Below are 57,671 nucleotides of genomic sequence, written 5' to 3'. Positions count from 1 at the left end.
CGTATTTAGGATGCCAAGTTACGCAAGACATAATGCAGGATGCCGCCATGACGACAGTATTCAACTTCTTTCGGAGTGTCAATCCTGACATCCACCTCAAAGCTTACTGAGCTGCCATCTTCTCTGTGCGCTGTGACCTCGGCGGTTTTGGAGGCACCGTTTTTTAAACCAGTCACGTCATAAGTTTCTTTTCCGTTCAGTAAATAAGTCTCAGCATTTTCACCTGCTTTAAACTGTAATGGGATAACTCCCATACCAACTAAATTAGAACGATGGATGCGTTCATAGGATTGCACCAAAACAGCTTTGACACCCAATAAATTGGTGCCTTTGGCAGCCCAGTCACGAGATGAACCGGTACCATATTCTGTGCCAGCAATAACCACCAAAGGCGTACCTTCTTGTTGGTATTTCATTGCCGCATCAAAAATAGTCATTTCTTCACCTGATGGCTGATGTCTGGTCCATCCACCCTCAGTCCCTGGCGCCAATTGGTTGCGCAGTCTGATGTTAGCGAAAGTGCCTCTCATCATGACCTCATGATTACCACGACGCGAGCCATAGGAATTAAAGTTAACTTTTTCCACCCCTTTTTCTTTGAGGTAGACCCCAGCGGGAGAGTCCTCAGCAATCGCACCTGCAGGAGAAATGTGGTCAGTAGTGACTGAATCGCCTAATTTGGCCAGCACTCGAGCCCCCTCAATGTTATCAATGGTGCCAACATCCAAGGTCATGCCTTCAAAGTATGGTGGATTTTTAATGTAAGTGGAGTCGTCTTGCCAATCGAACAGTTCTGATTCGCTGGTTTTAACTGCTTCCCAGTTTTCATCACCCTCAAAAATGCCTTCATAACCCACTGCAAAACTGTTTTGATTGACGTTTGCTGAGATGGTATCAGCAATTTCATGGTCACTGGGCCAAATGTCTTTAAGGAAGACTTCGTTACCGTCTTGGTCTGTACCCAGCGGATCGTTGTATAAATCAAAATCCATGGTACCAGCAATGGCGTAGGCCACAACCAGTGGTGGCGAGGCGAGGAAATTCATTTGAATGTCAGCATGAATTCGGCCTTCAAAATTTCTGTTACCAGATAATACAGATGTGGCAATCAAATCATTGTCGTTAATGGCGTTCGAAAGTGCTGGGTCCAATGGTCCCGAGTTACCAATACAAGTGGTACAACCAAAACCAACCACGTTGAAACCCAAGGCCTCTAAATCATCCATCAATCCAGCTGATTCAAGATAATGGGACACCACCTTTGAGCCGGGCGCCAATGATGTTTTAACCCAAGGTTTCACCTGCAGGCCTTTGGCTGCCGCATTTCTGGCAAGTAAGCCTGCGCCTAACATGACTGCTGGGTTTGATGTGTTGGTACAAGAAGTGATGGCAGCAACCGCAATATTACCGTCTTTGAATTCATAATTGCCTTTTTCAGCAGCCACAGGTATTGATTTGGCGGCACGGCCTTTTTCAAACTCAGCAAAGTGCTTTTTGTATGTTTCTTTGGCCAGCGTGAGTTCAATGCGATCTTGTGGTCTTTTCGGACCTGAGATACTGGGTACCACAGTACTCATATCTAACTCCAATGTCGCTGTGTACTCAGCATCGATGCTGTTTTTATCATGAAACAATCCTTGTTCTTTGGCATATTTTTCTACTAAATTGACTTGCTCATCCGAGCGACCAGAAAGTTTCAAGTAGCGTAATGACTCGTCATCAATAGGGAAAATACCACATGTGGCGCCATATTCAGGGGCCATGTTAGCAATGGTGGCACGATCGGCCAATGGTAGATGTTGTAAGCCAGGGCCAAAAAATTCGACAAACTTGCCCACCACGCCATGATCACGTAACATATCAACAACAGTAAGAACCAAATCAGTTGCGGTGACGCCTTCTTGCAGTTCACCGGATAACTTGAAACCCACAACTTGCGGAATCAGCATGGAAATGGCTTGTCCAAGCATCGCTGCCTCAGCTTCAATACCACCAACACCCCAACCCAAGACACCAATGCCATTTATCATGGTGGTGTGAGAATCAGTACCTACCACAGTATCAGGATAAGCCGTCAGTTCGCCTTTTTGTTCTGCACCAAAAATAACTCGAGCCAAATATTCCAAATTGACTTGGTGCACAATGCCATTACCTGGAGGCACCACCTTGAATGTATCAAATGCAGTTTGTCCCCATTTCAAAAAACCATAGCGTTCCATGTTCCTCTGAAATTCAATCTGGGTATTGAGGTCAGCGGCGTTGGCCGTACCGTATTTATCTACTTGAATAGAATGATCAATCACCAATTCAGCAGGTGATAATGGATTGATTTTTTGTACATCACCACCCAGAGATTTCATTGCATCTCGCATGGCAGCTAAATCAACCACTGCAGGAACACCTGTAAAGTCTTGTAGTACCACTCTAGAGGGAGTGAATGCAATTTCAGTGCTTGGCTCCGCTTTGGGGTCCCAATTACATAAAGCTTCGATATCAGAAACAGTGACATCAATCCCATCTTCATTCCTGAGTAAGTTCTCTAGAAGTATCTTCAAACTAAAAGGCAATCGACTGATGTCATGCTTTTCAGCCACCTTTGATAGACTGTAGTACTTATAAGACTTGTTATTACATGCCAATTGTGTGGCAGTTTTTAGTGTATCACTCATTGATAAACCCCATTTTTTGACCCTATCTTAAAGAGTCGGTTAATTAATATTGTTATAAATTATCGCACTTCCGACGTGAAAAATACAACGGTAGTCTTGTTAAAACATGCTGTCTCTCAACAAAAAAAACCTTCAAAGTGTTGGTTTAAATCCATAAACACTTCAAAGGTTTTTGTTTTTGTCCAATAACAGCTTAGTTTAAGGTCAGCTAAGGTTTCGTATTTAATTTTAAAAATTAATTGACCACGTGAGGCAGTTGGCCTTTCTTTTGTGCTGAAGCTGCTTTCAAGCGAGCTGCCAAAAGATTGGCATTATTAGACTTGGTTTTCAATGCTTTCAATGGTGGCGCAAATTGGGTCAGGTTAATACCAGCCACTGATTTAATGTACTCATCAAGAGTTGGCGTGCGACCTAAAATGGCTGCCAGCACCACCACCGGGGTAGAGGCCAACAAAGATTCACCTTTCTTGCGTTCAGAATCTTCAACCACACGTCCTTGGAACAAACGGGTAGAGGTAGCCAATACAGTATCACCTTTGGCTGCTTTTTCTTGGTTGCCCATACATAAGTTACAACCAGGGCGTTCCAAATACATCATATTCTCGTATTCTAAACGGGCATTTTGTTTGGGTGATTGATCATCGAATTCAAAGCCAGAATATTTTTGCAAGATGTCCCAATCGCCTTCCTGTTTCAGTTCATCGATGATGTTGTAGGTTGGCGCAGCCACAATTAACGGTGCGTTGAATTTCACAAAGCCTTGCTCTTTTTCCAGGTTTCTGAGCATTTGTACAATGATTTTTAAATCGCCTTTGTGCACCATACACGAACCAACAAAACCCAAATCAACATGCTTTTCACCTTGGTAATGTGACAGGGCACGTATGGTGTCATGGGTATAACGTTTTGATACGTCGTCGTTGTTGACATCTGGGTCAGCTATCATGGGTTCAATGATTTGATCCAAATCCACCACCACTTCAGCGGCGTATTTGGCATTGTCATCTGGCATCAATGCGGGTTTTTCACCAGACTGAATTTCTTTGATTCTGGTATTGGCCTTATCAATCAAGCCCTGTAAAACCTGATTGTGGTTATCCATGCCTTTGTCAATCATTATTTGAATCCTGCTTTTGGCAATTTCCAAAGATTCAATCAGCGTTTCATCTTGAGATATACAAATCGAAGCTTTTGCTTTCATCTCTGCCGTCCAGTCGGTAAAAGTGAAGGCTTGGTCAGCTGGAAGGGTACCTATATGAACTTCAATCACACGACCTTGGAAGACGTTATCACCGAACTGTTTTAACATTTGTGCTTGGGTTGCGTGTACCACATCGCGGAAATCCATGTGATCTTTGAGGTCGCCTTTGAATGTGACTTTAACTGATTGTGGAATGGGCATGGAAGCTTCGCCTGTGGCCAAAGCCAAGGCCACTGTGCCTGAATCGGCACCAAAAGCCACACCTTTCGACATGCGGGTATGCGAGTCGCCACCGATGATGATGGCCCATTCATCTACTGTGATGTCGTTAAGCACTTTATGAATCACATCAGTCATCGCATGGTACTCGCCTTTGGGATCACGTGCAGTGATTAAGCCAAAACGATTCATGAAGCTCATTAACTTGGGGATATTTCTTTGGGCTTTCTTGTCCCAGACAGAAGCTGTATGACAGCCTGATTGGTAGGCACCGTCAACCGTTGGAGAAATGACTGTGGCGGCCATGGCTTCAAGCTCTTGTGAAGTCATCAAGCCTGTGGTGTCTTGTGAACCAACAATATTGACCTTGACCCGCACATCAGAGCCTGCATGCAGCACATCGTTGCTGCTCACACCCACTGCATTTTTATTGAATATCTTCTCAACAGCGGTCAGACCTTGGTTTTCGACCGTGATTTCTTTCGATGGAGCAAATACCTGCGGCATCTCTAGACCTAAGGTTTCTGCCGCGAAGCTTTGTAGTTTTTTACCAAAGACAATCGCATATGAGCCACCGGCTTTGATGAATTCTAGTTTTTGTGGGGTCAATGCAGCAGCTATATCAACCAACTCCTGATCACCGTTATAAAGTTTTTTCTCTTCTGTATTGATGGTTAAAACTGTGCCTGTATCGACCGAGTAGGCTTGTTCTAGCACCGCGTCACCGTTTTCATCAACGACAGTGTTGCCATCATTGTCGAGTTTTTTGACCCAGTTCTTTAAATCCAAACCAATACCACCAGTCACATCTACAGTGGTTAAGAAAATCGGTGAAATGCCATTGGTGCCTGCCACGATTGGTGCGTAATTGACAAAAGGAACATAAGGACTGGCTTGTTTACCGGTCCACAGGGCCACATTGTTTACTCCTGACATTCTTGAAGAGCCAACTCCCATTGTGCCTTTTTCGGCAATCAGCATCACCCGTTTGTCAGGGTGCTGTTGTTGTAAAGCGACAATTTCTTTTTGTGCCTGCTCCGAAATCATGCATTTACCGTGTAATTCGCGATCTGATCGTGAGTGGGCTTGATTGCCTGGCGACAATAAATCAGTGGAAATATCACCTTCACCAGCCACATAGGTAACCACATCAATGGTGGTTTCAACTTCGGGTAGTTTGGTAAAGAATTCAGCTTGGGCATAACTGTGTAGAATTTCGGTGGCGATGGTGTTTCCAGCCTCATGTGCAGCTGCCAATCTATCCATGTCAGCCTCATATAGAAAAACTTGGGTTTTTAAAACTTCAGCCGCCTGCTGTGCCACTGCTTGGTTATCCTCTAATGCCAAATCAATCAATGCAGCCACCGAGGGGCCGCCTTTCATGTGTGAAAGGAGTTCAAATGCGAATGCTTGTGAGATTTCTGCTACTGTTTCTTCGCCTTTGATGATGGCTTTTAAAAAAGCTGCTTTTTCACCTGCTGCAGCTGTGGTGCCTGGCAAGGTGTTATAAATGAAAAAGTTTAAGGCATCCGCTCTGTTTTCGTTATTGGTGTCTTTGATAAGCGTGATGATTTCTGCCAGTAATTGGTCGTCATCAATGGGGAGTGGGTGTAAACCCTGGGTTTTTCTGACTGCTATTTCTTTGATATATTCTGGGTAAATGCTCATTCAAAACTCGGAAAAATAAAACGGCATATTATAGCAAAATAAGTGCCAAAAGTTAATCGCGCAAGGCTTCACATTGGGTACATCAAATGATCTATTTTCAAAACGCATCGATGTCAAAGCATAGGTGTTTGTAACAATAAAATAATAAAAAACAACACAATCAGTGATTTAAGTGCCTCCGGGTTCAAACAAACGTTTGAAAAAAAGTTAAAGATGTGTTATTTTGATTTCCGATTTGTGTTTTCAGAAGTCAGGTTCAGATAACAATAATTCAAAACTGAACTTGATGAATATGTTTAATTGCATTACGTGGGGACGTTGGTATGAATACAAATCAATCATTTTAATTAAACTTTAGAGGGTTTCTTAATGAAAAAACTTAAATTAATGGGCGTAACTGCGTCTGTCTTATTAGCCTCAACAGGAGTCATGGCTAAATCTTCTCCAATCGCAAAACACTTGGCAGGTCCAGCCGAAGAAATTGAGCTGATGCAAAAAGCCAGCCCAGAGTCTACTGCTATTGTATCTAAACATGCCATGCTGCCAATTCAGTTTGAATTGAATAATGCCGGTGAAATGGTCTGGCAAAAAAATGTCTTGGTGGATGGTGAAAACCCAAGGGCACTGGTTTTTGGAGTCAATCAAGATAATTGGCAATTGGATATCAAAGGTCAGAACAGTTTGAAGTCCGGTGCTGAAGAGATTAACTTTTTCACCAGAAAGACTCAATTTGGCATGGGTCAAGAACAGTTTCCTGCCACTCAGTTTGAATTAGAAAACTTGGCAACAGGCAGCTACCAATTTCAGGTCAAAACTGATGTCGCAGAAGATGGTTATTTGTTAATCAGCAGCGACAGTCCTTACCGCTTGAAATCATTTACCAGCTCCCATGGTGCTGTAGTTGGTGAGGAAGTCAGTGTCAGTGCAGCCGCTTTCAGTACCGAATTTGCGGTGGTTAAAGGTAACATGCAGTTTATAGATAACTCCTACTTAAACATCACAGCACCAGATGGTACAGTGCGTGAAGTTTCGATGTTTGATGATGGTGTTGCCAGTGACAAAGCGGCGTTAGATGGGCAGTTCAATGCCTCTTTCAGAGCCGAGTATCCTGGCTTGTATCAAGTTCAAGTAGTGGCTCAAGGTATAACACCCAAAGGCCAACCATTTTTGAGAACGGTTGAACATATCATTCCAGTAATTGAATCTGATTTGATGTTGAACAGCAAAGCAGCTTATGGTGCTTATTCTGCACCACACAAAATTGACTTGAGTTTGGCTGTAGGAACCAACTTGAACCGCAATCGCTTCAGAGTGATGGCGGAAGTTTGGGGTACCAAAAGTGCTGGCAAAGGCTCAGAAGAGGCGGCTGTATCATGGCTTTCAACCATAGCAGAGTTAAAAGACGGTGAGCTGACATTGCAGTTGGATGATCGCTGGTTAATAGCTGCCGGTGTTGCTGCTCCATTCAGTTTGAAAAATATCAGAATGGAAGACACCGAGCATTACATTTCGGTACTTGAGCAGTCTTCATTAGATCTGCTGTTGCCAACCATTTCGCAAAAATCATTCAGTGATTATGATGGTGGTTTGTATGAATCAATGTTGAAAGGTGAAAAACCTGCTGATTTGATCAATCAAGAGAAAGCGGCTGGAGGGAAATTGATGCTTGTACATGGTTATTGTTCAGGTGATGCCTGGGGTCCAGTACAGTCTCAGTTCAGTAACAACGTCAAGTTCACTGATTTCAACCAAAATCGCTCACATGATGCTTTTGCTCGTTTGATTGATAGTTATGGTGATAACTTCCCATCATTTGGTGTGGTTGCACATTCTCAAGGTGGTGCAGCATCTTTACACTTATACACTTATTACTGGAGTGGCTTAGATAACGCTGGTTCAGGGCGTCTGATTCAGTCGGTAGGTACACCTTACCAAGGCACACCTTTGGCTGGTAATTTAGCAGCAATTGGCGACATCTTCGGAGTCGGTTGTGGTTACAACAGTAATTTAACTGTCTCAGGTGGTGGCGCATGGTTATCTGGAATCCCTACATGGGCCAGAAGCAAAGTAAACTACTACACCACTTCATTTACGAAGAAATGGTGGCGTCCAGATTGGTGTAATTTTGCCTCAGATATTATTTTATCTGATCCAGAAGATGGCACCACTGAAAAAGCCCGTGGCCAGGTTTCTGGTGCGGTTAATCGCGGTCACGTAACCGGTCAATGTCATACCGAAGGTATGCGTGACATGGCTCAAACCCGTGATGGCGGCAGAAACTCAACCATGAGTGCCAACGCTGCCAGATAAAAATTTAATCATTAGTTAGAATTAAAAGCCCAGCTGAGTCTGGGCTTTTTTTTTTTCATTTTTTAAGTTCATCTTTCATTCACATAACTTGATGAAAATATACACAGATTTCAAAAGTTTTGATATTTTTAATAATAAAATCATATGAAGATAACGTCATGAAGAAAAAAGTAATTACATTGTTGATGTTGATAATTGCATTTAACACGTTTGCAAGGGAATTTGGTCTCCATTTTGATGATCAAGGTCAAATCATAAAACCTGATCAGGAATATTTATGGCGTGGGTTGGATGATGAAAAAGACGGAGCCAGGAATTCGGCGATGAAGAATTTCAAGTTAGCTTCGGAATTTGGAAACTACCACGCCATGTCTTTGGTGGCGTATTATTACATGCAGGATAAAAACTACCCTCTAGCTCATGCTTGGTTTAAGCTCATTGATTTTGATAAAATACCAAACAGAGAACTGTTGGATAATGTGGTAAAAAACCTTCAGGAAATTATGTCGAAAGACGAGCTAAGTAGAGCCGAGGCTTTGCACAATGAACTCATTGAGACCTATGGTAGTTATCCCACTTTATCACGCAGAATGGATTGGAAAAAAAATCTGAAATTTACTGGTACTAACATCAAAGGTTACATTCCACCGTTTTTACGATTTCAATTAAATTCAGGTATTCAGGTCACCAGTAATGACTTAATCAGTCAGATGGATGAATTCATCTTTGACTATGAGTTCACTGTTGGTACTGGTAGGGTGACGCTCGATGAGATTGAAGTCATAGAAATAGAAGAGCAAGAGTAATATATTTGCTGTCGATGACTTGAAATTCAAGCAAGATTTTCCTGGTTCGAGGATTTATGTGCCAGCTAACAGTCTTTTTGCTTCTTCAATATAGGTCTTGCGCTTGAACAACAATTGCAGTTGGTTGCCACCGGTTTGTTTCCACAAGATGGCAGATCTGATCCCAGCCAGCAAAATGGCTCTTATTTTTTCCGTAATGGCTTGATCTTTTAAATGAAATGGCTGTCCAGCAACAATGACTCTTGGTTGCATTTGACTGATGGTTTTTGAATAGATTTGGGCTAATTTGCTGACCACATGGATGTTCAATGGATCATCTGCGGTTTGCAACACTTTGGAATCCTGAAGTCCTTTAGCTATCTCATCCAACATGGCATCTCGTTGTGGTAATTTTGCTGCCAAGGTCAGTAAAGTAATGGTGTACTTGATGATATTGATGTAATAGCTGTCTTTATTGAAAGATTTAATCAAACTGTTACAGCCCAGAGCCAAGCCTGCTAAATTGTTATCGAAAACATCTTCCGTGCTGCTGGCATCCAGTTTGTATAAGCTGTTTAAACTGACTTCCCAACTTTGGTTGTCGCGAATGGCGCCTGAATTGGCTAATTCGTGGGCCATGGTGGCGGCCTGATAAACCCCAGCCAGTGCAATTGTTTGATCTCTCATGGCAAATATCTCTGTTGTGTCCTTGTAATATTGAGGTGCTTATGCAGATTTCAATTCACAAGTTGAAGTTAATAAGTTTGATGATTCAATGATGGCACCACCCAAGCACACATCGCCTTGATAAAACACCACTGACTGCCCTGGCGTTATGGCTTTTTGAGCTTGATCAAATTTAACCTTCAGGGTTTGCTCGTCGAGTAAATGAACTTCACAAGTTTGATCAGCTTGGCGGTATCTGATTTTGGCGTTACACTTGAATGGAAAGTTTGGCTGCTGCTCTGATATCCAAGTGACTTGTTTGGCAAGTAAGGTGTCATCTAACATCAGCTCGGCGTGGTTGCTCTGGCCCACAATTAACTGGTTGTTTGAGTGAGATTTCGCAATAACGAACCAAGGTTCTGCCAAGGCATTTTTGACCCCACCTATGCCAAGTCCTTGTCTTTGTCCGATGGTGTAATACATCAGGCCGTTGTGTGTTCCAACAACAACTCCTTCAGGCGTGATGATTTCACCAGGATTGGGTTTGATGTATGTGGACAAGAAGTCTTGAAATCGTTTCTCACCAATAAAACAAATGCCAGTTGAATCTTTTTTATCAAATACATTCAGCCCAAGCGACTCTGCTATCTTTCTAACCTCTGGTTTTTCAATTTCACCAACAGGAAATAAACTGCGTGAGAGTTGGTATTGATTGATGGCGTAGAGAAAGTAGCTTTGGTCTTTGTTGTTATCAATACCTTTCAACAGCTGATATTCACCGCCTGACTCACCCTTTCGCACGTAATGGCCTGTGGCCATCATAGTTGCCCCTATGTCATCGGCGTGATCAAGAAAGGTTTTGAATTTGATTTCGCGATTACACAGAATGTCAGGGTTGGGAGTTCTGCCTTGTTTGTATTCAGTTAAGAATTCTTCAAAAACATGGTCCCAATATTCACTGGCAAAATTTCTGCGGTGTAATTTAATGCCCAATCTATCACTGACCGCTTGAGCATCTTTGACGTCCTCATCTGCGGTGCAAATTTCGGCGGTGTCGTCTTCTTCCCAGTTTTTCATGAACATGCCTTCAACTTGGTAGTCTTGTTGTTTAAGTAGGGCAGCGCTGACTGAGGAATCGACGCCACCTGACATGCCTATTATGACTTTCATAGATAAATTTTGTGTTGGTTGTTAATCGTAGTAGCTGAACACATCAATGTCAGTTTTCTTACCAGCTATATAGTGATCGATGTGGTGTAAAACAAGGGGTGAGCGCAGTCTGTGGCTGTTTTTAGCTACTTCTTCTCGAGTCATCCATTTGGCGCAAATGATGCCTTCATCCAGGGTTTGGTCTGGATTGAATTCAGTCGTAGTTGCAGCAAAACAAGCACGCAAATAATGGTTCTTGCTGTTGTTACTGGTCCATTGTGAAAACTCGATGAGGTGGTCAATGCTGACCAGCCAACCTGTTTCTTCAGAAGTTTCGCGAATGGCCGCTTCAATTAAAGATTCATTGGGTTCTAAGTGGCCAGCAGGTTGGTTGAGAATTTTTTCACCATAAATGTCCTCCTCCACCATAAGAAACTTGCCGTTTTGTTCAACCACAGTGGCCACGGTGACTCGAGGTAACCAGTCTCTGCTCATGCTTCTTTGCCCTTCCAGCGCAATCCCAAGTACATGCCTATGGTAGCTATAACGATTAATAACCATGGTGAAAATCCAAAGCTGGCTGGGATGATACCTATGATCATAGCAAAACCGCCAGCATAAAAAGCATAGGGGATTTGTGTTCTGACGTGTTCTATGTGGTCGCAGCCAGAGGCCATTGAGGACAAGATGGTGGTGTCTGAAATAGGCGAGCAGTGATCACCCCAAACAGCACCAGCCAATATACTGGCAATGGTGGTATATATAATGTAATAGTACTCTGTTTCAAGTACGCCTTGAGCACCCATCATGTTCCACACAATGGGTACCACCAAAGGAATTAAAATACCCATGGCGCCCCAACTGGAGCCAGTGGCAAAAGCAGTCAATGCCGCCAATAAAAATATCAACAATGGCAGCCAATGCACAGACAACGCGTCTTGAATCATGCCAGAAATGTATTGACTGGTTTGAAGTTCGGCGCTAATTTCAGATAAGGACCAGGCTAAAACCAGGATAATCATCGCCAACAACATGGGTTTCATGCCTTTCAACAGCGCGTTAACCGTTTGTTCAAGGGTTAAAATGCCTTGTATTACGCTGAGTACTGCTGCCATTAAAACACCTGACATGGTGCCCCAAAGTAATGCTTTGTATGAATTGGCATTACCAACAATATCACGAATCGTTTGGTCAGCTACGTTGTTGTCCAGTCCAGTGTAATAAAGTCCACCTAGGACCACCAAAATTAAGGTGAGGAAAGGCAATATGGCGTTCAGCGCGCGATGCGGCTTATCTTCTACTGGTAGTATTTCTTCGGTGGGATGCTTATCTAAATTTAATGATGTGATGTTGGCATTGCGGGCTTCAACCTCTGCTTGGTGCATGGGTCCAAAATCTTTGCCTGTGCTGGCAACCATGATGGTCAAAAATAAGGCAAAAATGGGATAAAAGCTATAAGGTATGGTTTGTAAAAATACACCATAACCACCCATCTCATCGTAACCAACAGCTTTCAGGGCATCGTCAATCAAACCAACCTGAAATCCGACCCAAGTGGTAACCAATGCCAGACAAGCAATGGGCGCAGCCGTAGAATCCACCAAATAAGCCAGCTTCTCACGAGAAATTTTCATTTTATCGGTCACCGGGCGCATGGTATTACCTACCACCAGTGTATTGGCATAATCATCAAAAAAGATACTTAAGCCCATACCGACGGTTGCCAATGAAGCGCGTTTCACACTGTTGGCCCAGCGTAAGATTAAATTCACGATGCCTTGCATACCGCCATTGCGAGAAGTGATGCCAACCATACCTCCGATCATGAAGGAAAACAAAATGATAGATGCATGGTCCTCATCAGCCAATGCTTTCACAGCAAATACTTCTAGGGTGGTTAAGGGTGCGGTGAATAAAGCAGAGAAACTCATGCCGCCAATAACCCAAACGCCAAACACCAACCCAGTAAATAATGCTGGAATGACTTGCTTGAAGGCCAATGCAATGACTATGGCTAACAACGGAGGAACCACTGAAAGCCAAGTACCAGCATGAGCAACTTGTTGTGCTTCCACGGCACCTTCTTGTGCCAGTGAACTTGTAGTTATTGCTATTAAAATGAAGTATTTAAAAGAATTTTTTAAAGTTTTATATAACATAGTTATTATTGTTTTGTTCCCTGTTTTTAGGCTTGATTCTAACATCACCTGCGGTTTAAAGCATTAAGGCGTTCAGTGGTGCCCACATCATGCCATTGAGATTCATGTAGGTGAGCTGTAATGAGTTGTTTATCTACGGCTGCTTTGATGTGTGGTGTTAAGCTGAATGTGTCGGAAGAAAAAGGCGGAGATAAAATTCTTGGTGTATACAAACCAATACCAGCGTATGTGTAAGTTTTTTGGTTGGGTGATTTCTGTTTAAGTACGCCATCCTTAAGGGAGAAATCGCCCTCAGGGTTATGGGATGGATTGGTTACCATAACCAAATGAGCAACCGCATCATCCAAAGGTTGTTTTAATTGGTTAAAATCAAAATCTGTGAACACATCGGCATTGACTACGATAAAAGCTTCTTTGCCCAGCATGGGCAGTGCTTTTAACAGACCACCACCGGTCTCAAGGGGGGCATTGGGCTCGATTGAAAATTGAACGTTAATTTGTCTGAATCTATGTTTTTTGGTTAATGCATTAATGAACTCAATGATTTGTTGATGTAACCAACTGGCATTGATAATAAACTCAGTCACACCAGCTCGCATCAACGCTTCAATGTGGTACTGAATCAGCGGTTTTTGTTTGATATTGACCAATGGTTTGGGTGTGTGATCGGTCAGAGGTTTTAATCTTTCACCACGGCCTGCAGCAAATATCAAGGCTTTCATTGTGCGCTGGCTAATTTGGGCTGAATGTCATCGAGTAATTGTGCAAACGCTGCCAAGTCAGGGTGTTTTTTTGCAGTTTTGAGCAGGTAACGCATGGTTCTGGGGATGTCATTTAAATAGCCGGATTTGCCGTCTCTGTAGTGCAGTCGACAGAATATGCCAATGGCTTTGAGGTGTCTTTGGGCGCCCATCAAATCAAACCATCGCATGAATTGTTCGTCACTGATTTCAGCTGTGTGATGATTTGATTGGTTTTTAAATACCTCACAAATGGCATGGACTTTTTCATCAGGCCAACTGATATAGCAGTCTTTCAGTAGAGAGACTAAATCATAGGTATAAGGGCCATGCACGGCGTCCTGGAAGTCAATCACGCCAGGTGAATGACTGCTGGTGACCATTAAATTTCGACTATGAAAATCACGGTGAACCATGGCTTGTGGCTGCTCAATGGCGTTGTTTTTCAACAATTCAAAGGTGTTTTTGATAACCTTTTTCTGAGTTTCATTAAGTGTTACAGCCAAGTGTTTTTGAATGAACCAATCTTCAAATAACTGCATTTCATTGAGTAGTAATTCACTGTCATATTGGGGCAGCAGATCTGCGGCAGGTGTATTTTGAATGTTAATCAGTGATTTGATCGCTGCTCCATACAGTTCATCAACGGTATCCTCTTTAAGTGCGTCTAAATAAAGGGTATTACCAAAATCAGCCAGCAATAAAAATCCTTGTTGTAAATCTTCAGCGAATAATTGAGGTACATTGACGTGACTTTGCTGTAGCAATTTTAGAACTTTAATGAATGGCTTGCAGTCCTCGTGCGCGGGAGGCGCGTCCATCAAGATATAAGACTGCTGTGCTGTTGTTATGCGGTAGTAGCTGCGAAAAGAGGCATCTTCGGAAGCTGGTCTGAGTTTAAATGGCTCACCTGCAAAAAAATCAGACAACCACTGTTGTCTGTGCTTACTGCGTTTCATGTCGGCCTTTATTCGATTGAATCGGGTTGGGTTGCAGTGGCTTTTGATTTTTTAAGTACAGTGGTTATGACGTGCTGGTGTTCGAAATAAACAATGTAATCTGGGTATTCCCAGCGAGTGATGGGTGGTTCACCTACTGCCGCTGATTCAGCCAATGGGTCACCGTATTGTGCCCTTACTTGACTCATGGTTGCAGACTTTTTTGGCACATCCAGTCCCGCTTTTGCCTCGACCCGCTCAATCAATAAGACATCAGCCGATACAGCGAAACAGGTGAAAAACAATAAACTTAAGGTGAAAAAAACTGATTTAATCATGAAATGACTCAACTCAAAAAAGGCTATTTTACCAATGTTGGCAGGGATTTGTCACATTCAGGTAAGCCCTCCATCAAAACAACGCTTAATGTAAGCTTGGTTCTGTAGCGCAATGCCTTAAACACCCACCATCATAATCGCGATTAAAAATGCCATACATTGGCAGAGTGAACTGACTGAATAACTATGTCATGTTCGATGCGGTCGCTGGTATTTTGTCAAAACAAAATGTATGAAGAGCCAAGAACATTCCCTTATAATGCCCCCATGAAAAATCTTTTGACTCATATTTATCAGATTTATGTTTGGTTGGTGGTTTATCCAGTGGCATGGATCTTAACTGCTGTCACCGCAATCATTGTCAGTATCCTATCAATTGCTGGCGCAGTGAAGTTTGCGGGGCGATATGTTGCCCGTTTATGGGGGCGCTTAATATTGTGGATCACACCTGTTTGGGTCAGTAGGAAAGGTCAGCAACATATTGTGCCTGAACAATCCTATGTGGTGGTGGCGAATCATCAAAGTACTTATGACATCTTATTAGTTTATGGTTATTTGCCATTGGATTTTAAGTGGGTGATGAAAATTGAATTAAGAAAAATGCCTTTTGTTGGTTTTGCTTGTGAAAAAATGGGTCACATCTATGTCGATCGCAGGAACCGCCAAGCTTCGATTCGAGCCATGCAAAAAGCCAAAGCACAATTGGTTGATGGTAATTCAGTGTTTTTCTTTCCTGAGGGAACGCGCAGTGTAGCAGGCCAGCTCAAACCCTTTAAAAAGGGTGCTTTTCGCATGGCCAAGGATTTGCAGTTACCTATATTACCGGTCTCGATTTCAGGTGCGGATGGTGTGATGGCATCTGGTGGTTTGAGAATTTTGCCGGGGAAAATCACCATGACATTTCATCAGCCAATATCAATCGAAGAAATCAACACAAAAAACACCCAGGAAATCATCGCTCAAGCTGAAATGGCAGTTGCTTCTGGTATTCAATGAGCGCTTCAAACTATAATAACTGACATGAGTACACTAAAAAAAATATTTACCTTGATAGTTGTGATATTTCTACTACTGGCTGCTGTTGCCATCAGCAGTTTAAATGCAGATTCAATTGAGCTTAATCTTTACTGGTATCAACTCAGTCTGCCTTTGGGGTTCATGCTGCTGTTGTTTGCTTGTGCCGGTTTGTTGTTAGGTTTGATGCTGAGTTGGGTGGTCTGGATCTGGCCTGCTCATCGCAACAGGGTTTATTGGCAGCGTGAATACTTCAAAATAAAGCAGTCACAAGATGAACAACAAAAACAAGCTGAATTGCAGTCACAAAACAGTGAGTCATCGGTGGTCAAAATGCCATGAGCTCACATTTTTTGTGGACATCTGTGGCGTTGTTGGCAGGCATTTTGATGGGTCTGTATTTGGCCATTATTCTGAAAACAGGTAAAACCAAAAGAACATTTCAACAACTCAATCACAGGTATTTCAAAGGCTTGAACTACTTATTGAATGATGAATCTGATAAAGCCATTGATGTGTTTATTCAGCTGGCAGAAACGTCACAAGAAACTTTTGAGCCACAATTGGCTTTGGGTAACTTATACCGCCGCAAGGGTGAAGTTGATCGTGCTATCAAACTACATCAAGCTCTGATTGCACAAGCAGAGTTGCCCGAGCGATACCGCACACGGGCTTTGTTGGCCATAGGAAAAGACTATATGAGTGCTGGTTTATTAGACCGTGCCGAAGTGTTATTTTCTGAATTGGTTGAAATAGAAGCGCACACCCCTGAGGCCCTGCATTCTTTGGTCGAAATATACCAGCAAGAACAAGACTGGCTACAAGCAATCAAATCAGCCAGTCGTTTTCAAAGTGCCACCAACCGAAACATGCAAGTACCCATTGGTCATTTCTATTGTGAATTGGCCGAGTTGTCTTTACAGCAGGAAGACATTGAACAAGCTGAAAAGTATTTATCTTCAGCCTTAAGGGTTGATGAGAGGGCGGTTCGATCGCACCTCATTTGTGCCAAAATCAAACAGCAAAATAAGCAATGGCAGGCAGCCATTGATGAGTATCATGCAGCGAAACAAGCTGATCCCGCTTTCATTCCTTTGTTTATTGAGGACATGGTTGAATGTTATTTGGCTTTAAAAAAAGGTGATGAATTAGAAGCAGAACTGTTGCGCTGGATTGAACACTATCAGGGGGTGTCTCCCGTGCTGGCTTTGGCTCAATTTTATTCGGTTGAGAAAGGTGAGGCGTTTGCTACGGAGTTTCTGACCGAACAACTCAATAACCGTGCATCTTTCAAAGGTTTGAATGCGTTGATTGAATTAAATGAAGCTGATTTAAGTCAACTGGGTGATGATTTTGCTTACTTCAATGTGTTGAAAGACCTGATTGATAAACTGCTAAAGAATAAACCTAAGCTGCGCTGTCGCAAATGTGGTTTCGGCGCCAAATCATTACATTGGCAATGCCCCAGTTGTAAAAACTGGGGTGTAGTTAAACCTATCTATGGACTTGAGTCTGAATAATCCATTTGCTTGGCCACTGGTGGCCGCATCGTTGGTATTGCTGATTTTGTGGTGGTATGCCTACCGCAGCCCCCTGCGGGTGCATGACCAAGCCACTGAACGCAGTTTGCATCAAGGTGATGCTTTGACCGGCGCCGGTCTTTTTTTGTTCGTTCCTTGGAGTTTGATTGGGCTGTATCAGTACCCGTTGTTTGTGCCGTTCTATTTGGTATTGATTCTGTCGTTATTGGGATTTTGGGATGACCGCCGTGATTTATCTTTTAAATTACGCTTGGTGGTTCAGTTATTGGTTGCTGTTGGCCTGTTGTTTTATCTTGGTTTTAATAACCAAATATGGTTGCTGTTATTTTTGATGGTGGCTTTGTTATGGTGGTTGAATCTATTTAATTTCATGGACGGAGCAAATGGTTTGGCCGGACTACACGCTTTGATTACTGTGGGTTTTTATGGCTGGTTATTACTGGAAAAATTCAGCCAAGTCACGGTTTTTCATTACCTGTTTTTGGCCACCTTGTTGGTGTTGTTGGTGTACTTGTTTTTTAATCTGATTCTGCGCAAACTTTTTATGGGTGATTCAGGCAGTTTACCGATGGCTTTGGTGGTGGCTGTAATGGCCTTATATAGCTACATCTACGGATTATTGAGTTTGTCGCAAATAGCAGTAATACATGCAGTCTTTATAGTCGACGCAACCATGACATTGCTCCAGCGCATGGTAAATTCAGAGAATTTGACTCAAGCGCATGCCACCCACCTTTATCAGCGTTTGATCAAACAACATTGGTCGCACCCGAGTGTGGCGTTGATTTATGCTTCAGTTACATTGGCTTGTTGTGGATTGGCTTGGGTGATGTCTTGGTCAGAAATTAGCGATTGGCTGCTGTTTTTTGCAGTTTATTTGCTGCTGCTGGGTATTTTTATGAAAACTTACCGATACGGGCGTTAAAATACCGACATGAAAAATCGCATACTTCATTTAAGACTGGCTGTTGTTGCTCATGATTTATTCATGACATGGCTGGCTTGGGTGTGTTGTTTTTTTATCAGATACAGCATTTGGCCTGAATCTCCAGCCATAGAGTTGTGGTCAGCTGAGATATTGGCGGTGATGGTCATTCAAGCTGTTATTTGTTTTGCTTTCAATATGTACCGTGGCTTGTGGCGATTTGCCAGTGTGCCTGACCTGATTAATTTGGTTAAGTCTGCCACTGTAGGCACACTTGCTATAGTGTTGTTCTTTTTCTTATTCAATCGTTTGGATGGCATTCCTCGCAGTGTGTTATTGATGTATCCAGTCTTGTTGGTACTGTTTTGGGGCGGTCCAAGAATCACTTACCGATTGTGGAAAGACCAGTATTTTAACTTAACTGATCATGACAGGCCCAGGGTGCTGCTGATTGGGGCAGGTCATATCGCTGAGTTGTTCATTCGCAATGCCGCAAGCAACCATGCTTGTCAAGTCATCCGCATTATCGATGACAGTAAGGAATTCAAAGGCACTCAAATTCGAGGAGTGAAAATTCAATCGGGTCTGGATAACTTACTTGATCTGGTTGATGACTTTGAAATTAATTTGGTGGTCATTGCCAAGCAACAGCCAGAGGTGGAGCTGATTAAAAAGGTCATTGATGAGTTGGCTGACAGCAATTGCACCATCAGGGTGGCGCCAGATCCTGAGGATTTTGATCAACATCTGATTAATATCAATCAGCTACAGCCAATCACTGTTGAGGATTTACTGGGCCGTGACAAAGTCGAGTTGGATTGGCAACAGGTGGCTGAATATATCAAAAACAAATCGGTCATGGTCACTGGTGGTGGCGGTTCGATTGGCTCAGAACTGTGTCGTCAGTTGGCGAAAATTGGTGTCAGTAAATTGAGTATCATAGAGCATTCTGAGTACAATCTTTATGCCATCGATAAAGAACTTAATCAACACCAATTGGTCACATCATCGCATTTATGCGATGTCACCAACCAAGCCCATTTATATCACATTTTCAAACAAGCCAAACCAGATGTGGTTTTTCATGCTGCAGCTTATAAACATGTTCCATTGTTGGAGTCCCACGCTTGTGAGGGTTTTTTAAATAATGTCATTGGTACCCAAAATGTGGCCGATTGTTGTGCTGATTTTGGGGTGGAAAAAATGGTCTTGATATCAACAGATAAAGCGGTCAATCCACACAGTGTGATGGGCGCTACCAAACGGCTGTCTGAAAAGTATTGTCAGTTCAAGAACGAACGTTTTAAAACTGAATATTTGACCGTGCGTTTTGGTAATGTTTTGGGCTCAGCAGGGTCTGTGGTGCCGCTGTTTGAGGAGCAGATTGCGAAAGGTGGTCCAGTAACCGTTACTCATGAAGACATGGAACGTTATTTCATGACCATTGAGGAGGCGTGTCAGCTCATTCTGCAAAGTTTGGTGCTGGGTAACGACAACGAAATCTTGGTGTTAGATATGGGTCAACCCATCAAAATCAAATCACTGGCTGAACGCATGATTGCTTTGTCAGGCAAAGGCAAAGAAATAAGTATCAAAATCACCGGTTTGCGTGGTGGTGAAAAACTTTACGAGGAATTGCACTACGATATTGAAAATCTGGAACCCACCAATATCAGAAAAATCAGTGGTGTGAGGAATGTATCAACCCAAACTTCAAATTTGCCTCAGTTGATCCAACAAGGGCACCAAGCAGCGCTTAAATTTGATCAAAAAGTGATCAAACAACTACTTACAAAATTGGTTCCAGAGTTCAAAGGGCATGAATTGGCTGTTTTATCTGATGTCAGTGAACTGCAGAGGAAAGAAAAGGATTAATATGAAAAAAATTACCAAGGCGGTTTTTCCAGTTGGCGGCATGGGTACTCGGTTTTTACCAGCAACCAAATCAATTCCCAAGGAGTTATTACCCATAATTGATAAGCCGTTGATTCAGTATGCGGTAGAAGAGGCCATCGATGCTGGTATCGAAACTTTGATTTTTATCACCAGTGCCAGTAAACATGCCATCAGTGATCACTTCGATCCAATGCCTGACTTACGGGCCAAATTCATGGCCCAAAACAAATCTCATTTGGTTGACAAACTTGATACGCTACCGCTTGAAATTCAACGCGTTTTTATCCCACAAGGCGCGCCTCTGGGCTTGGGTCATGCGGTATTGCAGGCAGAGGCAATGATTGGCGCTGATGAAATGTTCGCTGTGATATTGGCTGATGATTTTATCCAAGCTGAGGTAAACCCCTTGAAACGTTTGGTTGCAGTGGCTGAAATGAAACAGTCGGCCACCATCAGTGTGGAAGCTGTATCAGATGACAGGATATCCAGTTACGGTGTGATTCAACCCAGCGAATGGCAAGGTGATTTCACTCAGGTGACTGACATCATTGAGAAACCTGATGCCCATGCAGCTCCATCCAATTACGGTGTTATTGGTCGTTATGTTTTACCGCAAAGTGTTTTTGCCGTTTTGCGTCAAACTAAAATGGACAAAAACAGTGAATATCAATTAACCGATGCGTTGAATGAATTAATGAGAAGCAGTGGATTGCAGGCTGTTAAGCTGGCAGGACAGCGCTTTGATTGCGGTTCACAGTCTGGTTTTGTTATGGCTAACCTGCATGTGGCTATGCAAAATGCAGGCTTGAAGGCGCAAGTATTGGCTTATTTGTCCAGTTGTAAGTGATCAAAAGCTTCTGGCAGTAAATCAAAGATATTTTTCTGATCGAAGCTGCCGTTTTGTGATTCTAAATGAACTTGGGTGTTTTTATTACCATGTTCAAATATGATTTGGCGGCAGGCGCCACAGGGCGGACATGATTCACCACTTTTGCCAACTATAAGAATGTGTTGGATGGTGCTGCCACCATTGATAATCATCTGTGACACTGCAGATTGTTCGGCACAACAGCCCAGTGGGTAGGCCGCATTTTCAACATTACAACCACTGTGAACTTGGCCATTTTCATCGATGATTGCAGCACCCACTTTAAATTTTGAGTAGGGCGCGTAAGCTTTTTCTTTGGCCGTTAAAGCTGCTTGGTATAGGTCATCAATATTCATTGTGTTGGCGGAATGTAATAAATTTCAGGTAATTGTCGCAGTTTTTCTTCTAAATCCATGCCGTAGCCAAAAATAAAGTGATCTGGTATATTCAAGGCGATGTAATCAGGTTTGTAGTTGGCGTATGTCCTGTCATGGTCTTTGTGAACTAAAACCACTGATGAAACAGAAATTGCACCCTTTTCCAGACACCATGCATGGGCTGCAGCCAGTGTGTGACCTTCATCATAAATGTCATCACAGAGGATGACATGTGTATGTTGCATGTTAACCTCTGGTTGGTATTTCCAAACAAGTTGACCGCCAGATTGGTTTTTACCGTACCTGGAGAGTTGTAAGTAATCCATTTCCATATTCAGGTTCAAGCGAGTGGCTAGGGCAGACGCAAAGATCATGCCACCATTCATGATGGTCAAAAAGACCACATTTTTTTGTTTAAAATCTTGGTTAATGTTTTGGGCCAGTTGATTGATGGCTTGATCAATCTTGGCTTTGCTGATTAATACTTGGCTTTTGGGTGGTAGTATTTCGCTATACATCAGGTTTTAGGTTTCTCAATGGTATGAAAGTTGGTAGAATGATGATTTTATTTTCAGAGAATAAAATGACTAAAAAAACAGTAATCCTACTCACATTAATTAGTTTTAATTTTATGGCTTTAGCTGCCAGTATGCAAGGTCAGCCTGCACCAGCTTTTAATCTTCAAGACCAATCTGGAACACCCCATCAATTGGCTGACTATCAAGGTCAATGGCTGGTGGTTTATTTTTACCCCAAGAATGACACTTCAGGCTGCACCATTGAGGCGAAAGCGTTTCGTGACAATTATGCAACCTTGAAAAACATGAACACTGATGTTTTGGGTGTATCGCTGGATGATGCTGAATCACACCGTGCCTTCATCAAGAAGTATGACTTGCCGTTTAATTTGTTGGTTGATGCCAATAAGCAAATGTCCAGAGACTATGGTGTCGATGGTGGCATGGCTATCTTTTCTTACGCTAAGCGCCAAACTTTCATCATCGATCCAAAGGGCATGATTGCTAAGCACTTTGAGAAGGTTAACCCAAGCACCCATGCCGATGAGGTCATTGCTGCGTTGAAAGAGCTGCAGCCCCAAGTAACAAGTGATAATAGAGGTGACAATGAATCATTGGCTAAGGTCACTGAGGTGATTGATGGCGCCAAAGTTTATGGCCAACAATGGCCAACAGCGGTGAGTGAACAGACACCTTTGGCTGTGGCTTTAGAAACCCCACAAACATTCAACACAAGCAATCATGTCATTGCTGGCAGCATCACTCGCGTTTGTCAAAAGAAAGGCTGTTGGATGATTTTGACTGATGGCGAATCATTTGCTCGCGTTGATTTCAATGACCATTCATTCTACATTCCAATGGATTCAGCCGGCGAGGCAGTGGTTTATGGCCGTTTAGTTAAAAAGGAATTATCCGAAGAACAACGCCAACATTATGCGGCTGAAGGATCAGGCGAGTTACCCGCTGTCAGTTATGAAATCGTCGCTGATTCTGTCAAAATCTCTGGTGTTTAATTAATTACAATACTAAAACAGACCAAAAGGGCGAATAAGTGGAAGGTGTAATTGGCATATTGTTGTCACTGGGACTGTTGATGTTTCTGGCTTATCGCGGCATCAGTGTCATTATTCTGGCCCCAGTATTGGCTATGTTGGCAGTGGTTCTCGCTGGTGAGGGTGGTCAGATGTTAGGCATTTACACCCAAGTCTTTATGACCAAAATGGGTGGCTTTGCAATCAAATATTTCCCTATATTTTTGTTGGGAGCGATATTTGGCAAACTGATGGAGGATTCCGGTTGTGCCAAAGTGATAGCCAAGTCTATTATCAGCTCACTGGGTATAAAACATGCGGCATTGGCCATTGTGCTGGCTTGTGGTTTATTAACTTACGGTGGTGTGTCTGCATTTGTGGTTGCTTTTGCGGTCTATCCACTGGGCGCTGCATTGTTTCGAGAAGCCAATCTGCCCAAGCGCTTTATACCGGCCACCATTGCATTGGGGGCATTTACCTTCACCATGACCTGCTTGCCTGGTACCTCTCAAATTCATAATATTATTCCGGTCAGTTACTTTGGTACCGACATGTATGCTGCGCCAATCATTGGAATAACTGCTGGTATGGCGATGATGTTGGGTGGCTTGAGTTGGATTAATTTTCGCATCAATCAATCTCATGCTGAAGGCTATGGTGAGGATCACAACAATGAACCCATAGTCAGTAATGATTATGATTTGCCCGCATTATGGATTGCGTTGGTTCCAATATTAGTGGTTGTTACAGCTAATTTTTTGCTACAAAAAATCGTTATTCCCGCTTGGGACACAGCTTATTTAGGGTCTGATAAATTCGGCAACATTGAAATAAACAATGTGAAATCGATTTGGTCAATGATTGTGGCCTTGTTACTGGCTGTCATCAGCGTCATCGCATTGAACTGGAAGAAATTTCATGACGTTAATGGTACCATGACCAAAGGTGCCATGGGTTCTATGTTACCGACCTTTAATACGGCATCTGAAGTGGGCTATGGCGGTACCATCGCATCCTTGGGTGCTTTTCTGATCGTTAAACAAGCAGTGATTAATATTTCACCTGAAAATCCATTGATTTCTGAGGTGGTGGCAGTCAATGTATTGGCTGGAATCACTGGGTCGGCTTCAGGTGGGTTGACCATCGCCTTAGAAGCACTGGGGTCGACTTATGCGCAAATGGCTCAGCAGTTTGATATCAATCCAGAGTGGATGCACCGCTTGGCATCAATGGCTTCTGGTGGGTTTGACTCTTTGCCGCATAACGGTGCGGTAATTACCTTATTGACCATATGTGGTTTGTCTCATAAACAATCCTACAAAGATATATTTATGGTTTCCTTGGTTATACCTGTTGTTGTTACGGCCTTCACTGTGGGTGTTTTGAGTGTATTGATACAATGAAATTAAGCAACGAAGAAATTGAACAATTCGAAACGGATGGTTTTTTGATTAAACGTCAGTTGATAGACATGGCCTTATTGAATGAAATCAGAAACCAAGTCAAAAATCAATTACAACTGCGCCTCCCGCCTTTTGAGCTGGAGGCCGAAGTGGGGTATCCAAAAGCCCCTGAGTCAATTGACTCTGAGGGTGGTTCAACCATCAGGCGTTTGTTGTTGGCTTACAGCCGCGATGCTTCTTTTCGCGAATGGGCTAAAAACAAAGTCGTTAAAAACATACTGCAACAGTTGTTGCAGTCAGAAGATGTTTGGTTGGTGCAGTCGCACCACAATTGCATCATGACCAAACAACCCAATTATTCAAGCAAAACGGGCTGGCACCGTGACATCAGGTACTGGCGGTTTACCCATGATTTGTTGATTAATACTTGGTTAGCTATGGGTGATGAGGTCAACGCCAATGGCTGTCTTAAAATTCTACCAGGTACCCACAACTCAGTGCTCAGTGAGGGTATGGTTGATAAAGACTTATTTTTAAATGATCAACACCCTGAGGCAAAACAATGGCTTTCAAAGTCGATTGATGTGGAACTGGCATCTGGGGATGTGTTGTTTTTTCATGCTGGGTTGTTTCATGCGGCCAATAATAATACCACTGAACAAGCCAAATACTCACTGGTCAATTCATACCATGGTGCTGACAATCAACCATTGGCCGAATCTAAATCAAGCCAGTATGAAGAAATACTGATATAGCCTGATGTTATGCAAAATGTACTTTATTTTTAGCAAAAAAAAACGGAACCCAAAGGTTCCGTTTTGATCTTTCCATCATGCTGTCTTAGATAGCAGTGATGTTCTCAGCTTGAGGACCTTTTTGGCCTTCAGTGATGTTGAATTCAACTTGTTGACCTTCTTGCAAAGTTCTGAAACCGTCTCCTTCTACTTGAATCGCACTGTAATGAGCGAATACATCTGAACCAGATGCTTGTTGAATGAAACCAAAACCTTTTGACTCGTCAAACCACTTGACGGTACCTGTTACTTTTTCTGACATATATATACCTTAAATAATAAAAAATTAAAACTACTTACAATGCTCACCAAAAGGTCAACTGGTCAACGAATTAAGAATAAAGCTTTGAAAAGGAGAATTCATTCGGGCGAGTATTTAAGCAAGACGAAGTCTATAGGCAGAAATGTGAAATGTCAAATTAAATCAACGTTTTAGGCTGTTTAAGCGGCATTTATTGGGTATAAATACCGCTCAAGACTTAAATTATGCTGATATATTTGACAATCACATGTTTGAATAGTTTGGCCCACCACCACCTTCTGGGGTCACCCAGTTGATGTTTTGTGAGGGGTCTTTGATGTCACAGGTTTTACAATGCACACAATTTTGGGCATTGATTCTGAACACCGGTTGATCGCCTTCTTCGATCACTTCATAGACCGCAGCTGGACAATACCGCTGTGCAGGTTCCGACCATTTTGGTAGGTTGACCTTGATAGGTATTTCTGGATCTTTAAGTTGCAAATGGCAGGGCTGATCTTCTTCATGGTTGGTGCTAGATAGGAACACCGAGGAGAGTCGATCAAAAGAGATTTCATTGTCAGGTCTGGGGTATTCAATCGGTTCAAAATCTGCTGCTGGTTTGAGGCAGTCATGGTCGGGGGTTTTGCTGTGCCAAGTGAAAGGCAATTTACCGAAAAAGATGTTTTGGTCAATGAAAGTAAACGCTGCACCAAAAAACGTGCCCAGTTTATTCAAACCTGGTTCAAAATTTCTGCTGTTGTGTAATTCTTGGTAAATGGATGAGTTTTTGATGTTTTCACTGTAACTGACCAATTCACCAGCGGCCTGCTCACTTATCATGGCATCAGCGATGCTGTCAGCAGCAATGATGCCTGATTTTAATGCTGTATGGGTGCCTTTGATTTTAGCTGGGTTCAAGAATCCAGCTTCGCAGCCTACCATCATGCCACCAGGAAATGTCAGCTTAGGCAGTGATTGGAAACCACCTTTGTTCAACGCACGGGCACCATAAGAAATTCGCTTGCCACCCTTGATGATGTTTTTGATTACAGGATTCTGTTTCCATTGTTGGAATGTTTCAAATGGGCTCAGGTAGGGGTTCTGGTAATTCAAGGCCACCACGAAACCCAGCGAAACAGTGCCTTTGTCTAAATGATATAAAAAGCCACCTCCTTCGGTGTGGTTATCCAAAGGCCAACCTAATGTGTGCACCACTTTGCCAGGTTCTGACAAAGATTCATCAATCTGCCAGACTTCTTTCAGGCCAATACCGTAATGTTGTGGGTCTGAGTCTTTCTGTAAATCAAATTTTGCCATCAGCTCCTTGCCCAAAGAACCTCGACAACCTTCAGCGAAAACGGTCTGTGTGGCCAACAGTTCATAGCCCGGTTCAAAACCGCCTTTCTCTTTGCCATTGGCATCAACACCCATGTCGCCGGTGATGATTCCTTTGACGTTGCCAGCCTCATCGTAGATGACTTCTGAGGCTGGAAAGCCAGGGAATATATTGACCCCTAAATTCTCTGCTTGTTCACCCAGCCAGCGGCAGAGGTTACCCAGAGAAATGATGTAATTACCATGATTTTTCATGGGGCGAGGAATTAAAAATCCAGGTACTTTGGTGTCTTTTTCAAGACCGCGTAAATAGTGAAAGTCATCACCAGTCACGGCTGTTTTTACGGGCGCACCCATGGCCTTCCAATCTGGGAATAATTCGGTCAATGCATCGGTTTCTATGACCGCACCTGACATGATGTGGGCACCAATTTCAGAGCCTTTTTCAACCAACGCAATTTGCCAGTCTTTGTTGTGTTCTTGTGACAGTTGTGCCAAGCGGCAGGCTGTGGCTAACCCAGCAGGACCACCACCTACGATAACGACATCAAACTCCATCGATTCTCTGTTCATATTCTGTAACTCACCATTTTCATAATTTTTGACATGCCAGTCATGACCCACTTAACTGGCTCGGGTAATTCTATGCCACCTGCAGCTTTGGCGTCTTCGCCATGTCTGATTTCATCGGCTTGCATTTGCTCTAAAATAGCCAAAGATTTGGCGTCTTTGGTACCGATGTCATTGATGTGGTCTTGCAAGTGCGATTCGACCTGACGTTCAGTCTCAATCACAAAACCATAACTCACTTTGTCGCCAAAAAAAGCGGCCAATGAACCCACTGCAAAAGATTGTATGTACCAAAAGGCATTGGTTTTACTGACATCAGCTCCTAACTCGTCCAACCGAGATTGGCACCAATTCAAATGAGCATGTTCTTCTTCTGCAGCATGTAATAAGTGGGTTCTGGTAGCCTCGTCCTTGGCCATCATGGCTTGACCATTGTAAAGTGCTTGGGCACAGACCTCGCCAGTGTGATTGATACGCATCAACCCCGCTGTGTGGCTGTTTTGTGTTTCATTCAACTCTGGTGCGGTGACTTCACTGCCAGGGATTTGCTGATCGCGATTGGTCTTGTGGTGCAGCACTTTTAACATGTTGTCAAATTCGTGCATCAACCTATTACTTAAAGAATCTGTGGTATTTCTCATGTTAGGGCAACTCAATGGGTTTGTTGGTAATCAAGTGGCAATTTATAGGTTGCATATTTTATCATTTATTGGTGAAAATAAACTCAATTGTTTATATTTAACAATTTGTTTGTTGATATTTATGTCAGAAGCAGTAAATTAGCACTTTTAGTTTTGATAAATGAGATTACGATGAAAAAAACGATGTTAATGACAGCGATAATCGCTGCGGGTACATACTCTGGTTCAGCGATGGCTGATGATGCTGTTTGGTCAGGTAGCGGTCAGTTGGGTTTCTCAATGACCTCTGGTAACTCAGACACCGAAAACCTGACGGCTGGTTTAGCACTTAAGCGCGAGTCTGGAAAATGGGTCAGTGATTTAAATTTGGCCTTGTTACGTGCTTCTAATGACGATGTGGACACGGCTGAACGTTATACCTTGAATACCAAAACAGGTTATAAGTTCGATGACAACGATTATATTTATTATGGCACGCGTTGGGACAAAGACCAGTTTTCCGGTTTTGATTACACCATCACTACGTCACTGGGCTGGGGTCATAAATATTATGACACTGAGAAGAAAAGACTGATCACAGAATTAGGTGTGGGTTATAAAGTAGAGGCTTTTGATGTGGATCGCAGTGAAAACAAAGGCGTGGTGTTTTCCGGAAAGTTGGATTACATGCGTCAAATCACTGAAACCACACAATTTGAAAATTTGTTGATTGTAGAAGCCGGGGATGACAACACATTCGCACAAAACGATTTGGGCTTTTCATTTAAAGTGAGTGAGAAGTTCGCAGTTAAATTAGCTCACCAAATCCGTCACAACACCGACGCGCCCGTGGGTAAAGATTCAACCGACACTTTGGTTTCTGCCAATTTGGTTTATGATTTTTGAAAAGTCTAACTTTTGATCAAAAAAAGCCCGAATTAATCGGGCTTTTTTTTGGTTTTTTATGACTTGCGGTTAGGTCAATTTAACCCGGGCAAATTTTCTTTTGCCAACCTGAAAAACGGCATGTGTACCGGCTGGAAAAGCTTGTTTGGTGTCGTTGAGCTTCTCACCGTTCAACTTAGCAGCGCCTTGTTTTATCATGCGCATGGCATCTGAGGTGCTGGTGCACAGACCGGCGTTTTTCAGGATGTGAGCTATACCCATTTCTCCATTGTCAGTTTCTAGTGTGACCTCGTCGATGTCATCTGGAATGGCACCTTTTTGGAACTGGGCTTTGAAGCTTGCCAGGGCATCTTGTGCGGCTTGTGCATCATGAAAGCGCTCAATCAGCTCCATGGCTAAATCAAACTTAACATCTCTAGGGTTCTTGCCATCGGCCACATCGGTTTTGTATTGTTCGATGGCTGCGTTGGATTTGAAGCTCAGCAATTCAAAGTAACGCCACATCAATTCATCTGAGATTGACATGACTTTACCAAACATATCTGCTGGTGCATCATCGATTCCGATGTAATTATCCAGTGATTTGGACATCTTGTTGACGCCATCCAAACCTTCCAGCAATGGCATGGTAATAACTATTTGTGGATCCTGTCCAGCTTGGGCCTGTAAATGTCGGCCTACCAGAAGATTGAACTTTTGATCGGTGCCACCAAGCTCAACGTCACATTTCAAAGCCACTGAATCATAACCTTGTACCAATGGGTACATGAATTCGTGGATGGCAATTGACTGACCTGACTTGTAGCGTTTGTTAAAATCATCACGCTCTAGCATGCGAGCCACATTGTATTTTGCCGACAATTCAATCATATCAGCAGCAGTCATGTCTTTGAACCAATTTGAATTGAATTCAATGATGGTTTTTTCTTTGTCCAGTATCTTGTAGATTTGATCTTGGTAGGTTTTGGCATTCTCCAAAACTTCTTCACGAGTCAGGGCTTTGCGAGTGGCGCTTTTACCAGTCGGGTCACCAATCATGCCAGTGAAATCACCAATCAGAAAAATCACATCATGACCGAGGTCTTGAAACTGTTTCATCTTGTTGATTAATACTGTGTGGCCAACATGCAAATCAGGTGCCGTAGGATCAAATCCAGCTTTGATGCGGAGTTTCTTGCCGGCCTTGAGTTTGCTTTCTAGTTCTTCTAATTTAATGACTTCGTCTGTGCCACGACAGATTAAATCCAGTGCGTCTTGTACTGACATTTTGATGGTTTCGTTAAAAAGGGGTTAATTCTACAGAAATAAGCTGATTTTTAGAACCTCAATTGAACCAATGCGGGTAAAAATAATCTATAATTTCATTCAATTGACTAAAGACAGTGGAATTTGCCTATCAAAGCCCAAGCCATACGTAAAAACTCGCAGACTAAAAAGCTGTCGATACAATACCCACAAATCAAGAATTTCCTGACATCACTGACCACGCCAAAAAAAGTCTTGGCGGTGCTTGCGGTGTTGTTTGTTTTATATGCGATCACTGATATTATTTCTGTTGATGCCGATGCACACACCAACATAGATTTTGACAGTGTCAGACAAAGTCAAATGGTTCCCATTCCGCCAACGCCATTGATGAGTTTTGCTGAAAGTGGTTTGATTGGTTCTGAACAATTCATTAATAAAGTTGTGACGGTTAAAAAAGGCCAAACTTTATCAGGTATATTTACAGATTTGGGTCTTTCCCAAGGCTTGCTGTTAAAAATTGCTCACTTCAATGAAGACAGTAAAAAACTGGTCAAAGTGATGCCAGGTAACGACATAAGCTTTACCATGAACCAAGCAGGGGATTTGGTTCAACTGCGCTACCAGTCTTCACCCTTTGAAGAATTAGTTATTCACAATGACATGGATCAAATTTCAACTGAGTTGATTCAACATGACCAGCAAATTCGTTTGGTCAGCGCTGAAGGGACCATTCAAAACTCACTGTTCGGTGCGGGTAAAGCCGCCGGCTTAACCGACAACATGGTGATGCAGTTGGCAAATATCTTCAGCTGGGACATTGACTTTGTGTTGGAAATCAGATCAGGAGACGCTTTCAGCGTAATCTATGAAAAAATCTACAAAGACGGCGAATACCTAACAGACGGTAAAATACTCGCAGCGAGCTTCACCAATCAAGGCACTAAGTTTGAGGCTGTTTATTATGAACATGAAGACGGTGAGGGCAGTTATTACGCTGCCGATGGACGCGCCATGAAGAAAGCCTTCCTGCGGGCACCTTTGAATTTTTCATACATCAGTTCTAATTTTAATCCCAAAAGGTTACACCCGGTAACCAAACGGGTCAAAGCCCATCGCGGCATAGACTACAGTGCACCAGTTGGGACACCCGTTTATGCTGCCGGCAATGGCCGCGTGACGCGCTCAGGGTACAATAAATACAACGGTAATTATGTCTTTATCCAGCACCCCAATGGCATCATCACCAAATACCTGCACTTTTCTAAGCGTGCCGTGAAGAAAGGTCAAAAAGTGAAACAAGGACAAACCATTGGTTATGTCGGTGCCACTGGCATGGTCACAGGCGCGCATTTACACTATGAATTCATTTATAACGGTGTTCACCGCAACCCCAGAACCGTTTCATTGCCAAAATCTAAACCCTTGCCAGATACAGTCATGCCTGAATTCTTGACTTACTCAACACCACTGCTTTCTAGACTCAGCGACCTCAAAGAGCAATTGGTGGCAATGAATTGATGCGCTTTATTGGCGTGATGTCAGGCACATCCTGTGATGGAGTGGATGTGGTTTATGCTGAGATTGGTGCTGAAATTAAGGTACTTGCAGCTGGTTTTTACCGCTATTCTGATGCCATCAGAGCCAAAATTCTTCATGTCATTGCTAATCAGCCTATAACCATTGCTGAATTAAGTCAGTTAGATACCGAACTGGGCATGGTTTATGCTGATGCCATCAATGACTTCATCAATAAGCAAGACATAATTCACAATGAAATAAAAGCGATTGGTTTGCACGGCCAAACCATCTTTCACCAACCGCCCACAAAATCGTGCAGGGGTTATACCATGCAGATTGGCTCCGCCGCAGTCTGTGCACAAATGACACAAATTCAAACTGTCGCTGATTTCAGAAGTCTTGATATGGCTTTTGGTGGGCAGGGTGCACCCCTGGCACCGGCCTTGCACCAACATCTGTTCGCTGCAGATGTAGGCCATACTGTGGTGCTTAATTTGGGTGGCATCGCCAACATAACCAGTCTGTCCAAAGGCGCAGTTTTGGGCTTTGATACTGGTCCTGCCAGTTGTTTGATGGATGAGTGGATTAAACAAAACAAAGGTCTTGAATTCGATCATTCTGGCCAATGGGCAAAAACTGGAAAAGTGCATGAGGGTTTATTAAAAAGCCTGCTATCAGAACCGTTTTTCAGCGAGCCGTTTCCCAAGAGTACTGGCCGAGAATTGTTTAATCTGAAGTGGCTTGAACAGCAGTTGTGTCGATTCAATGTCAAGGCCGCCGATGTGCAAAGGACGCTGTTACAGCTTACGGTTGACTCAATTGGCTTGGGATTGGCCCAGCTTGAAACACCCGCTGATGTCATCGTGGTTTGTGGTGGTGGCGTGCACAATACGTTTATGATGGAACATTTGCGTCAAAATAATGCATCACAAGTCAAGTCCAGTCAAGCCTTTGGCATCAATCCAGATTATGTTGAAGCGCTGCTTATGGCATGGATGGCACACCAGTTCGTGCTTGGGGAAAAGTTGGATCTGAGGTCCATCACAGGTGTCAGTGAAGTGTTGCTGTACGGTCGCAGCTATGCTGTCTAAGTTTCTGTTAATTAACAAATTCTAAAACAATTGCAGTGATGTTGTCAGAGCCACCATTCTCTAAAGCTTGTACCATCAGTTGGTCACCAATTTCTTTCGGTGAGAGTGACTTACTGATGATTTGAGCGATGCGTTCATCATCTACCTCTTCAGTCAATCCATCAGAACAAATCAGAAATTTATCTCCTGGGTTGATGTTGCCATGATCTAAAGATATTTTAATCTCACTGTTGTCAGTCACGCCTAATGCTTGGGTTACAACATTGCGGTGCGGGTGAGACCGTGCTTGAGAGGCAGTAATCAGTTCTTGGTCGACCAGTTCTTGGACATAAGAATGGTCCGAACTGATGGGCTGCAGTTGGTTATTGGTGAATTTGTATACCCGAGAATCACCTACCCACGCGCACTCAAATTCATCGTTATTTACTTTCAAAATAGCAATGGTGGTTCCCATGGGTAAGTCACCCGGCTTTTCTAATGAGCTGTTGATGATTTCTTGGTTGGCATCTAATATGGCTTGCCTGATAGGGGTATCATTTTTGATAGAGCTCAGGATATTGTCTCTGGCTAAAGCACTGGCAATTTCGCCATGATCGTGTCCACCCATGCCATCGGCAACCAAAAACAAACCATGCTCAAGGTCTATGCCATATGTGTCCTCATTGTGGTCTCGTTTGATTCCAGAGTGAGAAGTATGTCCTAAAATAATATTCATAGATGGTTTTGAGTTTCAATAGAGGCTTTTTGCAGTGATCATTAATCCTTTTTCATCAGCAGCCAAAAAATGAGCTGAGCATTTCAGTATAAATTGTTGATTATTATAACATTGAGTGTTCACTACATAATTGTAGCATTTTGTGAATTCTACTTCACTGTTTAATATTCTGTGACCTGAATCACAGAATTCCGTTGGTGGTGTATTCCGATTTCTGTTCTTTATTGATTTTCCAGTTCATCAGTTGTTGGTAAGTCATGATGTTGTTGACGTAAATAACCGCTGTGGCGCCATCGGCATTACCGTAGCGCAACTCATGGGCTATGCTTGGGTTGTTGAGTTTGGGTAAAAATGATTCTACTTCGAACCAATTATCTGGATCCATACCAGCTCTTTGTGTCAATATCCTGGCATCTTCTAAATGTCCAAACCCTACGTTGTATGCAGCCAGAGCGAAAAATGTTCTGTGCGGTTCGGCTATCCGCTCAGGCATTTTCCTTTTCATGTGTCTGAAGTATTTAACCCCTCCGGCTAGGCTTTGTCTGGGGTCAGTACGGTCCTCAATATTCATATCCTTGGCAGCTGAGGCAGTCAACATCATGAGTCCTTTGACCCCTGTGAAAGATTCTGCATCAATCTCCCAATGAGACTCTTGGTAACTGATGGCAGCTAACAAAGCACGGTCAAACTGATATTTATCAGCCACTTCATAAACCAAGTCTTCTATTTCAGGCCAAGTGGTTTGTAATTTATCAAAAAAAGTAACGGTATTGGCTGAATCTATATCAGGCAAGTGCAGCAGAATTTCATCTTTCAGTTGTTGCAACAAACCAGATGTTTTGGCTTTTTCTATGAATTGATCTAAATTAAGCTTTAATTCTGAGCTGCGATATTTTCTCATTAACATGGCCGTATCTTTTGGCTCTGAGAGTTGAATGGTTTGATAAATTCCGGGTATAAAGTATTGATAAATATTGATTATTTCAGAGTCTCCGAAAGTGTAGTCAATGTCTTTACTGTTGACTTTTCTGATCAGCTCGAACAAGGATATGTCGTTTGATGTGACCAAATCAACTGGCTTGAAACCGTCCAGCTCATCCAATAATTCTGCATAAGAACTGTTGGCGATCAGCATACCTGACTTGTCCTCGAACTCTCTGATATCTTGAGCATTCCTGTGATTGAAGTGTGTTACCAGGTCGATGGCTGTTTCGCTGATTGGGTCAGTGAATTGGTATTTTTCTGCCCGTTGTTTGGTGATCGTTAAATGGCCACCAGCCACATCAATGGCTCCAGTATCTAGGGCGTCGAACATGTCACCATTGTTATTAAAAAGTATGGGTTTAACGATTAGGTTATTTTCATCTGCAAATGCTTTTAATAGTTGGTATTCGTAACCAATGATAGTCTCGCCTGACTTAAAATAAGACAACAATGAGGTGCGTGTTCCATACAGTATTTCGCCACGCTTTTGAATTAAATCCCAGGTGCTGCGCATGACCCAAGGGCTGATGATGGAAAAAGTCAGCAACAGGGCAAACACCCACAGAAAAACCTTTTTGTGTTGAATGAAAAAATTAAATTTGCTGGTATTGTTAGCTGCCAAGGTGAATTTTTTGTTTCGGTTTTATCAATTTATTCTCGCACTATGATTCTGTAAACAGTGTACCTTATAATATAAATCATTTTTAAGAAAAAGTGCTTGTATATGAGTTTGAGTGGATTTTTATTGCGGTGGCTATTTGCCTTGGTTTTGGTGTTTGCCACATTTAACCCTTCTGGTTATTCTTTGTTTCATTGGGTCTGGCCTTTTACAGATGAACAGCTGCCTCTGAAGATACTGGTCATCATTCTGTTTTTTGCCAGTTATTTGTTTTATGTCAGCGCCACCGTAAAATCGCTGGGGGTGCTAGGCATTATCATTTTATTTGCTTTATGTGGCACTTTGATTTGGTTATTTGTCGATCAAGGGTGGTTGGACTTAAGCAACTCTGGCATACTCTCTTGGATAATGATATTTATAATTTCAACTGTATTGGGTATTGGTATTTCTTGGTCTCATTTCAAGAAACGCATCACCGGTCAGTTTGATACAGATGACGTGGAGACAAATTAATGAGTTTAGTGAGCACACCAATGTCAGTGGGTGAACTGTTGGATAAAATTACTATTTTAGAGATTAAATCTGTCAAAATCAGTGATATTGACAAGTTAAAGAACATTAACTATGAGCTACAATTATTGAATGAAACCTGGTTAAAAACTGGCTTGAAATCTGGTAAAACTGACGAATTGAAACAGCAGTTAAAAGACGTCAATCTTAAGTTATGGAAAATTGAAGATGACATCAGGATATATGAGAAAAATAATAATTTTGGCGATGAATTTGTTGCACTGGCACGCAGTGTTTATTACCAAAATGACGACCGTGCGGCCATTAAAAAAGCCATCAACCTAGCAACTGGCTCAGATTTGGTGGAAGAAAAATCATATGAATCTTATGATTAATGGATTTTAGCTTGTTCACCGAGTCACACAATGAACCCAATAAATAATAAAAATACTCGAAGGGATGGTAAAGAGCTCATTGTTATGAGTTTGAGCATGACCTACGCCATATGTGTGGGCCTTTTTGCTGTGATTAGGTTTGCCAATGATGAATGGATTGTGGGTGTTTTTGATAGTATATTGGCGTTGTTTGGTTTGTATGTTTTTTTCTTGGTATACAAAACACGAAACGCTGATTTGCCTGCTTATGCCATTGCTATTATCTCAATTATAGGTACCATTGCCACCATTATCCTCAAAGGAACCACTCAAGTCTATTGGGCTTATCCATCAGTGGCGCTGGTATTTTATTTATTACCACCCAAACATGGTATTTTGATGTGGAGTATTTCCGCTGTAATCATATTATTTTTGATACGTGATTTACCATTGATACAACTCATCAGTATCAGTATGACCTTGTTCATTACCAGTTTTTTTTGTTACTTCTTTGCTGCAAAAATGGAACAACAGCATATCAGACTGCGAAAAATTGCCAACGAAGATGTGCTCACAGGCACCCTCAATAGGCGCGCGTTTAATCAAGCCACCGAAGCCCTTAAAGGCAGTGATAAACCGCAGTCAGGTATTTTGTTTGATTTAGATAATTTCAAGCAGGTTAATGACTATTTTGGCCACGCCACGGGCGATCAAGTTTTAGAGAAATCGGTTGAGTTTGTAGCTGCCATGCTTAAAAAGGAAGACCAATTCTTTCGCATAGGAGGTGATGAGTTTGCCATACTCTGCAAAGACCGTGATTTTGATTATGCCTATAAACTGGCCTTGGAAGTACATCAAGCATTCAGTCGCAGTGAGATCAAGCAGCAACACCATTTGACTTTATCCATGTCAGTGGCGCAAAAAGAACCCGATGAAGATATCATAGAGTGGTTGAATCGATTGGACAGTGCCATGTACCATGCCAAAAAATCTGGTCGCAACCAAATCATCAAAGCCATCAGGCATTGATTTTGCATCACTTAGATGTTTAATGAAGAAAAGTGATTCATCAGGGTATTCTCAAGTTTTGAGAAATATTTGTCCTACATTGATGATTAATTATATTTAACTCTGGCTATGGCTGATCATTCAATCAATCTATATTTCAGTCACGAAGTTGAGCAGTTGGCGAGCCAATTGGTTGATAACGTGCTGCGAGAAATCAGGCATACTGCTGATCCATTGGTGCCCAGTTATGTGATTGTGCCCAACGCCAACATGCAGCGTTATTTGCAGTTATTCATGGCTGAAAAACAAGGTATTTCTGCCAATTTAGAGTTCCCCTTTTTGGAAAAAGGTCTGAGCCAGTATTTGAATTTATTTGAAGCACGAGCAGAAGTTCCAATGTGGTCACAAACAGAATTGACCATAAAAATTTACGCCTTCTTATCAACACCAGAACTGATGGCCGATGTGGCCATTAAACCCATCAATAAGTACCTTATTGATCAAGTTAACCCTGCATTATTGAGTCGAAAAAAATGGCAACTGGCGCAGCGCTTGGCGGTGTTGTTCGTCAGTTATGAACTGCAGCGACCTGAGATGGTGATGCAATGGCTTTCTGATAGGTCACAATTTTATCGCAGTGATGATCAGCATTTAAAAGACATTGAAGCTGCTGAGCGTCACATTTATAGGCACATCATGCAAGCAACAAACCAAGAGGGCGGTCAAAGCTTATTCAGACGATTCCAATTGATTGACTGGCAAAGTACGGGAAAAATAAATCAAGCGATGCATTTATTTACCCCAACCAGATTGTCGGCATTCCATCGACATGTGTTGGCTCATATGGCGCAGTTTTTACCCGTCAACTTATACCAATTGAATGTGTGTTGTGAATATTGGGAAGATTTAACCACAGAACAAGAGGATGCTTGGCGAAAACGCATCAATAAGCAAACCATTCATGTGCGAGATGCAGCTGGTCTGTCTTTAGATGCTGATGCAATTGATGGCCAAGAAGTTTATTTTGAACTCGATGATGAGGCCACCGAAAATCCTTTACTCAAAGCTTGGGCCAAACCTGGCAGGGAGTCACTGCGTTTATTCAGTCAATTAGAAGATGATGCCATACATTTAAATGTGGCTTTTCAGCCAGATTGGTTATTCAGTCAAACACCCAGAAATCAAAAAGCCCTGCACCTGATACAAGATTCTATCCTCAACCGCAGCCAACAAAAATGCCAACTCACAACGCAGGAACAGCTGAGTACCTTACAGCTGGCGGTGGCCCCATCGATTCATCGTGAAGTACAAGCTGTCTATAACAGCGTTTTATCCAATTTATCAACGGATGGCAACTTGCAGTTGACTGACATTGCGATTTTGGTCCCTGATATGGACAAATACCGCAGCGTGATAGAGCAAGTTTTTGCGGAGCAAGACCGCCAACATCCTTTTAATTTACGCTATTCATTGATTGATTCATCGGTAAAAACAGAAAGCTTATATGCACAAGCTGTGATGGGTTTGTTTGAGGTGTTGGAACATGATTTTATGCGTGCTGTGGTTTTAAAATGGTTGGCAAATGATTGTGTCAAAGCAGCGCTTGAACTGACAGATGAAGCCTTGGCTGAGTGGCTGAATTGGCTCAGCGGTTTGGGTATCTACAGCCATTTTGATCAATTGTATGAGACACCTGATGCTGAATTATCAAGGCGTTTTACATGGCAACAAGGACTCAAGCGGCTGCGACAATCATTGGTCAGTGATGAGGTCATGTCATTGACTCAAGACACCAACCTGATAGGACGACTGTCTTGGTTGATCGAAAGTATGCATCAATGGCACCTCAAACTTCAACAACCCAAAATCGCCAGTGAGTGGCAGCAGCTGGTGGCGCAAATCATAGATGAATTCATTACAGTACCTGAAGGTCACTACAAAGAGGAACAAGTCAGACTGGCATTAGATGCGTCCATGGACAAACTGGTTGAAAACGCGGGTCATGTCGCAATGACTCTGACCGATATCAGGTATTTTCTTGAACAAGAGTTCATTCACTTGTCAGCCAGCAAAGGCAATTACCTCAGTGGTGGTTTGGTTTGTGCCTCACTGCAACCCATGCGGCCGATTCCGTTCAAAGTGACTTATATTTTGGGCCTTGATGAGCGCTCATTCCCCGGGGAATTATTGCAAGAGACATTGGACTTGACCCAACGTTCAAGGCGAATAGGGGACATCAATAAAATAGAAAATATGAATTATCTGTTTCTGGAGACACTGATGTGTACTCGGCAGAAACTTTACTTGAGCTACGTTGGACAAGATTTGATCAAGGATGAGACCATTTTGCCTTCATCCACTTGGCAACAATTACACCAATATACATCGACCATGTTGGATGAGGATTCGTTGGGAATCTCATCCTTCCCTGTGACTCGAATACCACTTGACAGTGCTGATTTGAAACAACCTGATAATGATGTATTTCAGTCTGATTGGTTGTATAACTTTGCCCCAGCAGACTATCAAAAATTGCAGGCAAGGTTAACTCATTTGAGTACCGAATCTGATTCGTCAAACAGCCACAAACCTTTGATCAGCGGTCAAAACATTGATGTAATAACTGAAAAGAAAACAGCACAAGCCGTTCAAGTGAATGCATTGGCTAAATTTCTTGAAAACCCAGTGTTGAGTTTCCTTGATCAAGCAGGTGGCTCAAGCCAGCTGATTGATGATGAACTGAACATTGAGCACGAACCTTTTGCCCTGGATGGTTTATCACGATACCAATTATTCGATGCGGCTGTGGCAGACTACCTTGAGGCCTTGAATCAACAGCCAATCAGTTTAACTCAAGCCATTGATGCCCAATACCAAGCGCTTTCCAGGCAGTCACAATTACCCATTCAATTGTTTGCTGAGTTGGATAAATTGTATGCATTAGAAGCGGATAAAACTTTCACTGACTTACAAACCGAACTGAAGACATTGAAACCCTTACCAGGTCCAGTGGTTTTTGGTGAAGGCATCAACCAACTGACCCCAGCACATCGTCTGGCGGCCACAACATTACAAGCTGATGATCAGTTATTCAGTCTCAATGGCTGTTGGGAAGGTTTGTATACTACTGACGGTGTGATCAGTCACCAAGTGGTGGTCAGCTCAAGTAAAGCATCCGGCTGGTCAAAGGTATTGATCAAGCCCTTTGTGTATTGGTGCATGGCGCAATTAGATAAGCAAATACAAGTTGCTGAGTTATTTCAGTTGCGTGTTATTTTTCGCGACAAAGTACAAAAAGTAGTTTTGAAACCATGGTCAACGGGTGAAATCAGTTTCAGCAGCCAAAGCACAATCAGATCATATTTAAGTGATTTATTGCAGGACTTCAGTCAGCCAAGCCCGGTTAATTTGCCTTTCGATGCGATAGCAGGATTGAAAGTTACTACAAAGGATAGAGAACAGTTGATTCCCTATTTGGGCCCAAAAAGCACAGCCAAAACGGTTCATGCGTTTGCTTATGCTTCGGCCGAACTTAATAGTCATGAAAAGACAAAAGTTCAAAAGAGTTACGAGGAAAAAGTAGCAACTTGGATTGAGAACCACAGTTATTATGAGATGTTAAAAGCCCTTGAGCTGATAACAGACACTGATGCTTTGGGTACATACCGGCGTCGGTTGTTGCCTTTGCATGTGATGAAAGAGGCTGTCTTGTGATGAAAGTCATCACCAACCCTGCTGATGTCGATTTGGCACGCCATGCCGTGATAGAGGCTTCTGCAGGTACCGGTAAAACCTACACCATCACCCATTTGGTACTGCGGCTGATAACAGAACAGCGCATACCCATCACGCAAATACTGTTGGTTACATTCACCGACAAAGCCACCAGCGAACTGAAGGAGCGGATCCATAAAGGTATCAATGATCAATTGACCCGTGCCGAGACATCAGACACTGATCGGCTGTTGTTAGCACAATCCCTGCGAGATTTACACTTGGCCAGCATCCACACCATCCATGGCTTTTGTCAGCGGGTATTAAAGGAATATGCCTTTGAGCAGGGCTCGGTGCTGGATAAAACACTGGTTGATGACAACAGCATTTACCTCAAACAGTTGCAGGCGTTGAAAAGAACCTGGCCAGCGATTGATGGCATCGAAGACAAGCTGAAAAAAACCGGTAAATCGATGCAGCAACTGGATGAACTGTTGATTGAGTTGGCCAAGCAAAGCAAAGCAGGTGATTTGATATATCCAGATTCACCGGCTGAAGCATTGTTAGCGGCCCAGAAGGCTTTGAGTGAATACGAGCAGCCAGACGTAGTTGAAATGAAACAAATATTTCATGCAATGGATGGCTTCTCCACAACAGTAAAAAATAATCGCTGGAAGAAATATGTGGCTGTAATTGAGACACTGGAGCCTCATCTTGTCGACTCATCTTTGCTGAGTTCAATAAACAATGATTTAGAGAAACTGAGTAAAAATTTTAGTGGTGTTTTCTCAGATGTAGAGTTAAAAAAACTGATCAATGCAAACCAAGATGATGACATCAGCTTGTTTTTGAAGTCTCATGATCAAATCAAAAACTTATTGAGTACATACCGATTGGCTCACCAAGCAGATAAATACCAATTCATTATTGAAATGGTTGAGACGCTCAGAGAGCAAGTCAAACAACACAAAGTCAGTCAGGGACAAATCAGTTACGATGACATGATCACTGATTTAGCAGCGGCACTAACAACTGAAAAAAGCAGTGATGACCCACCTCTGACACAGCGTTTGCGGGCCAAGTACCAAGTGGCTCTGATTGATGAATTTCAAGATACCGATGCCCAACAATGGTCCATCTTCCAATGGTTATTCACCGCCAACAGCGAGGCCCATCGTTTGGTCTTGATTGGTGATCCCAAACAATCCATTTATGGCTTTCGTGGTGCCAATATTCATACTTACGAATCAGCCAAAGACTACCTCTTGGATAAAACACGCGTTGGTCTCGGCTATCGTTTAGCCACTAACTTTCGTTCACTGCCTGATTTAACCGAACAATTAAACCAGTTTTTTACCTACCAAAGCAATGACCATCCATTGTGGTATGCCGACAAAGAAGTCAAGGTGGCAGCGCCAACTTTGGCCCAGCGCCGAGAAATTGGCGGTCCATTGCTGCTCGAGGACACAAGTGGTTTGGCCGCAATGAACTCAATAACAGTATCTGGTTCGGGCTTATTGGTCAATGGTTTTAAGCAAAAAATGGCCGTGCAAATTGCTCGGTTGATTCAACAAAAACTATTGGGGAAAGTGCGCTTTCAACGCAAAGGCACTGAAAAGGTGCTGGATGCCGGGGATGTTTGTGTACTGGTGCGGAATAAGAATGATGCCAAGCCCATAGAACAGGCACTTGATCAGTTGAAAATTCCTCATTCATTTTACAAAAAAACGGACTTGTATCAATCAGAAGCAGCCATCCAAATTCAATTGGTTTTAACTGCATTGGCCTTTCCCAACATGAAAAGGCACATGAATAATGCTTGGTTGGGTCTGTTTTTTGGGTTGACTGCGGCTCAACTCAAGCAGCTCAAACAACAACAGGGTGTGATAAATGACGATGATGCCTTGTCGCAGGCTTTGGCTTGGTGGTTAAAACTGAAAAGTTTATCGGCGCAGCAGGATTGGATCGGGGTATTTACCACCTTGTTTGAAGAGACTGGGACAGCAGAACGATTGTATGCCAAAGGTCAATGGCGGATGCTGGCTAATCTACAGCAGCTCAAGCAGGATCTAGTCAAAGCATCACTGGAACAAAAACTGGAGGCCCACGGCCTGCTGCACCATTTATTGTCTTCACGCTCCAGCCAACTGATCAGCAAGGAGGATTGGCAACAAAAAGACACCGAATTACCTTCGGTACAGATCATGACCATTCACAGTTCGAAGGGCTTGGAATATCCTGTGGTATTTTTGTTTGGTGGTTATTCAGCCCCGGGTAAGAATCATCCATTTTGTAAATACCATGACCCAGCCATTCCTGCACAGGTGTTTGATTTGGCCGATAGCAATGCCCCGTTATTTCAGGAAGAGTCTGAGGCTGAGAATAAACGCTTGTACTATGTCGCCATGACCAGGGCAGTGTTTAAATTATTTGTGCCCGTTTATGAAGCTGAAACTTACCAAGCCCGTAACAAGCCTTATGTGTTCTATCAAGCTGAGGTGGTGGATCGTTTGTTAACAAGTGGATTTGCAACATTGGCTTCAGAATTAACCGATGTCAGTCATTCAGGGTTTTTTAATGCCACACCACAAAAACAATTGTCAGTGCCACCGATACCTCAATTGCCGGCAGCAGTCACTGACAGAAGTCGAATCATTCATTCGTTTTCATCATTACAAAGGCATCACCCAGAAGGCAGCACCCAATTCGGTGAAATCAATCAAGTGGACCCTGTACAAGCCGATGATGTGAACAGCGAGTTATCGACTTTGATACAAAATAATCCTTCAATTCCAGGCGGTGCGCAAACAGGAAATGTTTTACATGGTATTTTTGAAAACATAGATTTCAGCTTGGTAATGAAGCATGAAAGCCTAAATGAATTTAAAGAAGATCAATCAGTTAGAGAAATTATTGAAAGTCAAATGAAAGCTTTTTTGATGACCGATGGTGAGCTGCTCGATGAAGACGGAAAGGCACGCTCCAGCTACAGTGAGGAATTTGCCAGTTGGGTTTACCATACCTTGAATTTACCAATAGAGGCCTTGGGCGGTCAGCGCCTGTGTGAGATTGGAACAGGTGATCGCAGGCACGAAATGTCATTTTTTTGGTCGCAGGGTGGTCATGTTCTCACTGGTTTCATCGATCTTTTGTTCAGAGTGAGTCGGCCAGAGGGTGATGAGTACTTTATTTTGGATTGGAAAAGTAATTTCAGCCCAGGCGGCTACACCCCTGATGTGTTGGCTACAGAAGTGATGCAAGCGCATAATTACCACGATCAGTATCGGTGGTATGCATTGGCCATCAAAGCGTGGTTCAATAGCTTGCAACTCAAAAATGCCAAGTTAAGCGGGGCTTTGTATTTATTTTCTCGTGGCATTGACAGCCACAGCAGTGATCAAAATGGTGTGTTTTATCAAGACCTAAGCACCGATGCATTTAATTTGGAGCACCTAGAACAACAATTAATGAGTGAAATCAAAGCCACTTCTCAATCCACAATGTCAGCCCAAAAAGGTCAGTCATGAAACCTGTGATTACTGCCAATTATTTACAAAAATGTTTCAATGCTTTTGATTTTGATTGGTTGTGGTTACAAGAAAACTTACAACTGGACTTGGCACACATTCAATTCCTGCGTGATTTTCAAATGGGTTGGTCAGACACAGACCAGCGCTTGTTGTTGGCGCTGTTGTTCTTGGTTGATGCAGTCAACCAAGGTTCATTGTGTTTGTTGTTGAATGATAAAAAACTCAAAGCCTGCAGCAAGCGCAATGGCATATCAGATGTTGAATCACATCTTAAAAGTTTGAATCTCAATCAATACCAGCTGCATGCTAAAGACATTTTGGTGGTTGAAGATGATCGCTTGTATTTTCAAAAACACCACCACCAACAAACCCTTTTGCAACGAGATTTATCGGCTTTGATCACCCACAGTGAAGTAAAAGTCTTTGCCCGTACTGCCATCAAACAAGCAGTTGATAGGGTGGTGGGTGGCTTGTCCTATCAACTTGAAAGTCAACAAATCCAAGCCTTGCTGACGGCGGTTTTACAACCATTCAGCATCATTTCAGGTGGGCCAGGTACTGGTAAAACCACCATACTGTTGAGTTTGTTGAATGTGATGAATCTTTTGGGTGTTGCGCCTGATAAAATTGCCTTGGCTGCACCCACCGGCCGGGCCGCCAATCGCATGACCGAATCAATTGAAAATGGGCTCAATCAAACCAGTGATTCAGCGCTACAAAATGTGACTGCATTATCAGCCACCACAATTCACCGTTTATTGGGCTCAAATCCACAACTCAAACGTCCGCGCTTTCATGCCAATAATCACTTGGCTTTTGATTTGGTAGTGGTAGACGAAGTTTCAATGGTCGATTTGGAGCTGATGAATCAATTGATACAAGCCATTGGTCCCAGTACGAGGTTGGTATTTCTCGGTGACCAATTTCAATTACCTTCTGTGCAAAGTGGTGCCTTGCTGGCAGACCTGATGCCGCCGATTGATTATGGCGGCTTGCATACGGCTGAGTTTTTGGCTGTGTTAGCTGAACTTTGGCCAAGCACTGGACTGTCAATGGTCTCACAGCCCATTGCCAATGATGTACAGTTGTTAACAGATAAAGTCACAGTTTTAGCTGTTTCTAAAAGGTTTGAGCCACACATTGCCGCCCTCAGCGAACAGGTGAGAATGGGTGATGCAGCGTCATTTATAAATACAGTTCATACCTTGAAACACAACAATTTAGATGTTGCGACAAAAACCAATCACAGCATGGGTGTTTATTGGTATGGCATGGCGATGGATCACCAGCGCTGGTTAAAACTATGTCGGGACTGGTATGTGAAGTATTATTTGAGTCACTCATCTGAACATGCTAACTTTGTTGATGCTGTCAAAGCTTTGAGGTATCAGTCGCTGTCGCATCAACAGCAACAAAAACGCTTGCCGATGGTTTTTACAGCCATTAAATCTCAGCGCATTTTGACCTTAACCCATGCCGGGATGACTGGCACAGAACAAATCAACGCTTTGATTGCTGGGTGGTTGAAGCGTGATTTAAACATTGAAACTTTCGGTGCGTGTTTCCATGGTGCTGTGATCATGATCAAACGCAATGATGCCACTTTGGGCTTGTTCAATGGTGATGTGGGTTTGGTTATTGAAGTAGCAGCCAATCAGTTTCAAGTATATTTTGAGGGTGCTGAAGGATATCAGGCTTACTCCATTCACTTGATTCCTGATCACGTTTTGGCATTTGCCATGACGGTGCATAAAAGCCAAGGTTCTGAATTTGAGCATGTCTTGATTCCACTGACTGAACAATTGGATAATCCCTTGTTGAGCCGTGAAATCATATATACCGGCATGACCAGAGCAAAAAAATCAGTGATTTTTTATGGCAGCGAGGCAGCCCTGAAAAAGGCCATTCAGCAAAAGACTGTGAGAAACAGTGGTTTGACTTTTTGGTACAATGTGTCACACTAACTATGGAGAATTTGAATGCAAAAAGTCAGAGGTGTGGGTGGTCTGTTTTTTAAATGTCAAGACCCTGAAAAACTGGCTTCATGGTACAAAGAGTTCCTAGGGTTCAATTTGGAAGGGCCCAATTATGGCATGTTTAATCCGCATGAAGCGCAAGAGCACGACCGCACTGTTTGGAGCACATTCGATGAGGACAGTGACTATTTTGCCCCATCAGACCAACCCTTCATGTTTAATTTCATTGTTGATGATGTGACTGCCATGATGGACCAAGTGCTTAAAGGTGGTGCCACCCAAGTCAGTGAAATAGTTAACGAATCATACGGCGATTTTGGCTGGTTTTTGGACCCAATGGGTTTTAAAGTCGAACTGTGGTCACCTAAATCATTCACAGAGGAATAAAAATGAAATCCATCCAAGACATACGCATTCGCTTCATCGGTGCAGGCAATATGGCTGCCAGTTTGATCGGAGGCTTAATCAACAAAGGCTTAACAGCCAGTCAGATCACGGCCAGTGACCCAGGTGAGAATCAACGCCAATACATCGAAAAACAATTCCAGGTTTTGACTTACGGTGATAACAACAGCCATTTTGGTATGCCTGATATTGTGTTGATAGCGGTCAAGCCACAAATCATGAAAACGGTGTTAGCCGACGTCAAAGACACCATTCAAAGAACCCAACCGCTGGTTATTTCAGTGGCAGCTGGCATCACCACCGAACAAATTACTCAATGGTTAGGGGCTGAATTACCGGTGGTCAGAACCATGCCCAATACACCGGCTTTGATCGGTCAAGGCGCCATTGGTATGTATGCCAATGCGGCAGTGGGCACCGAGCAAAAACAGCTGACCGAACAAGTCATGGATGCAGTGGGTACCTCAATCTGGGTCAAAGATGAATACAAGATTGATGCAGTCACAGCACTTTCAGGCAGTGGCCCGGCTTATTTCTTCATGTTTATGGAATACTTACAACAAGCCGCTGAGAAACTGGGTTTGAGTGCAGAAGATGCCGCTTTACTGACCAAAAAAACCGCCATTGGTGCAGCCTTGTTGGCAGAACGCAGCCCTGAAAGCCTGACCCAATTAAAAGACCGAGTGACATCACCCAATGGTACCACCGCAGCCGCATTGGACAGTTTCGCTGCTTCTAAGATTGACCAAACCATAGAACAAGCTGTCCATGCTGCCAACGAGCGCTCGGTTACTTTGTCTAAAGAATTTGACTGAGCTGGTTTATCATTAAAAAACACATCGCTCTATCCCTTCATGTGAGTGTGTAGAGCGGTGTGTGTGGTGTTTCAGTCAGCAACTGAATTCCAGTCAATTGACTAAAAAACTGTCTTTAATCATCACACATCATCCTTTTTCATAATTCTTTCTGATATTCACAAATATCAAATCCGGCTGTCATATAATGAACGGCTGTTATAGATTTTTGCCCAAACAACACACAACCCATTACATGTTTAAAACACCCATCAGCTTGAAAGGACCAGCCGGTCAATTACAACAACATTTCACTGAAGAAATGGTGTTCAAAGCCACTGAGGCAGTTTTGGCCGGTCAATTGAATCATTGGCAGTACAACGATATATCACAGCTGATCCGGGCAGTTTACAGCGATGGTGCGCAAACACATCACCTCAGTATGAATTGGCCAATTGAGCTCAATGAGGGTGGACTTGTGGGTAAATGTTCCTGCGCTGAGCAAGGTCATTGTCAGCACTTGGCGGCTTTGACCATATACAGCAAATCCAGGTTAGATCTGTTGCCGCCATTTACCCAACAAGTCAAAGCCCTGCAAGACATCAACAACACCTTCATGAGCTGGATCACCAGACAAGTGCATGATCCTTTTCCGAACATGGCTCGACATCGCGTGATTTATATCCTTAGTCGCAGCGATGAGGGCCAGATAAAGATCAGTATATACAAAGCTTATTTATCCCAGGATGATCGGTACCAAGTCAAAGGTGACATTGACAGCAGTTTGTATTTCAAAAAACAGCAACCTAAATTCATGAGTTTGGCTGATCAGTACGTGTTTTATCAAATGAATCAAAATGGCTTGGCCAAGGTTCAACATTTCAACTTGGATGGACGGCGAGACGAGTCGGTTTTATTGATGATGTTACACACGGGGCGTTGTTTTTGGAAAGCCTGTTACCGACCACCGATCACCTTGCACAAAGTCAATGAAATACCGCAGCAAGCCAAGACCGAACTGAGTCCCAATTTGGCCTTGATTCAGCATGAAAATGCCGTGGCCTGGTTACAAAAAGCCCAAGATAAAACAGTCAAAGTGAATGAGTCAGCTGAGATTCAACCGGTATTGAATATCACCACAGCAGTGATAGATTTGCCTTGGTCCAATCAGCCACAAGTGGTGTTCGATGTGGCCCAACCGACTTTTGTAGCGGGTGATGCGCTGTTTGACTTGGATGATTTGATAGACGGTGCGGTGCTGATTGGTGCGCAACAATTAGAAAAAATATCAACTGCCTGTTACCAGCTGGAGAAGTTACCTTCGGTGAAGGCCTCCTTTGAGCCCCCCATCAGCATCAACTTCCAGGTCAATGACCGTTACCTGGGTGAAGATTTCACCGCAATGGCGCCCAGTTTACTGGCGTTATCAGAACATGGTTGGCAAATTAACATTGAAGCTGATTTCAGACTGAACGGCAACCGCATTGAGAAATGGTTTGTAGATGTGCAATCGAATCAATCATCCTCACAAGAAAGTTGGTTTGATTTACAGCTTGGTATTGAAGTGAACCAACAAAAAATCAACCTAATACCTTACCTCATTAAAGCAATCAAGAATGGCGCCTTCGATGCAGTAAAAAGTGAACTGATGATTCAATTGGATAATGGTTCGCATGTGGGCATAGCCAAGGAACAAGTGGCACAAATTGTCAGCACCATTGAGGAACTGTTTGAGGTCAAACAAGGCGATGAAAAAATCAAGTTGAATCAAAACCAGTTACTGGCGGTGGTACAAAAGCAACAAGACTGGCAGGGTGAACTGGCAGCAGATAATCAGACCGTTGATTGGATGGGATTTGATGAAGTAAAAGACAAATCTTCACAGCTCGAGGGCATCCAACAATTGGACCCAGCTGACTTGCCCAACGGCCTCAAGGCCACATTAAGGCCTTATCAGCATGTGGGTTTTTCCTGGTTGATGTTTTTGGCCGAGCATGATTTTAACGGACTGCTGGCCGATGACATGGGTTTGGGTAAAACCCTACAAACCTTGGCATTCATTCAGGCACAAAAAGAACAAGCCGGTGACACCCAAAGAAAACAACCAACCAGTTTGATTGTGGCTCCGACCAGTTTGTTGGGTAATTGGGCTGCTGAGGCCAGTAAATTCACCCCAGACTTGAAAGTAGGCATCATGACTGGGCCCAATCGCGATGCCATGTACGAGCGCTTTGAGGATTACGATTTGATTGTGGTCAGTTATGGCATCATCAGTCGAGACTTCGTTGATTTGAATAAAAAGCACATCCATCTACTGGTGCTGGATGAGGCCCAAGCGATTAAAAACCGCAAAACCCAAGTGGCGCAAATCATTAAAAAACTCACCGCCAAGCACCGTTTGTGCCTCAGTGGTACGCCGGTTGAAAACCATTTGGGTGAGCTGTGGTCAATTTTTGATTTTTTGATGCCTGGCTTTCTCGGCTCTGAAAAACAATTCCAACAACACTACCAATGGCCGATAGAGAAACAACAAGACACAGAGAAGTTACAACAGTTACAGGCCAGATTGGCACCGTTTATTTTGCGTCGAAGTAAAGCAGAAGTGGCCAAAGAACTGCCTGAGAAGAATGAAATCATCAAATACATTGATTTGCATGATGAACAAGCCACGGTGTATGAGAGTATCCGTTTGACCATGAGCGAAGAAATTCGCCAAGCGATGAAAAACCAACAGAATAATCAAATTTTGATTGGCAATGCGTTGTTGCGTTTGCGCCAGGTCTGCTGTCACCCCAGACTGATTGATTTGAAGAGCATCGATACCGACACCAGTTCAGCCAAATTAGATTGGTTGCGCAATGCTTTACCCAGTTTGGTCGAAGAGGGCAGGCGCATTTTGATTTTTTCCTCATTCACCAAGATGCTGGACATGATCGCATCCACACTGGACGAACTGGCCATAGATCATTACCAGCTCACCGGTCAAACCCCGCCTAATAAGCGCACCGAAATGATTGCTGATTTTCAAGCCGAGAACAAGCCAGTGTTCTTAATAAGTTTAAAAGCCGGTGGTGCTGGCATTAACTTAACCGCGGCCGATACGGTTATTCATTATGATCCCTGGTGGAATCCGGCAGCAGAACAACAAGCCAGTGACCGCGTGCACCGCATTGGACAAGACAAGCAGGTGTTTGTCTATAAACTGATCACCCGCGGTACGGTTGAGGAAAAAATTTACCAGCTACAACAACACAAACAACAACTGGCCGATGGCTTACTCACCAAGACCGCCGACATCAGCGAAATCCTCAGTGCCCACCAATGGCAGGAGATGTTGGGGCCAATAGCATAATTCACAGCGGAAACTCAGTGGTGGTTTTCTTGGGTCTGAGGATGAGATTGGTGTTGGTGGACTGAATGACACCGGTATTGAGCAGTTCACGCATGATGAAGTGTTCTAAATCTTCGGTGTCACGTGCAATCACTTTCATCACATAATCAAAGTTACCTGCGGTTGAATTACAATCCAGAATATATGGACTGCTATCTACAAACTCATCAAATTTCCTCAACACACTTAAGTCATGGCTGTTCATTGAGACTTGGACGTAAGCCATGACCGAGAGGTCCAGTAGTTTGGGGTCGAGCAGGGCAACATACTTTTTGATGTAGCCTAATTCCTCTAACTTTCTGACCCGGCGCCAGCAAGGAGTTTTGGATAAATGAACGGCATCAGCCAGTTCTTGGGTGTTGATGCTGGAATCTTTTTGTAGGACCCTTAATATGTCTATGTCGTGCTTATCTAGTGCTTGCATGGAATTAATTTCTTGTATTCTTTTGTTAAATGAAACTATATTCCAAAAAAAGCAAAAAATAAAGAATATTGAGAATAATATTTCAACAATTCTATCTAAAATAGACCCACGTCAACAAATTAAAGAAACGCAAGCAATACATGTCCAGATACGTCAGTACTAAATATCAGGCGAAACAAGCCAACAATGATGGTTCCATTGCATACACACACAACGAACATCAGATGTGGGCTGAGCTTTATAACGAGCAAATCAGTCTGGTCAACCGGCACATGATCAACGAGTATATAGAGGGATTGAATCATATTGATCTTCCCAGCCACAGAATACCTCAATGTTCTGAAATCTCTGAAAAATTAAAAAGCATAACAGGCTGGCAGGTCAAGCCGGTTCCAGCACTGATTGGATATGATCGTTTCTTTAATATGTTGGCCCATAAATCATTTCCTGCGGCTTCATTCATTCGCAACAAAGATGACTTTTTGTATGTGAAAGAACCCGATATCTTTCATGAAATATTCGGACACACACCTCTTCTTACCCACCCCATTGTGGCTGAATTTTCACAAAAAATAGGACAGCTTGGCACCCAACTGACAAAAGATCAGTATGCCTGGTTGGCCAGATTGTATTGGTTCACCATTGAGTTCGGTTTGATTAAAAATAATCATGGCCAGACCGTACCAATGGGATCAGGATTGGCTTCGTCCCCAACGGAGTTGATTTATGCGGCTGAAAGTAAGCAACCTGAACGCCGACCGTTTGAAATCATGGACGTATTGACCACGCCCTACAGAATCGATATCAAACAGCCGGTTTATTTTGTGCTGGATAATTTTGAACAGTTGAATGAAATCACTGCGAGGGATTTAATCAGTGACATCAAAGCAGCTCAAGAAAAGGGTCTACAACAGCCTCACGCCGCTTTGGCTCAAGCCTGTTAAACTAGCACCTATGGATAAACAACTTAAAGAACTCAAATGCGAACCGTGTAACGGTGGCGTGGCAGCGATGACCGCTGCTGAAGCCCAAGACTACCATAAGCACGTCAATGGCGCTTGGCAGTTGGCAGATGACGCCAAGTCAATACACCGCCGCTTCAAGTTCAAAAATTTCGCCAAGACCATGTTTTTTGTTAACGCCTTGGCCAATCTGGCTGATAAAGAAGGCCATCACCCCGATGTTAAGTTTGGTTACAACTATTGTGAAGTGTTGTTCACCACACATGAAGCCGGTGGCCTGACCATAAATGACTACATTTGTGCCAAAAAAGTGGACTTGTTGTAATTAATAAGTAGTTAAAGTCACTTTAATCGCAGTAAATGCACATGGTTGTACTTTTTAACCATTAATTCAGTGTTTTAATTCCTTTTAAAAAAATTATGGTTTTATAATGTCTATTTCTCATTAAAAGGAATTGATATGAATTCTTCTCATAAGCTTTTTTTCGCCACCTTACTTTCTCTTGTTTGTTTTTTTTCGACCGCTGCCGTTCTTAAAGATGGTATAGATATTCCTGTGCGTTTGGCGCAGAATGTCAATGGCAACATGAACTTCACTGGTGAGACCGTGTATTTCCAGGTGACTGAAGATGTGATGGTTGATTCTGATGTGGTGATTGCTGCTGGCACTTTTGTTAAGGGCATGGTGCAGGAAGCCGTAGGCAGAAAAAGCATGGGCAAAGGCGGTGTATTGACCCTGGTGCCCAGAAGCTTGGTGGCCTCAAACGGCGAGTTAGTTAAATTTGAACGCAATCCGCTGTCGCAAGAAGGTCGCAAAAGAACCGGTGCGACAGTTGCACATGTTGTGATGTGGGGACCATTGGGGTTGTTTGCTAAGGGGCGTGCTGCTTATATGTTCCGCGACACCGAGTTTGATATCACAGTGGATGGTAAATATGACTTACCTGCGATACCTGCTGATAAGCCTGCGCAACAAGACATGCAGTCTTTTCCCGTGGCGTTTCAAGAATACAAAAGTAAAATCAACTACCGCAAAGGTAAAACGGGTAAAGACTTTATGGTAACAGTGACTGATTCAGAGGATTACAAAATCAGGAACATTGAAATCACAGCAGTTGACGGTCACCCATTACCTAAAGCGATTAAACCCGTCAGCATCAGTAATGACCGCAAAAATGACGGTCAAAAAATTCTGACTTTTGCTTTCACTGACATCATCAAATACGCAGTTCCAGAATCATCTGAGTTTGAGTTCACCATCGGTGATGAGTATCAAGCCACTGCGCAGTTGAACACAAGATGGAAACTTAAATAAAACAATGATAATGCGATTGACAGAAGGCGCAGTGATGCGCCTTTTTTACTTCAAGGGTTTAAAGTCTTTGACCCGTAATTTGGCATCATCATCTTGCTCGGCTTCATCAGTCAGTGGTTCACAGGGCTTGAATGTTTCTAGGCAGCGTTTACTTAAGTTCTGGTAGATGCCTGTGCCAACGGTCTTCCATTTTATTTGCTCATCTGAAACTTGTTTTTTCACTGTGGCTGGTGAACCAGCTATGATTGAACGGGCAGGGGCTTGGAAATTGGGTTTGATGTAACTCAACGCAGCGATCATGCATTCTTTACCAATTTTGGCATTGTCCATCACCACCGTTTGGATGCCTACCATACAGTTTTCACCAATGTCGCAGCCGTGTAGTACTGCACCATGGCTGATGTGACCATTTTTGCGCACCCGGGTCACGCCCTCGGGAAAGCCATGAGCAATGCATCCATCTTGAAAGTTGACGCCGTCTTCTAAAACGATTTTGCCGAAGTCGCCACGCAAACTGGCGTGTGGACCGATGTAGCAATTTTTACCAATCACCACATGGCCTATGATTGAGGCAGTGGGGTGAATGAAAGAACTAGGATCTATAACCGGTTTAACACCGTCAATTTCGTAACAACTCATGCATCTAGGTATAATAAAAAGAACAACATTGTACCCGATTCCTTAAGTTTTATTAAAACCGTTACCAATGTGCTTCGCGCATTTTTTACTTGCCTTGCTCTAAGATGTGTTTTTTTTAATTTCATGGCAGATGCAATGTCAAATGCGCAGGCACAACAGAAGGACCTTAAATCAGGCAAACTCTATCCTCAACTGATTAAACTGGCTGCTCCAGCGGCTCTTGGTATGATGTTCAATACTTTGTATAACCTCACTGATACCTGGTTTGCGGGACAAATTTCAGACCAAGCCTTAGCAGCCTTGTCCATTGCTTCTTTGATATTCTTTTTAACCATCAGTATTGGTAACGGCATGCGCAGCGGTACTTCAGCCATGGTGGCTCCTGACGTAGGCAATGATAAAAAGGATGAAGTATTGGCTTGGGTAAACAATGCCTTTGGTATTGGACTGATCAGTGCTGCAATAGTTTTTGTTCTGGCATATGCATTTGGTCCCATGCTGTTGTCTTATCTGGCGTCGCAACAAGCTGTGGCGGACTTGGCGTGGGAATATTTGTCTATTATTTTATTCAGTAATGTGGTTTTTGCCATGAACAGTGTGGCAGCAGGTATTCTAGTCGGCCATGGCGATACCGTGACATATCGCAATGTGTTGATGGTTGGTTTTTTTGTCAACTTGGGCTTGAACCCATTGTTTATTTTTGTCTTTGATTTTGGCATCGCTGGATTGGCTTGGGCCACCATTCTGATCAAAATCGCTTCTGCTATTTATTTGATTGTGGCAGTAAAAAATACCACCGCTCATTGGCCTATACCGGCATTTAAATGGGCGCGATGGCAAAAACTTTTTGCCCAAATCGCACCGGCCAGTCTTAATATGATAATCATCATTTTGGGCAGTTTTGTGATGATCAAATTTGTAGGTGAATTTGGTGACGATGCGGTTGCTGGATATTCAGTTGGGTTGCGAATAGAGCAAGTCCTGTTGTTACCAGCGTTGGGATTGAATGCAGCCATGATGGCAATGGGTGGCCAAAACTTTGGTGTAGACCAATACCAACGAATCAAAGATGCCTACCACAAAGCCCTGAAACTTGGGATGGTGGTTGCGGTGGTGATGATACCGGTGATGTTATTTGCTTCGCCCTCGTTGGTCAATAGCTTCAGTGATACAGAGTCAGTGGCCACTGTCGGGATTTCCTACATGCGTATCGATGCCATTGCCTTTTTTGCTTATGTGGTGTTTTTCATCAGTGTTGGTACCTTGCAGGCCATCAAACAACCCAATTTCCCAATGATTCTTGGGGCGTTTCGACAGATTCTGATACCCGTAGGTATTTACTATCTGCTGGTTGTGTATTGGGACTTTGGCGTCAACAGCTTGTTTTATGCTTTGGTTGGGGTGGTTTCAGTCAGTGCTGTGATTTTGTATTTGTATACCAACAGACAATTGAAGAAATTAATTGCTGATGGATGTATGGCTAAAAAAATAATCCAGCTCAACGAATGCTCTGGCCAACTGAGATTGAACTTGACTCACTAATTAGTTTTTCAATCTCATTAGCCAATGCCACTGCAGTTGATTTTATATCAAAGCTGAAATATGCATACCTATGGCATTTTCAATAGGGGAGCGTGGCCCGACCGAGGATTATACTCATGGTGAATTAAAGCGTGCGCAAATCACTTTGGCATCATGCGGGTATCAGAATGAGCTCAATGAATGTTCAGAGTTTGATGATAATTGGCCTTATCAATTGTTTTAGATTTATAATTGTGTCTGATTTGATTTAAACTGTTGGGTATTTAAATGCTCACAGTGCCAATAAAACATGTTGATAAACCCTAATAACCACTGCCTTAATTTGATCCATGCGTAAGTTGCTCTTGTTATCCCTTGTGGTCAGTCAATTTACAATGGCTTCTGACTTCAGTTACCAAGGCCCAATTCTGTCGGCTGTTTATGATGGCCCCACCATTGTTGATAACAGTCACTTCCGCTTCAACAGCAGTGAAAAACTGAGTTTTGATCCCCTAGACTACTTAAGTTCTCAAGCACCTGAATTGATGCCATTGAATGAAACCATAGCGGCTTGGTCCGCGATGAAGTCTATACACCCCAAAGTATTAATAGGCATGGTAAAAGCTGCATTCAATAACCAAGCGGTGGTTGCCAGTCAGGAGAATAAAGACCTGGTTTGGCAAATTGCGGCTGGTTTGGATGAAATTTTTGCTCAAAATAAGAGCAATCCACTGGCTGCAAGTATTGCCATCAGCTCTGTGAGCAACAGCTTTGGCCTGATGCCTGAATTCAGTGCTGAATTGAGCCGCAGTCGCCAAAGCTCAGATGAAAACTTTTCTGGCGCTGCAACCTTATTTAATTACTTACAGCCGCCGTGGCCAAGAGGTGAGTTTTGGGGTGGCGGCGGTGTGCATAGAAATGGGGGTTCTGGATCGGTGAGAAACGCACTGGATTTTTGGGGTGGGTTCGATGATTGGGGCGATGACACCTCTGCTTATTGGGTGAGTGCTGCACAAGCGGGTATCGCCAGGGTTTGGTCTTCATGTTCGATGACCGTGATACACCCCAATGGTTGGGAAACATCTTATTATCATTTGGATAACATACAAGTGAACGATCAAAGCGCGGTTATTGATAACCAAGCGCTTGCCAATTATGCTGACAACGAAGCCCAAGCCTTGTGTAACGGTGGTGGCTCGACTGGGCCGCACGTTCATGTGGCGGTTTGGGACACTGCTGGTGATGCCGTTTTGATTGATGAGTCCAACATTAATTTTACCAGTTGGATGCATCATGCTGGCGAAGGGAATTATGATTTTGATTGTGACACCTCCTACTACACCATGTTACCCGCCAATAATGTGGTTTGTCCCGGCTGGTTGAATCTGCCCAATAACACATCTGGACTGATTGATTTAATCTATCTCAATGGTTTTGAGTAAGACAGCTAAATAAATCGGTTTTCTATGAATACAATAATATTTGAGTCAAATTGAATGAAAAAAGAATTTAAAGTACCGCATACCCTTATTTTGTTGTTAGGCATGATGTTTATTGCCTTCATCGCCACTTGGATTGTGCCGCAAGGCTTTTTTGAGACAATCACCTTGGAAAACGGACGTGAAGCTGTTGTAGCAGGCACTTATGAGGTTGCTGAAACACAAAAGCGCTTGTCTTTGTTTGATTTTTTGATTGCTATCCCGCGGGCATTGGCCGCGGCACAAGACATCATATTTTTTGTTTTCATCATTGGTGGTGTATTGGCAATTGCCAGGGCCACTGGCACCATCGACGCACTGATTGGTAGCATGCTAGAGCGTTTTGGTGAAAAGCCACACATGCTCATTTTCATGGTTATATTTGTTTTTGCTCTGGCCTCAGGAGCCATTGGCACAGCCGGGGAATACATACCTTTCGTGCTCATACTGGTGGGTTTGTGTAAGGCCATGCGGCTGGATGCCATGACCGCGGTGGGGATGGTGGTGACTGGCTATGGTATTGGCTATGGCGTTTCTGCTTTCAACCCTTTCACCGTGATGATTGCACAAC

General features: G+C 43.0%; 47 protein-coding genes and 1 pseudogene (1 of these 48 only partly in view). 29 read left to right on the top strand and 19 right to left on the bottom strand.

Going from position 1 to position 57,671, the window contains the following annotated elements:
* Positions 1-5: 5 nt before the first annotated feature.
* Together acnA and QNI24_RS07805 are read right to left on the bottom strand one after the other, a co-directional pair.
* Positions 6-2,669: an aconitate hydratase AcnA gene (acnA, locus tag QNI24_RS07810; protein WP_267176001.1), complete on the bottom strand. Its 2,664-nt coding sequence runs from the start codon at positions 2,667-2,669 to the stop codon at positions 6-8.
* Positions 2,670-2,904: 235 nt separating this feature from the next.
* Positions 2,905-5,757 carry a bifunctional aconitate hydratase 2/2-methylisocitrate dehydratase gene (locus QNI24_RS07805; protein ID WP_283708602.1) on the bottom strand — a complete coding sequence of 951 codons (2,853 nt, stop codon included), beginning with the start codon at positions 5,755-5,757 and terminating at the stop codon, positions 2,905-2,907.
* 369 nt (positions 5,758-6,126) lie between these two features.
* On the opposite strand from QNI24_RS07805, the gene QNI24_RS07800 reads away from it, so the two are divergent.
* Positions 6,127-8,067 (top strand): choice-of-anchor X domain-containing protein, encoded by a 1,941-nt coding sequence (locus QNI24_RS07800; RefSeq protein ID WP_267175999.1) that lies wholly within the window; start codon positions 6,127-6,129, stop codon positions 8,065-8,067.
* 158 nt (positions 8,068-8,225) lie between these two features.
* Positions 8,226-8,873 (top strand): hypothetical protein, encoded by a 648-nt coding sequence (locus tag QNI24_RS07795; protein ID WP_267175998.1) that lies wholly within the window; start codon positions 8,226-8,228, stop codon positions 8,871-8,873.
* A gap of 54 nt (positions 8,874-8,927) precedes the next feature.
* Here QNI24_RS07795 and hflD read toward each other — a convergent pair whose 3' ends face one another.
* From hflD to QNI24_RS07760, 7 genes are read right to left on the bottom strand one after another with little or no spacing between them, the layout of a single operon-like run.
* Positions 8,928-9,539: a high frequency lysogenization protein HflD gene (gene hflD / locus QNI24_RS07790; protein ID WP_267175997.1), complete on the bottom strand. Its 612-nt coding sequence runs from the start codon at positions 9,537-9,539 to the stop codon at positions 8,928-8,930.
* A gap of 39 nt (positions 9,540-9,578) precedes the next feature.
* Positions 9,579-10,688 carry a tRNA 2-thiouridine(34) synthase MnmA gene (gene mnmA / locus QNI24_RS07785; RefSeq protein WP_267175996.1) on the bottom strand — a complete coding sequence of 370 codons (1,110 nt, stop codon included), beginning with the start codon at positions 10,686-10,688 and terminating at the stop codon, positions 9,579-9,581.
* 21 nt (positions 10,689-10,709) lie between these two features.
* Entirely contained in the window at positions 10,710-11,162 is a 453-nt protein-coding gene (locus QNI24_RS07780) for an NUDIX hydrolase (protein ID WP_267175995.1), read from the bottom strand.
* Positions 11,159-12,826, bottom strand: coding sequence for a Na+/H+ antiporter NhaC family protein (locus QNI24_RS07775; RefSeq protein ID WP_283708600.1), 1,668 nt, complete (start codon positions 12,824-12,826; stop codon positions 11,159-11,161). The genes QNI24_RS07780 and QNI24_RS07775 overlap by 4 nt, the downstream gene beginning before the upstream one ends.
* A 44-nt stretch (positions 12,827-12,870) precedes the next feature.
* Positions 12,871-13,548 carry an N-acetylmuramate alpha-1-phosphate uridylyltransferase MurU gene (gene murU, locus QNI24_RS07770; protein WP_267175993.1) on the bottom strand — a complete coding sequence of 226 codons (678 nt, stop codon included), beginning with the start codon at positions 13,546-13,548 and terminating at the stop codon, positions 12,871-12,873.
* Positions 13,545-14,525, bottom strand: a complete 981-nt coding sequence (locus QNI24_RS07765; protein ID WP_267175992.1) for an aminoglycoside phosphotransferase family protein — start codon at positions 14,523-14,525, stop codon at positions 13,545-13,547. The genes murU and QNI24_RS07765 overlap by 4 nt, the downstream gene beginning before the upstream one ends.
* A gap of 8 nt (positions 14,526-14,533) precedes the next feature.
* Positions 14,534-14,842 carry a hypothetical protein gene (locus tag QNI24_RS07760; protein WP_267175991.1) on the bottom strand — a complete coding sequence of 103 codons (309 nt, stop codon included), beginning with the start codon at positions 14,840-14,842 and terminating at the stop codon, positions 14,534-14,536.
* A 267-nt stretch (positions 14,843-15,109) separates the two neighbouring features.
* Here QNI24_RS07760 and QNI24_RS07755 point away from each other — a divergent pair, with 267 nt between their 5' ends.
* The 6 genes from QNI24_RS07755 to QNI24_RS07730 are packed head-to-tail and all read left to right on the top strand — an operon-like array spanning position 15,110 to position 21,065.
* Positions 15,110-15,838 carry a lysophospholipid acyltransferase family protein gene (locus tag QNI24_RS07755; RefSeq protein ID WP_267175990.1) on the top strand — a complete coding sequence of 243 codons (729 nt, stop codon included), beginning with the start codon at positions 15,110-15,112 and terminating at the stop codon, positions 15,836-15,838.
* 24 nt (positions 15,839-15,862) lie between these two features.
* Positions 15,863-16,198: a LapA family protein gene (locus QNI24_RS07750; RefSeq protein ID WP_267175989.1), complete on the top strand. Its 336-nt coding sequence runs from the start codon at positions 15,863-15,865 to the stop codon at positions 16,196-16,198.
* Complete coding sequence (lapB, locus tag QNI24_RS07745; RefSeq protein ID WP_267175988.1) at positions 16,195-17,376, top strand: lipopolysaccharide assembly protein LapB; 1,182 nt, start codon at positions 16,195-16,197, stop codon at positions 17,374-17,376. The genes QNI24_RS07750 and lapB overlap by 4 nt, the downstream gene beginning before the upstream one ends.
* Positions 17,363-18,322 (top strand): MraY family glycosyltransferase, encoded by a 960-nt coding sequence (locus QNI24_RS07740; protein ID WP_267175987.1) that lies wholly within the window; start codon positions 17,363-17,365, stop codon positions 18,320-18,322. The genes lapB and QNI24_RS07740 overlap by 14 nt, the downstream gene beginning before the upstream one ends.
* 9 nt (positions 18,323-18,331) lie before the next feature.
* A complete protein-coding gene (locus QNI24_RS07735; protein WP_267175986.1) occupies positions 18,332-20,197 on the top strand; it encodes a polysaccharide biosynthesis protein in 1,866 nt (621 codons plus the stop codon).
* 1 nt (position 20,198) lies between these two features.
* Positions 20,199-21,065 carry a UTP--glucose-1-phosphate uridylyltransferase gene (locus QNI24_RS07730; RefSeq protein WP_267175985.1) on the top strand — a complete coding sequence of 289 codons (867 nt, stop codon included), beginning with the start codon at positions 20,199-20,201 and terminating at the stop codon, positions 21,063-21,065.
* On the opposite strand, the gene QNI24_RS07725 is transcribed toward QNI24_RS07730, so the two are convergent.
* Together QNI24_RS07725 and QNI24_RS07720 are read right to left on the bottom strand one after the other, a co-directional pair.
* Complete coding sequence (locus QNI24_RS07725) at positions 21,044-21,442, bottom strand: cytidine deaminase (protein WP_267175984.1); 399 nt, start codon at positions 21,440-21,442, stop codon at positions 21,044-21,046. The two genes, QNI24_RS07730 and QNI24_RS07725, sit on opposite strands and share 22 nt — an antisense overlap.
* Entirely contained in the window at positions 21,439-21,981 is a 543-nt protein-coding gene (locus QNI24_RS07720; protein WP_267175983.1) for a hypoxanthine-guanine phosphoribosyltransferase, read from the bottom strand. The genes QNI24_RS07725 and QNI24_RS07720 overlap by 4 nt, the downstream gene beginning before the upstream one ends.
* Before the next feature lie 65 nt (positions 21,982-22,046).
* Between QNI24_RS07720 and QNI24_RS07715 the strand changes: the two genes are divergently transcribed.
* Genes QNI24_RS07715 through QNI24_RS07705 form a run of 3 tightly spaced genes read left to right on the top strand, consistent with a single transcriptional unit; the run spans position 22,047 to position 25,170 of the window.
* The gene (locus tag QNI24_RS07715; protein ID WP_267175982.1) at positions 22,047-22,994 is read left to right on the top strand and encodes a DUF4920 domain-containing protein; all 948 of its coding nucleotides are present in this window, start codon (positions 22,047-22,049) and stop codon (positions 22,992-22,994) included.
* 38 nt (positions 22,995-23,032) lie between these two features.
* Complete coding sequence (locus QNI24_RS07710; RefSeq protein WP_267175981.1) at positions 23,033-24,415, top strand: GntP family permease; 1,383 nt, start codon at positions 23,033-23,035, stop codon at positions 24,413-24,415.
* Positions 24,412-25,170 carry a phytanoyl-CoA dioxygenase family protein gene (locus QNI24_RS07705; protein WP_267175980.1) on the top strand — a complete coding sequence of 253 codons (759 nt, stop codon included), beginning with the start codon at positions 24,412-24,414 and terminating at the stop codon, positions 25,168-25,170. The genes QNI24_RS07710 and QNI24_RS07705 overlap by 4 nt, the downstream gene beginning before the upstream one ends.
* A gap of 85 nt (positions 25,171-25,255) precedes the next feature.
* On the opposite strand, the gene QNI24_RS07700 is transcribed toward QNI24_RS07705, so the two are convergent.
* The 3 genes from QNI24_RS07700 to coq7 all read right to left on the bottom strand — a co-directional run bounded on the left by QNI24_RS07700 (position 25,256) and on the right by coq7 (position 27,999).
* Positions 25,256-25,471 carry a cold-shock protein gene (locus QNI24_RS07700; RefSeq protein WP_267175979.1) on the bottom strand — a complete coding sequence of 72 codons (216 nt, stop codon included), beginning with the start codon at positions 25,469-25,471 and terminating at the stop codon, positions 25,256-25,258.
* Between the two features lie 243 nt (positions 25,472-25,714).
* Positions 25,715-27,361, bottom strand: a complete 1,647-nt coding sequence (locus QNI24_RS07695) for an electron transfer flavoprotein-ubiquinone oxidoreductase (protein ID WP_267175978.1) — start codon at positions 27,359-27,361, stop codon at positions 25,715-25,717.
* Positions 27,358-27,999 carry a 2-polyprenyl-3-methyl-6-methoxy-1,4-benzoquinone monooxygenase gene (gene coq7, locus QNI24_RS07690; protein WP_267175977.1) on the bottom strand — a complete coding sequence of 214 codons (642 nt, stop codon included), beginning with the start codon at positions 27,997-27,999 and terminating at the stop codon, positions 27,358-27,360. Before coq7 ends, QNI24_RS07695 begins: the two co-directional genes overlap by 4 nt.
* A gap of 171 nt (positions 28,000-28,170) precedes the next feature.
* Between coq7 and QNI24_RS07685 the strand changes: the two genes are divergently transcribed.
* Positions 28,171-28,884, top strand: coding sequence for a DUF481 domain-containing protein (locus QNI24_RS07685; RefSeq protein WP_283708599.1), 714 nt, complete (start codon positions 28,171-28,173; stop codon positions 28,882-28,884).
* A gap of 69 nt (positions 28,885-28,953) precedes the next feature.
* Here QNI24_RS07685 and tyrS read toward each other — a convergent pair whose 3' ends face one another.
* On the bottom strand, positions 28,954-30,150 hold the full coding sequence (tyrS, locus tag QNI24_RS07680) for a tyrosine--tRNA ligase (protein ID WP_267175975.1): 1,197 nt from the start codon (positions 30,148-30,150) through the stop codon (positions 28,954-28,956).
* 123 nt (positions 30,151-30,273) lie between these two features.
* On the opposite strand from tyrS, the gene QNI24_RS07675 reads away from it, so the two are divergent.
* A complete protein-coding gene (locus QNI24_RS07675; RefSeq protein WP_267175974.1) occupies positions 30,274-31,650 on the top strand; it encodes a peptidoglycan DD-metalloendopeptidase family protein in 1,377 nt (458 codons plus the stop codon).
* Positions 31,650-32,741, top strand: coding sequence for an anhydro-N-acetylmuramic acid kinase (locus QNI24_RS07670; protein WP_267175973.1), 1,092 nt, complete (start codon positions 31,650-31,652; stop codon positions 32,739-32,741). The genes QNI24_RS07675 and QNI24_RS07670 overlap by 1 nt, the downstream gene beginning before the upstream one ends.
* Before the next feature lie 7 nt (positions 32,742-32,748).
* Here QNI24_RS07670 and QNI24_RS07665 read toward each other — a convergent pair whose 3' ends face one another.
* Entirely contained in the window at positions 32,749-33,456 is a 708-nt protein-coding gene (locus QNI24_RS07665) for a PP2C family protein-serine/threonine phosphatase (RefSeq protein ID WP_267175972.1), read from the bottom strand.
* A gap of 181 nt (positions 33,457-33,637) precedes the next feature.
* Positions 33,638-34,987 carry a membrane-bound lytic murein transglycosylase MltF gene (mltF, locus tag QNI24_RS07660; protein ID WP_283708598.1) on the bottom strand — a complete coding sequence of 450 codons (1,350 nt, stop codon included), beginning with the start codon at positions 34,985-34,987 and terminating at the stop codon, positions 33,638-33,640.
* A 177-nt stretch (positions 34,988-35,164) separates the two neighbouring features.
* On the opposite strand from mltF, the gene QNI24_RS07655 reads away from it, so the two are divergent.
* From QNI24_RS07655 to QNI24_RS07615, 9 genes are all read left to right on the top strand, one after another.
* On the top strand, positions 35,165-35,572 hold the full coding sequence (locus QNI24_RS07655) for a DUF6524 family protein (protein ID WP_267175970.1): 408 nt from the start codon (positions 35,165-35,167) through the stop codon (positions 35,570-35,572).
* Positions 35,572-35,964: a DUF6165 family protein gene (locus tag QNI24_RS07650; RefSeq protein WP_267175969.1), complete on the top strand. Its 393-nt coding sequence runs from the start codon at positions 35,572-35,574 to the stop codon at positions 35,962-35,964. Before QNI24_RS07655 ends, QNI24_RS07650 begins: the two co-directional genes overlap by 1 nt.
* Before the next feature lie 96 nt (positions 35,965-36,060).
* The gene (locus QNI24_RS07645; protein WP_267175968.1) at positions 36,061-36,972 is read left to right on the top strand and encodes a GGDEF domain-containing protein; all 912 of its coding nucleotides are present in this window, start codon (positions 36,061-36,063) and stop codon (positions 36,970-36,972) included.
* Between the two features lie 108 nt (positions 36,973-37,080).
* Positions 37,081-40,665, top strand: coding sequence for an exodeoxyribonuclease V subunit gamma (locus QNI24_RS07640; RefSeq protein ID WP_267175967.1), 3,585 nt, complete (start codon positions 37,081-37,083; stop codon positions 40,663-40,665).
* The gene (locus QNI24_RS07635; protein WP_267175966.1) at positions 40,665-44,192 is read left to right on the top strand and encodes a UvrD-helicase domain-containing protein; all 3,528 of its coding nucleotides are present in this window, start codon (positions 40,665-40,667) and stop codon (positions 44,190-44,192) included. The genes QNI24_RS07640 and QNI24_RS07635 overlap by 1 nt, the downstream gene beginning before the upstream one ends.
* The gene (recD, locus tag QNI24_RS07630) at positions 44,189-46,159 is read left to right on the top strand and encodes an exodeoxyribonuclease V subunit alpha (RefSeq protein WP_267175965.1); all 1,971 of its coding nucleotides are present in this window, start codon (positions 44,189-44,191) and stop codon (positions 46,157-46,159) included. Before QNI24_RS07635 ends, recD begins: the two co-directional genes overlap by 4 nt.
* Positions 46,160-46,174: 15 nt before the next feature.
* Positions 46,175-46,558, top strand: coding sequence for a VOC family protein (locus QNI24_RS07625; protein ID WP_267175964.1), 384 nt, complete (start codon positions 46,175-46,177; stop codon positions 46,556-46,558).
* A 2-nt stretch (positions 46,559-46,560) separates the two neighbouring features.
* On the top strand, positions 46,561-47,391 hold the full coding sequence (proC, locus tag QNI24_RS07620; protein ID WP_267175963.1) for a pyrroline-5-carboxylate reductase: 831 nt from the start codon (positions 46,561-46,563) through the stop codon (positions 47,389-47,391).
* A gap of 235 nt (positions 47,392-47,626) precedes the next feature.
* The gene (locus QNI24_RS07615; RefSeq protein ID WP_267175962.1) at positions 47,627-50,722 is read left to right on the top strand and encodes a DEAD/DEAH box helicase; all 3,096 of its coding nucleotides are present in this window, start codon (positions 47,627-47,629) and stop codon (positions 50,720-50,722) included.
* Between the two features lies 1 nt (position 50,723).
* Here QNI24_RS07615 and QNI24_RS07610 read toward each other — a convergent pair whose 3' ends face one another.
* On the bottom strand, positions 50,724-51,185 hold the full coding sequence (locus QNI24_RS07610) for an Lrp/AsnC family transcriptional regulator (protein WP_267175961.1): 462 nt from the start codon (positions 51,183-51,185) through the stop codon (positions 50,724-50,726).
* 131 nt (positions 51,186-51,316) lie between these two features.
* On the opposite strand from QNI24_RS07610, the pseudogene phhA reads away from it, so the two are divergent.
* From phhA to QNI24_RS07595, 3 genes and pseudogenes are all read left to right on the top strand, one after another.
* Positions 51,317-52,129 (top strand): annotated as a pseudogene (phhA, locus tag QNI24_RS07605) (phenylalanine 4-monooxygenase); the annotation flags it as partial.
* Positions 52,130-52,139: 10 nt separating this feature from the next.
* Positions 52,140-52,472: a 4a-hydroxytetrahydrobiopterin dehydratase gene (locus QNI24_RS07600; protein WP_267175960.1), complete on the top strand. Its 333-nt coding sequence runs from the start codon at positions 52,140-52,142 to the stop codon at positions 52,470-52,472.
* Between the two features lie 135 nt (positions 52,473-52,607).
* Positions 52,608-53,462: a hypothetical protein gene (locus QNI24_RS07595; RefSeq protein ID WP_267175959.1), complete on the top strand. Its 855-nt coding sequence runs from the start codon at positions 52,608-52,610 to the stop codon at positions 53,460-53,462.
* A gap of 45 nt (positions 53,463-53,507) precedes the next feature.
* Here QNI24_RS07595 and QNI24_RS07590 read toward each other — a convergent pair whose 3' ends face one another.
* Entirely contained in the window at positions 53,508-54,101 is a 594-nt protein-coding gene (locus tag QNI24_RS07590; RefSeq protein ID WP_267175958.1) for an acyltransferase, read from the bottom strand.
* A gap of 135 nt (positions 54,102-54,236) precedes the next feature.
* Here QNI24_RS07590 and QNI24_RS07585 point away from each other — a divergent pair, with 135 nt between their 5' ends.
* The 3 genes from QNI24_RS07585 to QNI24_RS07575 all read left to right on the top strand — a co-directional run.
* The gene (locus QNI24_RS07585; RefSeq protein ID WP_283708597.1) at positions 54,237-55,643 is read left to right on the top strand and encodes an MATE family efflux transporter; all 1,407 of its coding nucleotides are present in this window, start codon (positions 54,237-54,239) and stop codon (positions 55,641-55,643) included.
* 374 nt (positions 55,644-56,017) lie between these two features.
* Positions 56,018-57,064, top strand: a complete 1,047-nt coding sequence (locus QNI24_RS07580) for a M23 family metallopeptidase (RefSeq protein ID WP_283708596.1) — start codon at positions 56,018-56,020, stop codon at positions 57,062-57,064.
* Between the two features lie 54 nt (positions 57,065-57,118).
* Positions 57,119-57,671, top strand: partial view of a YfcC family protein gene (locus tag QNI24_RS07575; protein WP_267175955.1) — the 5' end (the start) only. It continues 848 nt past the right edge of the window; 553 of the gene's 1,401 nt are visible here — the first part of the coding sequence; it begins with the start codon at positions 57,119-57,121; its stop codon lies off the right edge, out of view.

Origin of the sequence: Marinicella marina (genome assembly GCF_030065545.1) — a bacterium.
GTDB lineage: Bacteria > Pseudomonadota > Gammaproteobacteria > Xanthomonadales > Marinicellaceae > Marinicella > Marinicella marina.
The sequence above is the reverse complement of the archived record's forward strand: the minus strand, read 5'-3'. Positions and strand labels throughout refer to the sequence as shown.

Excerpts from the sequence above, each read along its gene's own strand:
- acnA (WP_267176001.1), bottom strand. The coding sequence starts at position 2,669 with ATGAGTGATACACTAAAAACTGCCACACAATTGGCATGTAATAACAAG.
- QNI24_RS07805 (WP_283708602.1), bottom strand. The coding sequence starts at position 5,757 with ATGAGCATTTACCCAGAATATATCAAAGAAATAGCAGTCAGAAAAACC.
- QNI24_RS07800 (WP_267175999.1), top strand. The coding sequence starts at position 6,127 with ATGAAAAAACTTAAATTAATGGGCGTAACTGCGTCTGTCTTATTAGCC.
- QNI24_RS07795 (WP_267175998.1), top strand. The coding sequence starts at position 8,226 with ATGAAGAAAAAAGTAATTACATTGTTGATGTTGATAATTGCATTTAAC.
- hflD (WP_267175997.1), bottom strand. The coding sequence starts at position 9,539 with ATGAGAGATCAAACAATTGCACTGGCTGGGGTTTATCAGGCCGCCACC.
- mnmA (WP_267175996.1), bottom strand. The coding sequence starts at position 10,688 with ATGAAAGTCATAATAGGCATGTCAGGTGGCGTCGATTCCTCAGTCAGC.
- QNI24_RS07780 (WP_267175995.1), bottom strand. The coding sequence starts at position 11,162 with ATGAGCAGAGACTGGTTACCTCGAGTCACCGTGGCCACTGTGGTTGAA.
- QNI24_RS07775 (WP_283708600.1), bottom strand. The coding sequence starts at position 12,826 with ATGTTATATAAAACTTTAAAAAATTCTTTTAAATACTTCATTTTAATA.
- murU (WP_267175993.1), bottom strand. The coding sequence starts at position 13,548 with ATGAAAGCCTTGATATTTGCTGCAGGCCGTGGTGAAAGATTAAAACCT.
- QNI24_RS07765 (WP_267175992.1), bottom strand. The coding sequence starts at position 14,525 with ATGAAACGCAGTAAGCACAGACAACAGTGGTTGTCTGATTTTTTTGCA.
- QNI24_RS07760 (WP_267175991.1), bottom strand. The coding sequence starts at position 14,842 with ATGATTAAATCAGTTTTTTTCACCTTAAGTTTATTGTTTTTCACCTGT.
- QNI24_RS07755 (WP_267175990.1), top strand. The coding sequence starts at position 15,110 with ATGAAAAATCTTTTGACTCATATTTATCAGATTTATGTTTGGTTGGTG.
- QNI24_RS07750 (WP_267175989.1), top strand. The coding sequence starts at position 15,863 with ATGAGTACACTAAAAAAAATATTTACCTTGATAGTTGTGATATTTCTA.
- lapB (WP_267175988.1), top strand. The coding sequence starts at position 16,195 with ATGAGCTCACATTTTTTGTGGACATCTGTGGCGTTGTTGGCAGGCATT.
- QNI24_RS07735 (WP_267175986.1), top strand. The coding sequence starts at position 18,332 with ATGAAAAATCGCATACTTCATTTAAGACTGGCTGTTGTTGCTCATGAT.
- QNI24_RS07730 (WP_267175985.1), top strand. The coding sequence starts at position 20,199 with ATGAAAAAAATTACCAAGGCGGTTTTTCCAGTTGGCGGCATGGGTACT.
- QNI24_RS07725 (WP_267175984.1), bottom strand. The coding sequence starts at position 21,442 with ATGAATATTGATGACCTATACCAAGCAGCTTTAACGGCCAAAGAAAAA.
- QNI24_RS07720 (WP_267175983.1), bottom strand. The coding sequence starts at position 21,981 with ATGTATAGCGAAATACTACCACCCAAAAGCCAAGTATTAATCAGCAAA.
- QNI24_RS07715 (WP_267175982.1), top strand. The coding sequence starts at position 22,047 with ATGACTAAAAAAACAGTAATCCTACTCACATTAATTAGTTTTAATTTT.
- QNI24_RS07705 (WP_267175980.1), top strand. The coding sequence starts at position 24,412 with ATGAAATTAAGCAACGAAGAAATTGAACAATTCGAAACGGATGGTTTT.
- QNI24_RS07700 (WP_267175979.1), bottom strand. The coding sequence starts at position 25,471 with ATGTCAGAAAAAGTAACAGGTACCGTCAAGTGGTTTGACGAGTCAAAA.
- QNI24_RS07695 (WP_267175978.1), bottom strand. The coding sequence starts at position 27,361 with ATGAACAGAGAATCGATGGAGTTTGATGTCGTTATCGTAGGTGGTGGT.
- coq7 (WP_267175977.1), bottom strand. The coding sequence starts at position 27,999 with ATGAGAAATACCACAGATTCTTTAAGTAATAGGTTGATGCACGAATTT.
- QNI24_RS07685 (WP_283708599.1), top strand. The coding sequence starts at position 28,171 with ATGAAAAAAACGATGTTAATGACAGCGATAATCGCTGCGGGTACATAC.
- tyrS (WP_267175975.1), bottom strand. The coding sequence starts at position 30,150 with ATGTCAGTACAAGACGCACTGGATTTAATCTGTCGTGGCACAGACGAA.
- QNI24_RS07670 (WP_267175973.1), top strand. The coding sequence starts at position 31,650 with ATGCGCTTTATTGGCGTGATGTCAGGCACATCCTGTGATGGAGTGGAT.
- QNI24_RS07665 (WP_267175972.1), bottom strand. The coding sequence starts at position 33,456 with ATGAATATTATTTTAGGACATACTTCTCACTCTGGAATCAAACGAGAC.
- QNI24_RS07655 (WP_267175970.1), top strand. The coding sequence starts at position 35,165 with ATGAGTTTGAGTGGATTTTTATTGCGGTGGCTATTTGCCTTGGTTTTG.
- QNI24_RS07650 (WP_267175969.1), top strand. The coding sequence starts at position 35,572 with ATGAGTTTAGTGAGCACACCAATGTCAGTGGGTGAACTGTTGGATAAA.
- QNI24_RS07645 (WP_267175968.1), top strand. The coding sequence starts at position 36,061 with ATGACCTACGCCATATGTGTGGGCCTTTTTGCTGTGATTAGGTTTGCC.
- QNI24_RS07640 (WP_267175967.1), top strand. The coding sequence starts at position 37,081 with ATGGCTGATCATTCAATCAATCTATATTTCAGTCACGAAGTTGAGCAG.
- QNI24_RS07635 (WP_267175966.1), top strand. The coding sequence starts at position 40,665 with ATGAAAGTCATCACCAACCCTGCTGATGTCGATTTGGCACGCCATGCC.
- recD (WP_267175965.1), top strand. The coding sequence starts at position 44,189 with ATGAAACCTGTGATTACTGCCAATTATTTACAAAAATGTTTCAATGCT.
- QNI24_RS07625 (WP_267175964.1), top strand. The coding sequence starts at position 46,175 with ATGCAAAAAGTCAGAGGTGTGGGTGGTCTGTTTTTTAAATGTCAAGAC.
- proC (WP_267175963.1), top strand. The coding sequence starts at position 46,561 with ATGAAATCCATCCAAGACATACGCATTCGCTTCATCGGTGCAGGCAAT.
- QNI24_RS07615 (WP_267175962.1), top strand. The coding sequence starts at position 47,627 with ATGTTTAAAACACCCATCAGCTTGAAAGGACCAGCCGGTCAATTACAA.
- QNI24_RS07610 (WP_267175961.1), bottom strand. The coding sequence starts at position 51,185 with ATGCAAGCACTAGATAAGCACGACATAGACATATTAAGGGTCCTACAA.
- QNI24_RS07600 (WP_267175960.1), top strand. The coding sequence starts at position 52,140 with ATGGATAAACAACTTAAAGAACTCAAATGCGAACCGTGTAACGGTGGC.
- QNI24_RS07595 (WP_267175959.1), top strand. The coding sequence starts at position 52,608 with ATGAATTCTTCTCATAAGCTTTTTTTCGCCACCTTACTTTCTCTTGTT.
- QNI24_RS07590 (WP_267175958.1), bottom strand. The coding sequence starts at position 54,101 with ATGAGTTGTTACGAAATTGACGGTGTTAAACCGGTTATAGATCCTAGT.
- QNI24_RS07585 (WP_283708597.1), top strand. The coding sequence starts at position 54,237 with ATGTCAAATGCGCAGGCACAACAGAAGGACCTTAAATCAGGCAAACTC.
- QNI24_RS07580 (WP_283708596.1), top strand. The coding sequence starts at position 56,018 with ATGGCTTCTGACTTCAGTTACCAAGGCCCAATTCTGTCGGCTGTTTAT.